Origin of the sequence: Kocuria atrinae, from assembly GCF_039531425.1 — a bacterium.
Lineage (GTDB): Bacteria > Actinomycetota > Actinomycetes > Actinomycetales > Micrococcaceae > Kocuria > Kocuria atrinae.
In genome coordinates this window covers 1-47,465 of the sequence record NZ_BAAAQA010000004.1, presented here as the reverse complement: position 1 = coordinate 47,465, position 47,465 = coordinate 1, and the positions used below count along the sequence as shown (strand labels likewise).

At 64.5% G+C, this 47,465-nt stretch carries 43 protein-coding genes, 1 rRNA gene, 2 pseudogenes and 1 riboswitch; of the genes and pseudogenes, 22 read left to right on the top strand and 24 right to left on the bottom strand.

The window, feature by feature from the left end; genetic code table 11:
• Positions 1-31: 31 nt before the first annotated feature.
• Positions 32-685 carry a Dps family protein gene (locus ABD283_RS03210; RefSeq protein ID WP_259913000.1) on the bottom strand — a complete coding sequence of 218 codons (654 nt, stop codon included), beginning with the start codon at positions 683-685 and terminating at the stop codon, positions 32-34.
• Positions 686-870: 185 nt separating this feature from the next.
• Between ABD283_RS03210 and ABD283_RS03205 the strand changes: the two genes are divergently transcribed.
• Positions 871-2,931, top strand: coding sequence for an oxidoreductase (locus tag ABD283_RS03205; protein ID WP_344223586.1), 2,061 nt, complete (start codon positions 871-873; stop codon positions 2,929-2,931).
• Between the two features lie 64 nt (positions 2,932-2,995).
• On the opposite strand, the gene ABD283_RS03200 is transcribed toward ABD283_RS03205, so the two are convergent.
• The gene (locus tag ABD283_RS03200) at positions 2,996-3,652 is read right to left on the bottom strand and encodes a PepSY domain-containing protein (RefSeq protein WP_315276516.1); all 657 of its coding nucleotides are present in this window, start codon (positions 3,650-3,652) and stop codon (positions 2,996-2,998) included.
• 209 nt (positions 3,653-3,861) lie between these two features.
• Between ABD283_RS03200 and ABD283_RS03195 the strand changes: the two genes are divergently transcribed.
• Genes ABD283_RS03195 through pknB form a run of 7 tightly spaced genes read left to right on the top strand, consistent with a single transcriptional unit; the run spans position 3,862 to position 13,588 of the window.
• On the top strand, positions 3,862-4,686 hold the full coding sequence (locus ABD283_RS03195) for an FHA domain-containing protein (protein WP_259913007.1): 825 nt from the start codon (positions 3,862-3,864) through the stop codon (positions 4,684-4,686).
• A gap of 1 nt (position 4,687) precedes the next feature.
• Entirely contained in the window at positions 4,688-5,203 is a 516-nt protein-coding gene (locus tag ABD283_RS03190) for an FHA domain-containing protein FhaB/FipA (protein WP_259913009.1), read from the top strand.
• A gap of 3 nt (positions 5,204-5,206) precedes the next feature.
• Positions 5,207-6,748 carry a PP2C family protein-serine/threonine phosphatase gene (locus tag ABD283_RS03185; RefSeq protein ID WP_344223585.1) on the top strand — a complete coding sequence of 514 codons (1,542 nt, stop codon included), beginning with the start codon at positions 5,207-5,209 and terminating at the stop codon, positions 6,746-6,748.
• A complete protein-coding gene (locus ABD283_RS03180) occupies positions 6,745-8,349 on the top strand; it encodes an FtsW/RodA/SpoVE family cell cycle protein (protein ID WP_344223584.1) in 1,605 nt (534 codons plus the stop codon). Before ABD283_RS03185 ends, ABD283_RS03180 begins: the two co-directional genes overlap by 4 nt.
• A complete protein-coding gene (locus ABD283_RS03175; protein WP_344223583.1) occupies positions 8,346-9,791 on the top strand; it encodes a peptidoglycan D,D-transpeptidase FtsI family protein in 1,446 nt (481 codons plus the stop codon). The genes ABD283_RS03180 and ABD283_RS03175 overlap by 4 nt, the downstream gene beginning before the upstream one ends.
• The gene (locus ABD283_RS03170; protein WP_344223582.1) at positions 9,788-11,566 is read left to right on the top strand and encodes a protein kinase domain-containing protein; all 1,779 of its coding nucleotides are present in this window, start codon (positions 9,788-9,790) and stop codon (positions 11,564-11,566) included. Before ABD283_RS03175 ends, ABD283_RS03170 begins: the two co-directional genes overlap by 4 nt.
• Before the next feature lie 6 nt (positions 11,567-11,572).
• Entirely contained in the window at positions 11,573-13,588 is a 2,016-nt protein-coding gene (pknB, locus tag ABD283_RS03165; protein ID WP_344223581.1) for a Stk1 family PASTA domain-containing Ser/Thr kinase, read from the top strand.
• 161 nt (positions 13,589-13,749) lie between these two features.
• Here pknB and ABD283_RS03160 read toward each other — a convergent pair whose 3' ends face one another.
• A complete protein-coding gene (locus ABD283_RS03160; RefSeq protein ID WP_259913021.1) occupies positions 13,750-14,391 on the bottom strand; it encodes an anthranilate synthase component II in 642 nt (213 codons plus the stop codon).
• 174 nt (positions 14,392-14,565) lie between these two features.
• Here ABD283_RS03160 and ABD283_RS03155 point away from each other — a divergent pair, with 174 nt between their 5' ends.
• Together ABD283_RS03155 and ABD283_RS03150 are read left to right on the top strand one after the other, a co-directional pair.
• A complete protein-coding gene (locus tag ABD283_RS03155; RefSeq protein WP_259913023.1) occupies positions 14,566-15,018 on the top strand; it encodes a cell division protein CrgA in 453 nt (150 codons plus the stop codon).
• 44 nt (positions 15,019-15,062) lie between these two features.
• Positions 15,063-15,374, top strand: coding sequence for a hypothetical protein (locus ABD283_RS03150; protein ID WP_259913025.1), 312 nt, complete (start codon positions 15,063-15,065; stop codon positions 15,372-15,374).
• Between the two features lie 38 nt (positions 15,375-15,412).
• Here the strand turns inward: ABD283_RS03150 and ABD283_RS03145 are convergent, their stop codons facing one another.
• From ABD283_RS03145 to ABD283_RS03125, 5 genes are all read right to left on the bottom strand, one after another.
• Positions 15,413-15,964, bottom strand: coding sequence for a YceI family protein (locus tag ABD283_RS03145; RefSeq protein ID WP_315276521.1), 552 nt, complete (start codon positions 15,962-15,964; stop codon positions 15,413-15,415).
• 186 nt (positions 15,965-16,150) lie between these two features.
• Positions 16,151-17,188, bottom strand: a complete 1,038-nt coding sequence (locus ABD283_RS03140) for a pirin family protein (protein WP_259913032.1) — start codon at positions 17,186-17,188, stop codon at positions 16,151-16,153.
• Between the two features lie 47 nt (positions 17,189-17,235).
• Positions 17,236-17,925, bottom strand: a complete 690-nt coding sequence (locus ABD283_RS03135) for a flavin reductase family protein (RefSeq protein WP_259913038.1) — start codon at positions 17,923-17,925, stop codon at positions 17,236-17,238.
• 186 nt (positions 17,926-18,111) lie between these two features.
• On the bottom strand, positions 18,112-18,639 hold the full coding sequence (locus tag ABD283_RS03130; protein WP_259913040.1) for a flavin reductase family protein: 528 nt from the start codon (positions 18,637-18,639) through the stop codon (positions 18,112-18,114).
• Between the two features lie 56 nt (positions 18,640-18,695).
• Positions 18,696-19,400: an alpha-ketoglutarate-dependent dioxygenase AlkB family protein gene (locus tag ABD283_RS03125; protein WP_344223580.1), complete on the bottom strand. Its 705-nt coding sequence runs from the start codon at positions 19,398-19,400 to the stop codon at positions 18,696-18,698.
• A 241-nt stretch (positions 19,401-19,641) separates the two neighbouring features.
• Between ABD283_RS03125 and ABD283_RS03120 the strand changes: the two genes are divergently transcribed.
• Positions 19,642-20,631 carry an ATP-grasp domain-containing protein gene (locus ABD283_RS03120; RefSeq protein ID WP_259913046.1) on the top strand — a complete coding sequence of 330 codons (990 nt, stop codon included), beginning with the start codon at positions 19,642-19,644 and terminating at the stop codon, positions 20,629-20,631.
• Here the strand turns inward: ABD283_RS03120 and murJ are convergent.
• Positions 20,628-22,184: a murein biosynthesis integral membrane protein MurJ gene (gene murJ / locus ABD283_RS03115; protein ID WP_344223579.1), complete on the bottom strand. Its 1,557-nt coding sequence runs from the start codon at positions 22,182-22,184 to the stop codon at positions 20,628-20,630. The genes ABD283_RS03120 and murJ overlap by 4 nt on opposite strands.
• Before the next feature lie 183 nt (positions 22,185-22,367).
• Here murJ and ABD283_RS03110 point away from each other — a divergent pair, with 183 nt between their 5' ends.
• Positions 22,368-23,348, top strand: coding sequence for an LLM class flavin-dependent oxidoreductase (locus ABD283_RS03110; protein ID WP_315276564.1), 981 nt, complete (start codon positions 22,368-22,370; stop codon positions 23,346-23,348).
• Between the two features lie 30 nt (positions 23,349-23,378).
• On the opposite strand, the gene ABD283_RS03105 is transcribed toward ABD283_RS03110, so the two are convergent.
• The 12 genes from ABD283_RS03105 to ABD283_RS03050 form a co-directional block, all read right to left on the bottom strand.
• Positions 23,379-24,194 carry an alpha/beta fold hydrolase gene (locus tag ABD283_RS03105; RefSeq protein WP_259913049.1) on the bottom strand — a complete coding sequence of 272 codons (816 nt, stop codon included), beginning with the start codon at positions 24,192-24,194 and terminating at the stop codon, positions 23,379-23,381.
• A gap of 187 nt (positions 24,195-24,381) precedes the next feature.
• Positions 24,382-25,095 (bottom strand): hypothetical protein, encoded by a 714-nt coding sequence (locus ABD283_RS03100; protein WP_344223578.1) that lies wholly within the window; start codon positions 25,093-25,095, stop codon positions 24,382-24,384.
• Positions 25,095-26,042 (bottom strand): ATP-binding cassette domain-containing protein, encoded by a 948-nt coding sequence (locus tag ABD283_RS03095; protein WP_259913051.1) that lies wholly within the window; start codon positions 26,040-26,042, stop codon positions 25,095-25,097. Before ABD283_RS03095 ends, ABD283_RS03100 begins: the two co-directional genes overlap by 1 nt.
• Positions 26,039-26,401 (bottom strand): GntR family transcriptional regulator, encoded by a 363-nt coding sequence (locus ABD283_RS03090; RefSeq protein ID WP_095798586.1) that lies wholly within the window; start codon positions 26,399-26,401, stop codon positions 26,039-26,041. Before ABD283_RS03090 ends, ABD283_RS03095 begins: the two co-directional genes overlap by 4 nt.
• Positions 26,402-26,679: 278 nt before the next feature.
• On the bottom strand, positions 26,680-27,549 hold the full coding sequence (locus ABD283_RS03085; protein WP_259913055.1) for a prenyltransferase: 870 nt from the start codon (positions 27,547-27,549) through the stop codon (positions 26,680-26,682).
• Entirely contained in the window at positions 27,546-27,956 is a 411-nt protein-coding gene (locus tag ABD283_RS03080) for a lycopene cyclase domain-containing protein (RefSeq protein WP_259913057.1), read from the bottom strand. The genes ABD283_RS03085 and ABD283_RS03080 overlap by 4 nt, the downstream gene beginning before the upstream one ends.
• A complete protein-coding gene (locus tag ABD283_RS03075; protein ID WP_344223577.1) occupies positions 27,953-28,396 on the bottom strand; it encodes a lycopene cyclase domain-containing protein in 444 nt (147 codons plus the stop codon). The genes ABD283_RS03080 and ABD283_RS03075 overlap by 4 nt, the downstream gene beginning before the upstream one ends.
• The gene (gene crtI, locus ABD283_RS03070; protein ID WP_344223576.1) at positions 28,396-30,072 is read right to left on the bottom strand and encodes a phytoene desaturase family protein; all 1,677 of its coding nucleotides are present in this window, start codon (positions 30,070-30,072) and stop codon (positions 28,396-28,398) included. Before crtI ends, ABD283_RS03075 begins: the two co-directional genes overlap by 1 nt.
• Entirely contained in the window at positions 30,069-31,064 is a 996-nt protein-coding gene (locus ABD283_RS03065) for a phytoene/squalene synthase family protein (protein WP_259913063.1), read from the bottom strand. Before ABD283_RS03065 ends, crtI begins: the two co-directional genes overlap by 4 nt.
• Complete coding sequence (locus ABD283_RS03060; protein ID WP_259913065.1) at positions 31,065-32,225, bottom strand: polyprenyl synthetase family protein; 1,161 nt, start codon at positions 32,223-32,225, stop codon at positions 31,065-31,067.
• Entirely contained in the window at positions 32,222-32,749 is a 528-nt protein-coding gene (locus ABD283_RS03055; RefSeq protein WP_344223575.1) for a MarR family winged helix-turn-helix transcriptional regulator, read from the bottom strand. Before ABD283_RS03055 ends, ABD283_RS03060 begins: the two co-directional genes overlap by 4 nt.
• Before the next feature lie 81 nt (positions 32,750-32,830).
• Entirely contained in the window at positions 32,831-33,691 is an 861-nt protein-coding gene (locus tag ABD283_RS03050) for a fructosamine kinase family protein (RefSeq protein ID WP_259913076.1), read from the bottom strand.
• A 58-nt stretch (positions 33,692-33,749) separates the two neighbouring features.
• Between ABD283_RS03050 and ABD283_RS03045 the strand changes: the two genes are divergently transcribed.
• The 10 genes and pseudogenes from ABD283_RS03045 (at position 33,750) to ABD283_RS03005 (ending at position 45,900) form a co-directional block, all read left to right on the top strand.
• Positions 33,750-34,499, top strand: coding sequence for an SDR family NAD(P)-dependent oxidoreductase (locus ABD283_RS03045; RefSeq protein ID WP_344223574.1), 750 nt, complete (start codon positions 33,750-33,752; stop codon positions 34,497-34,499).
• A 120-nt stretch (positions 34,500-34,619) separates the two neighbouring features.
• Positions 34,620-35,069: pseudogene (locus tag ABD283_RS14360) on the top strand (SDR family NAD(P)-dependent oxidoreductase); the annotation flags it as partial.
• Positions 35,070-35,082: 13 nt separating this feature from the next.
• Entirely contained in the window at positions 35,083-35,436 is a 354-nt protein-coding gene (locus ABD283_RS03040; RefSeq protein ID WP_344223573.1) for a Rossmann-fold NAD(P)-binding domain-containing protein, read from the top strand.
• A 135-nt stretch (positions 35,437-35,571) separates the two neighbouring features.
• A riboswitch (SAM riboswitch) is annotated at positions 35,572-35,689 on the top strand.
• Between the two features lie 42 nt (positions 35,690-35,731).
• Positions 35,732-36,727, top strand: a complete 996-nt coding sequence (locus ABD283_RS03035; RefSeq protein ID WP_344223572.1) for a methylenetetrahydrofolate reductase — start codon at positions 35,732-35,734, stop codon at positions 36,725-36,727.
• A gap of 131 nt (positions 36,728-36,858) precedes the next feature.
• Entirely contained in the window at positions 36,859-39,300 is a 2,442-nt protein-coding gene (gene metE / locus ABD283_RS03030; RefSeq protein WP_344223571.1) for a 5-methyltetrahydropteroyltriglutamate--homocysteine S-methyltransferase, read from the top strand.
• Positions 39,297-40,673 carry an aminotransferase class I/II-fold pyridoxal phosphate-dependent enzyme gene (locus ABD283_RS03025; protein WP_344223570.1) on the top strand — a complete coding sequence of 459 codons (1,377 nt, stop codon included), beginning with the start codon at positions 39,297-39,299 and terminating at the stop codon, positions 40,671-40,673. The genes metE and ABD283_RS03025 overlap by 4 nt, the downstream gene beginning before the upstream one ends.
• On the top strand, positions 40,660-41,865 hold the full coding sequence (locus ABD283_RS03020) for a cystathionine gamma-synthase (protein WP_344223569.1): 1,206 nt from the start codon (positions 40,660-40,662) through the stop codon (positions 41,863-41,865). The genes ABD283_RS03025 and ABD283_RS03020 overlap by 14 nt, the downstream gene beginning before the upstream one ends.
• Positions 41,862-43,220, top strand: a complete 1,359-nt coding sequence (locus ABD283_RS03015) for an acyl-CoA dehydrogenase family protein (protein ID WP_344223568.1) — start codon at positions 41,862-41,864, stop codon at positions 43,218-43,220. Before ABD283_RS03020 ends, ABD283_RS03015 begins: the two co-directional genes overlap by 4 nt.
• On the top strand, positions 43,217-44,434 hold the full coding sequence (locus tag ABD283_RS03010) for an acyl-CoA dehydrogenase family protein (RefSeq protein ID WP_095798570.1): 1,218 nt from the start codon (positions 43,217-43,219) through the stop codon (positions 44,432-44,434). Before ABD283_RS03015 ends, ABD283_RS03010 begins: the two co-directional genes overlap by 4 nt.
• A 65-nt stretch (positions 44,435-44,499) precedes the next feature.
• Positions 44,500-45,900: an NtaA/DmoA family FMN-dependent monooxygenase gene (locus ABD283_RS03005; protein ID WP_344223566.1), complete on the top strand. Its 1,401-nt coding sequence runs from the start codon at positions 44,500-44,502 to the stop codon at positions 45,898-45,900.
• Between the two features lie 91 nt (positions 45,901-45,991).
• On the opposite strand, the gene ABD283_RS03000 is transcribed toward ABD283_RS03005, so the two are convergent.
• The 3 genes and pseudogenes from ABD283_RS03000 to rrf all read right to left on the bottom strand — a co-directional run bounded on the left by ABD283_RS03000 (position 45,992) and on the right by rrf (position 47,244).
• The gene (locus ABD283_RS03000; RefSeq protein WP_256382234.1) at positions 45,992-46,483 is read right to left on the bottom strand and encodes a VOC family protein; all 492 of its coding nucleotides are present in this window, start codon (positions 46,481-46,483) and stop codon (positions 45,992-45,994) included.
• 12 nt (positions 46,484-46,495) lie between these two features.
• A pseudogene (locus ABD283_RS02995) lies at positions 46,496-46,891 on the bottom strand (VOC family protein); the annotation flags it as partial.
• A gap of 236 nt (positions 46,892-47,127) precedes the next feature.
• A 5S ribosomal RNA gene (gene rrf, locus ABD283_RS02990) occupies positions 47,128-47,244 on the bottom strand.
• Between the last annotated feature and the right edge of the window lie 221 nt (positions 47,245-47,465).

Below are 47,465 nucleotides of genomic sequence, written 5' to 3'. Positions count from 1 at the left end.
TCCGGGCCCTCAGCGTTAGACGGGAAGAACGTTACTTCTTCTTGTCAGACTTCTTGTCGCTCTTCTTGTCCGACTTGCTGGACTTGGCGGCCTTAGTGGACTTGGTCGACTTACCCGACTTGTCCGCTGCAACCGACTTGGCCGCGCCCTTCTCGGTGCTGGCGCTGGAGTTCTCCAGGGTTCCGGTCACGGACTCGATGTGCGAGCGCATGAACCACTGGAACAATTCGAGTTCCTTGACCTGGCCGATCAGCATGTCCTCGGTGATCGGGTCCACCTTGCCGGCCTTCTCAATGGCCTTGCGGTGGTCCTTGATCACGCCGGAGTAGACCAGATCCAGTGCGGCAAGGTGCTCCACACCGGTAGCGCGCATCACGTCGTAGTCGTCCCACTTCCGCGAGGAAACGATGGCGCCCGGCAGGCCGTTGGGCGAGACGCCCATGGTGGCCATCCGCTCGGCAACCTCGTCCACGAAGCCGCGAACGGTTTCGATCTGCGGGTCCAGCATTTCGTGGACGGAGATGAAGTTGGGGCCCACCACGTTCCAGTGAGCGTGCTTGAGCGTGAGCTGCAGGTCGTTCAAAGCGTTCAGACGCTGCTGCAACGTGTCAGCGAGAGCGTGGCCCTCGGTGGTGGTCAGACCCGGAACGGTGTAGCTGGCGTTCTTGTTGGACTTCTTAGCCATGTGAACCTCCTTGTGCACCCGGCGTATGAAACGTGCCGCCTCGTGGTGCGGTTTATTTTGATGTATTCATAATAACAAGTTCGCGAACACTCCACCAGGAACAAGGGTTCGCCCGCGGAGTAATTAGTGACGCCGGTCACTCATCGCATAGTCTTGGGGTAAGTACCTGAGACTTGGAGTATCGGATGACTGCGCCCTATCCCCACTTACTGTCCCCCCTCACCGTGGGTTCCACAACCCTCCCGCACCGCGTGATCATGGGATCGATGCACACCGGCCTGGAAGAAAAGGACGGCGGTGAACATGAACTTGCGGCTTTCTACGTGGAGCGCGTCCGCGGCGGCGCGGGTCTCATCGTCACCGGCGGTGTGTCCCCCAATGCCGAGGGAGCCACACGCAAGAACGGCGCCCACCTCAGTTCCGAGGATCAACTCCCTCGTCACCATGTGGTGACCCAGGCCGTCCACGAGGCGGGCGGCCTGATCGCCCTGCAGCTCATGCACTCCGGCCGCTACGGCATGCACGAGCACGCCGTTGCACCCTCGCCCATCCGCGCCCCCATCAATAAGGTGACGCCGCGAGAGCTGTCCGACAGTGAGGTGGAACGCACCATCGAGGACTTCGCGCACGCGGCACAGCTGGCCCAGCAGGCCGGCTACGACGGCGTGGAGATCATGGGTTCCGAGGGCTACCTGATCAATGAGTTCCTGGTCGAGCACACGAATCAGCGCACCGACCGCTGGGGTGGCTCACCCCAGGCCCGACGCCGCTTCGCCACCGAGATCGTGCGACGCGTCCGCGAGCGCACCAGCCCGGATTTCCTGATCATGTACCGGCTGTCCGCCCTCGATCTGGTGCCCGATGCCCAAGAGTTCGAGGACGTACTGGCCCTGGGCCGTGAGGTGGAAGAAGCCGGTGCCTCCATCATCAACACGGGCATCGGCTGGCACGAAGCCCGCATTCCGACCATTGCCACGAGCGTGCCCGGAGCGGGGTTCACGTGGGTCAGCCACGCCCTGCGTGAGAACCTGAGCATCCCGATCTCCACCGTCAACCGCATCAACACCCCCGAGCTTGCCGAAGAGGTACTGTCCCGCGGGGATGCAGACCTCGTGTGCATGGCGCGTCCATTCCTGGCCGACGCCGCGTTCGTCGCTAAGGCGCGCGAGGCGCAGCCGGATCGGATCAACACGTGCATTGCCTGCAACCAGGCGTGCTTGGACCACACCTTCACGGGCCAGCGCATGTCCTGTTTGGTCAACCCGCAGGCCATGCGCGAAACAGAGCTGATTCTCGGCCCCACGCGCACGGCCGAACAGATTGCCGTGGTGGGTGCGGGCCCCGCGGGCTTGGCGTTCGCAGAGGCCGCCGCGGAGCGCGGTCATCGCGTCACGTTGTTCGAGGAGCAGGCAGAACTCGGTGGTCAGTTCCAGCTGGCCCGACGCATTCCGGGTAAGGAGGACTACGGGCACACGATTCGTTACTTCAGCACCCGGCTCACCGAGCTGGGTGTCACGGTCCGCACCGGTCACCGGGCCACCACCCAGGACCTCGCTTTTGCGGACCGGGTGGTCGTTGCCGCCGGGGTCCACCCCCGTCAGCCCGGCATCCTCGGCGACACCGGCCCCACGGTACTCGGCTACAAGGACGTCCTGGATGGTGCCCCCGTGGGCCAGCGCGTGGCGGTGATCGGTGCGGGTGGCATCGGGTACGACGTCGCGCACTTCCTCACGCACAACCCTTCCGCGGACTTCTATTCCGAATGGGGCATTGACCGCTCGCTGGAAGCCCCCGGCGGTCTCTTGGCACCGGCACCCGAGCCCCCGTTGCGGCAGGTCACCGTGCTGCAGCGCAGTATCACCAAACCGGGTTCACGCTTGGGCCCCACCACGGGTTGGATCCACCGTTTGGAACTACGCATGGCCAACGTGGAGTTCATCACCGGAGTGGAATACCAGGAAATCACCGACCGGGGCGTTCGTATCACCGTACCCACCCCGGAACCGAGTGGCCGTGCCGGGGCGGAAGGCGGCGGCGTGGCCCTGGAAACCCCACGAACGGAAACCCTGGTTGAGGTGGACACGGTAGTGCTGTGCGCGGGACAGGAATCCCGCAATGAGCTGGCCGTGGAGCTGGCGGATGACTCTCGGCCCGTGCACGTGATCGGCGGAGCGGACGTAGCTGCCGAATTGGACGCCAAGCGAGCCATCAAACAGGCAGTGGAACTGGCAGCGGCCCTGCCCTGAGTCGATGTCGATCGACAAATCAGGGCAGAGCCGCGGCTCTCAACGCTCCGGTGAGCGGTGAGAACTAGTTGTTGCTGTTCACCGTGCCGGTGTTGGCGTCCACGTAGTAAGTGGCGTCGTTGTCGTTGATGTCCAGCTCGACCTCCCAGTTGAGGGTTCCGTTGTCCTCATCGAGGGAGGCGTCATCAAACAACACGGTGCCATCCTGCGATGACGCTTCATCGAAGACACTCTCGATGGCTTCCTTGATCGAAATGGATGCCTTGCCCAGCTCGTCCGTATCCTCCTGGTCCGGCGTACCGTCTTCCCGCTCTTCGGTGATGTTCTCACCCGCGCCGTCCAGAGTGACCTCGTGCTTGGTGTCATCCTGGATCACGTCAGCCTCGAACACGTCTTCGCGGCGGTCATAATCGAGTTCCACCACGTCACCGCCTTCGTACTTGGCGAGCAGGGTGTCAACGGCGGCCAGCGATGCAGCCTGCCCACCGTTCTCGTCGCTTGCCGCTGCGGAGCCCGAAGAGTCCTCGGTGGGTGTGGAAGCCTGACCGTCGCTGGGATCGTCGGTGATCTCCGCGGTGGACTCGTTCTCGGGAACCGCGGCCGTGGTCTCGGCGGGTGCCTCGGCAGCGGGTTCGTTGTTATCCCCTCCGCAGCCGGTGAGCAGGAGCGCACCGATCACAGCGGAGGAACTCAGGGTCAGAATTTTCTCAGTGTGCTTCATGATTCAATTATCCTCCTTGCCCGCTATGTGGCGGAAGATTTCACACGCGACTTCGCTCCGAATGAAAGCCATCTTCCCCCTCGCGGCTTTTCACCGGCCACTCAGCCACGGTGTCTACTATTCTGGGGACTACTCAGCGTCACACGCCTGCCTTTCTCCGGTTGGCGCGCACACGACAACGCCACGGATTGGCGCGGAAGGAGGCGGCAGTGGGTTTTTGGACCGGTTTGGAAAGCGGTATCGAAAAGGCCGTACGCACCGCTTTCACCGCGGGTTCCCGTAAGCGGGTAGAAGCAGTGGAGATCGCAAGCGCCCTGCGCCGTGAACTTGATCAGGAATCGTTCACCATCTCCGGGGGCCGCACCATGGCTCCCAACGTTTTCACCGTGCAGTTCTCCGACGACGATTTCCCTCGTGCCCAAGAATGGGGCACCCAATTGGCCGAAGAATTGTGCGATGTAATCATTCGTCATGCCAGGTCACAGGCGTATACGTTGCAGGGCGCGGTTCGGGTCAGCTTCATTCGCAACCCTGACCTCGAGGCCGGGGAATTCCAGATCGTGTCCTCGTCCGAACGCACGGATACCGGACCCGGGGCGGGCAGCTCCGCCGGAGCGGCGTCGGCCTCCGTGCAGGCGCCGGAACCGCCGCCCGCACCTCGCCAGGAGCCTCACTCTGCCCCGTTCGACGCCGCAGCATCCCCCGCGCCGCGCCCCGAGCCTCAATCCCCGGTGGGCTATGTTCCCGTGATCGAGGTCAGCGGCGAGCGTTTCTCATTGAACGCCCCGAGCGTGAGCGTGGGCCGCTCCACGGAGGCGGACATCACGGTGGAAGACACCGGCGTATCCCGCAAGCACTTGGAAATCCGTCAACAAGGCCAGCACTACGTAGCCGTGGATCTCGGTTCGACCAACGGTTCCTACGTTGACGGTGAACGCGTGCAGGGTCGCGCCGAGTTGGTCAACGGATCCGTGATTACCATGGGTCGAACCCGTTTGGTGTTCCGGTTGCTAGTCCCCAAGGAAGGGCGCTGACGTGTCTGAACTGACCATCACGCTGTTACGCTTTGGGTTCTTGGCGTTACTGTGGATCTTTATTTTCGCCGTGATCGCTTCCCAGGCCCGCGACCTGGCTGTCGGCAACAGGGCCCGCGCGGCAGTGGACAGCGCCCGTAAAAAGCGCGGGGCCCGCAAGGATCGCCCGGCCAAACAACCGGCGGGCAGCGGACCCGCCCCCACCACCACCGGTGGCACTCGGCACCGCCCCCAGAATCTGATGATCATCGACGGGCCCCTTGCCGGAAGCAGCTTTCAGCTCGGCTCCGCACCCGTTCTTCTGGGCCGTTCCAACGAGGCCACGGTTCCCCTCGAGGACGACTACGCTTCTGGCCGCCACGCCCGACTTTTCCCCCAGGGATCTCGCTGGTTCCTCGAGGACCTGGGTTCCACCAACGGTACGTTCGTTCAAGGCCAGCAACTCACGCGAGCGGCAGCTGTTGAACCGGGCGTTCAGTTCAAGGTGGGGCGTACCGTCATGGAACTGAGGCACTAACCCATGCCCATTGCTTTCCGTTTTGCCGCACGCTCCGACGTCGGCCGGATCCGTTCCAAGAACGACGATTCCGCGTACGCGGGTCGATACCTGGCCGTGGTCGCTGACGGTATGGGTGGTCACGTGGGCGGCGACGTCGCATCGGCGTCCGCCGTGATCGACCTGACCCACCTGGATCACGCGGGCCACGATGGCGAGGCCGAAACAGTCCTGGCGGATGAGATCCAGAACGCCAACCAGAACCTGGCCAAGCTGGTCCAGACCAATCCCCGTCTGGGCGGCATGGGAACCACCGTGACGTCCCTGCTGATCGACGGCGACACGATCTCCGTGGCCCACATCGGGGACTCCCGCGCTTACCGCTGGTCCGAGACCCAGGGTTTCAGCCAGGTCACTACGGACCACACGTTTGTCCAGCGGCTCATCGACGAGGGCCGGTTGCGCCCTGAAGAAGCCGAGAGCCACCCCCACAAGAACGTGCTCATGCGCGTTTTGGGTGACGTGGATGCCTCCCCTGAACTCGAAGTGCAAACCCTGACCCCCGAGGTGGGCGAACGGTGGTTGCTGTGCTCGGACGGCCTCAACGCGGTGGTCAACTCCCAAACCATTGAATCGATCATGCGTTCCACCGGGGACCTCAACCAGATTGCGAACTCCCTGGTGGAACTCACCCTGGACCGAGGCGCGCCGGACAACGTGACCGTGGTCGTGGCAGAAATCCAGGAGATCCCCCAGGGAAGCGAACCGGCCCCCACCACCGGGGAGACCGTGGGTGCCATCCCCGATGACAGCCGCACCTCGGACGAACAACTGGCCGATGAAGAGCTGTGGAACTCCAGTCTCGACTCGCCCGTGGCCGGTGCAGGTTATTCGGACAATCACCGCACCCCTGAGGAAACCAAGGAGTCCTCGGCGGCTGCGCTGCGCAGGGACCTTTCAGAACGACCCCACCTGCTGGTGGGCGCGGCGGCCAATGCCACCCAGACCGGCAGGATCCCCACGGTCACGGACTCCGTGGCCCAGCGCCGGGCCACCCTGTTGCGCACCTCCACCTTGGACGTCCCCTCGGACCCTGATGAAGTCCGCAACGCCCTGTTCGGTGAGCGGAGCCAGCGCAAGGGTGGCAAGCGGCGTCGTGCATTACTCATCGGAATCGTGGGGCTCGCAGCACTGGCGCTGCTACTCGGCGGATGGGCCGCCAAATCCTGGACCTCCTCGCAGTACTACGTGGGTGAGAACGAGGGCAAGGTGGCCATCTACAACGGCGTCTCCCAGAGCCTGGGCCCCATCAGCCTGAGCGATCTGGACAGCACCACGACCATAGAGGTGGACAACCTACCCAATTACGTCCAGGAGCGGGTGCGCGGAACCATTCCCGCGGGTAGCCACCAAGAGGCCGAACGCATCGTGAACGAGCTTGCCTCCGATGAAGACGACAGCCCGAGCCCCCAGCCCACCGGGCGCGTCACGGTGATCACTCCGACCCCGGAGGACCCTCGCTCGCCGTCGGCCACTCCCGAGACCACCGAGGGTGATGGATCGTGAGCAATACCGTAACGAACGCTCCCTCCAATGCGCCCGAGGAACAGGTCAAGCCCAAGCCCCGGCGGATCACCGAGCTACTTCTGTTGCTCGTGGCCCTGGCCATCGGAATCGGCGCGAACATCATGGTGGACCCCGATCAGCTCACCGAGGACCCGGCCCGCATCATCACCAGCGGCGCGGTTCTCGCCGGTGGCGGTCTCCTGATTCACGTGGTGCTGTGGATCCGAGCTCGCTACGCGGATCCCTATTTACTGCCCATCGCCGTGACGCTCAACGGGCTGGGCCTGGCGATGATCCACCGCATCGACCTGTCCACGGGCCAGACGGCATCCGACACCCAGGTGGTCTGGACCGGTCTGGCCATGGTCGTTGCCTGCGCGGTGCTCTGGTTCCTCAAGGACCACCGCCGTCTCCGCCAGATCACCTACATTTCTCTTCTGCTGTCCGCGTTGCTCCTGCTCCTGCCGATGGTCCCGGGCCTGGGCGTGGAGATCAACGGCGCCCGTTTGTGGATCTCCGTGGCCGGGCGCACTTTCCAGCCCGGTGAAATCGCGAAGATCACGCTGGCCATCTTCTTCGCCGGCTACCTGTCCACCAACCGCGACCTGATCATGCTGGCCGGCCGCAAGATCGGCCCGGTACGACTGCCGCGTTTCAAGGACATCGCACCGATGTTCGCCGCGTGGTTGATCGCCATTGGTGTCCTGGTGCTGCAGCGTGACCTGGGCACCGCGATCCTCTTCTTCGGGCTGTTCCTGGTCATGATCTATCTGGCCACCGGCCGCATGGGATGGATCGTCCTGGGCGTGGGCCTGATGGTGGTGGGCGGTTTCGTGGCGAGTCGCATCTTCTCCCACGTGAGCCTGCGCCTGGATTCCTGGCTCAACGCCTTTGAGCCCGAGGTCTACAACCGCTCTCCAGGTGGCTCCGGCCAGATCGTGCAGGGGCTTTTCGGCCTGGCCTCCGGTGGTTTGTTCGGTCAGGGCTTGGGCCAGGGCCGCCCAGACCTGGTCTCGTATGCCAACTCGGACATGATCATTACGGCCTTCGGTGAGGAGCTCGGTCTGATCGGGCTGGGCGCCATCCTGTGCATGTTCTTGCTGTTCGCCACTCGCGGTCTGCGTGCGGCCCTGGGTACCCGCGATGCATTCGGCAAGCTGTTGGCCGCGGGATTGTCCGCCCTCATGATCATTCAGTTGCTCGTGGTCATCGGCGGTGTGACCCGCTTACTGCCGCTGACCGGCCTGACCACCCCGTTCATGTCCGCAGGTGGTTCGTCATTGCTGTCCAACTGGATCATTACCGCGGTTCTGCTGGCCATCTCGCACACCGCGCGCCGCCCCGTCCTGACCGGGCCGGCCACTGACGAGGACTACGCGGAGCTCGAGGCTCATGTGAAGGCCGGCCGTGACGAGCAGGACTCGGAGAATGATCTCGGGGATTCCGAGCCCACCACCGAGCTGTCCTCCTCGCTCGCGGGTACGCGGGACACCAGCAACGACACCGGCACCGCGACCGAGGTCATTTCTCGGATCAGTGGCCGCTCCGGCTCCACGCCGCCCAACCGATCCAACTCGTCCTCGGAAGGGGGAACACAATGAACACGTCCATCCGACGACTGTGGTTCGCGTCCGTGGCCATTGTGATGGTCCTTCTCCTGGCTCTGACCTACGTGCAGTTCTTCGCCGCCAAGTCGCTTGAGGCCAACCCCTGGAACAACCGCGCCCTGTACGAGCAGTTCGGATCGGATCGCGGATCCATCCTGGTGGGCGGTGAGGAGATCGCCAAGTCGGTTCCCTCCCAGGACGATTTCGAGCACCAGCGCGTGTACGAGTCCTCGCCGCTATACGCGCACCTGACCGGGTACTTCTCCCTGGTCTACGGCGCTACCGGCCTGGAAGCGGCCATGGGTGAGCAGCTCTCCGGGGCCTCAGATGAGCAGTTCTACAACCGCGTGGTATCCCTGTTCTCGGGGAACCAGCCCACCGGCGCCTCAGTGGAACTCACGCTGGATCCCGAACTGCAGCGCACCGCGCACGACGCGTTGGAAGGCCACAAGGGATCGATCGTGGCCGTGAACCCGCAGACCGGTGAAATCCTGGCCATGGCTTCCAGCCCCGGTTATGACGCCAACCGTTTGGCATCCCACGACGCGGACGAGGTGGTCTCCGCCGCGGAAGAGCTCAACAGCGATCCGGACAAGCCGCTCGAGAACCGCGCAATTGCCGGGGACCTGTACTCACCGGGTTCCACGTTCAAGATCATCGACACCGTGGCAGCTCTGGAGTCCGGTCAGTACGACACCGATTCCACCCTGCCCAACCCGGCGGAGCTGCCGCTGCCCGGCACCACGGTCACGTTGCCCAACTACCGCCAGGGCGGCTGCGCGGCCCGCACCGAGGTGAATCTGGAATTCGCACTGGAACAGTCCTGCAATACGCCGTTCGCCTCGATCGCCATGGATCTCGGCCAGGACGCTATCCGAGACACCGCAGAGAACTTCGGGTACGGGCAAGACCTGTCCATCCCGCTGCAGGTAACCCCTTCACTCTTCCCGGAGGACATGAATGATTCCCAGCTCGCTTTGTCCTCCATTGGCCAGTACGACGTACGCGCCACTCCCCTGCAGGTGGCCATGATGTCCGCCGCGATCGCCAACGACGGGATGATGATGAAGCCCCAGCTGGTGAAGACGGTGCGTTCCTCGGACCTGTCCGTGATCCAGGACTTCGAGGCCGAACAGCTGCGCCGGTCCACCGACCCGGAGACCGCACAAACCGTCAAGGACCTCATGGTGCAGGTCGTGAGTGACGGTATCGCCGGTGGCGCATCCGTTCCCGGCGTGGAAGTCGGCGGCAAAACGGGTACCGCAGAGGTGGGAACCGAAGCAGGATTGAACGACTCGTGGTTCACTGGTTTTGCGCCCGCCAACGACCCCCAGATTGCGGTGGCAGTGGTTATCGAAGATGTTGACGTAACTACCGGTGCACAATTGACCAGTCCGAGCGCTAAGCAACTCTTTGAGGCGGTGTTGAACCAGTGAGACCATCGTCGAACACCATTTTGGGCGGCCGCTATGCGCTCACAGAACGTATCGCCATTGGCGGCATGGGAGAGGTCTGGAAAGCTAAAGACCAGGTCCTGGGCCGCATTGTGGCCGTCAAGATCCTCAAGGACGAATACAACGGGGATCCCACGTTCCTGCAGCGGTTCCGTGCCGAGGCGCGACACACCGCCCTGCTGAACCACCCCGGCGTGGCCAATGTCTTCGACTACGGCGAGGACGAGGGCTCAGCGTTCCTGGTCATGGAGCTGGTCCCCGGTGATCCGCTGTCCAATGTGATTGATCGCAAGAAGTCCCTCGAACCGGACACGGTGCTCAATTACATCGGCCAGACAGCCCGTGCGTTGGCTGCCGCGCACGCGCAAGGGCTGGTGCACCGTGATGTGAAGCCCGGTAACTTGATCATCACCCCGGACAACCGGGTGAAGGTCACGGACTTCGGCATTGCTCGTTTGGCCGATCAAGTACCCCTGACGGCTACCGGGCAGGTCATGGGCACCGCTCAGTACCTGGCTCCCGAGCAGGCCACGGGTCAGACCGCCACGGGTTCGTCCGACATCTATTCGCTGGGCATCATCGGTTACGAGCTGCTGGCGGGCAAACGCCCATTCACCGGCGAGTCCCAAATTGCCATTGCCCTGGCGCAGGTCAATGATCCGCCGCCGCCGCTTCCGGACAGCATTCCGGAGCCGGTGCGTGCCCTGATCATGTCCATGCTCGCCAAGGATCCGCAGGATCGTCCGGAGAACGCCGGCAAGCTCGCCAACGCGGTGGATGCACTGCGGCGCAATGATGTGAAGTCCGCCGTGGCCATGGTTCCCGGAATGTCTCAGTTCCTCACCGACCCCGAGGGCGAGGGCCAGCCCACCGAGGCCATGACTCCGGTCAAGGACGACCGCACTCGTCCCATGCCGCGGTCCACGGGTTCGGCGGCCGCCCCCGCGGTCGTTGGTTCCGTAGCCGCCGCGAACAGGCCGGATCCCAAGTACAGCGCACACCCCTCCACGGCACAGTTCGACGCCGTCGATCATTCCGACGGCGCCGGCAAGGGCGGTTCCGCATCGAGTGGTCGCCGCAAGTCCGCGTGGCCCTGGGCGTTGCCCCTGGTGCTCCTCCTGCTGGGAGGTCTGATTTTCGGTCTCTGGGCCCTGGGAAATCGTGACGACGGCGATTCGACCCCGCAGGGCACCGTGACGTCCTCCACCGCGAGCCCGAACGCCGAAATGGTCACCCTGCCCGCGAGCATTGTGGGCGAGGACGGTGATGAGATCGCGAATGAGATCGCTCAGCTCGGTGTGAACGTGGACAAACGTCTGCAGCAGGGCAGCGGCAACCCTGACGGCACCGTGATCTCTTCGGACCCGGAGGCCGGTACCGAGGTGGAGGTCGGTTCCACCGTGATCTTGTACGTGGCGTGGTCACCCGAAGCTGACACCAACGGCGGCGGCAGCCAGCAGAATACGGATGCCCCGGCGCAGGATTCCCCGGCCACGGAGAACCAGGCACCGGAGCAGACTCAGGCTCCGCAACCGGCCGAGCCCACGCAGGCTCCCCAGGAACCGGAAGCCGCTGATTCCCCGGCCACCCCGGCAGCTGAAGCTGCTGCCGATCCGGCCGAGGCCGCGGCGTCGTCACCCGCGGACGGCCAGCTGCAGAGCGTGGCCGAGGCTCCGCGATCTGATGCCGCTCAGGGCCAGCAAGGTGCCCCTGGCGCCGATCAGGGTTCCGGTAACGGCACCGGAACCGAGGGGTGACCCGGTATGGCACTGCCCGCAATGCCTGACCTGATCAACGACCGGTACAAGGTCGGTGAGGTCATCGGTCGCGGTGGAATGGCCACCGTGCACCTGGGTGAGGACACCCGTTTAGGGCGTCGCGTAGCCATCAAGGTATTGCGGCCCGAACTCGCCGCGGACGATACGTTCCACGAGCGGTTCCAACGCGAGGCCCAGGCAGTGGCTTCGCTCAATCACCACACCATCGTGTCCATCTACGACACCGGTGAGATCAAACCGCAGGGCCCGGACGGCGTGACACGGCCCTACATTGTGATGGAGTACGTGCCCGGGCAGACCCTGCGGGAGCTGATCCATGGCAAGGGCATCGATCCCGAACAAGCCATCGAGTACATGTTCGGAATTCTCGATGCCCTGTCTTTCAGCCACCGCGCGGGCATTGTGCACCGCGACATCAAGCCCGCCAATGTGAAAGTGACCCCGGACGGCGGGGTCAAAGTCATGGACTTCGGTATTGCGCGCGCCGTGGAGGACACCCAGGCCGCCCTCACACAGTCGCAGGCCGTCCTGGGCACCGCACAGTACCTGTCTCCCGAGCAAGCTCGCGGGGCCGCGGTGGATCCACGGTCAGACCTTTATTCCGCCGCGTGTGTGCTGTTCGAAATGCTCACCGGTCGCGCGCCGTTCGTGGGTGAGTCCTCGGTGGCTATCGCCGCCCAGCACGTGCGAGATGCACCTCCCGCTCCGTCCGCTCTGAATCCCCAGCTGCCCAAGTCCGTGGACCGGTTCATGGAGAAGGCACTGGCCAAGGACCGGGACCATCGCTATTCGGACGCCGCTCAGATGCGTCGCGCGCTTCGTACAGTTCTCGTGGAGTTGCCGGACGATCTCGAGGCCACGCAGGCCATGGACCCGACCAAGACCGCGGAGACCAGTACCAAGACCCTGCCCGCGGTGGGAGCCGGGGCTGCCGCTGGTGCTGTGGTGGCCGCGGGGCGCAGTGAAACCGCCGAACAACCGGCGTACTCGGGCGAGGATCCGGTGCACTATGAACTCGACCCGGATGAGGACACGGAGGACGTCCCGGCCGGAACGGGCGCTGCGGGCGTTGCGGGCTCGCAAGCAAACCCGCGCGACAAGAAACGCCGCCACGGTTGGATCCTCCCCGCCGTTCTGATCGTCCTGCTCATCACGGGACTGGGCATTGGCGGCGTCGTGGGCGTGCAGTGGTGGCAGAACCAACAAGTGGCACAACCGACCATGGTGTCCGTGCCCCAGGTCGAGGGAATGGACCGCACCACCGCGGAGAACACGCTGCGTGATGCCGACCTCGAGCCCACATTCAGCACTGAAAACAGCGATTCCGTTCCGGAGAAGCACGTCATAGAGATGGATCCCTCCTCGGGCACCAGGGTGGAGGCAGGTTCCACCGTGGCGGTAACCGTCTCCGATGGTCCGGGGAACGTGGACGTGCCCAACGACTTGGTCGGGCAAAGCCTGGACAACGCCCGGAACTCGCTGCGCGAGGCCGGATTGAGCGTGGGCGTGGTCAGCACCTCGAACAGCGCCACCGTTCCTGAGAACGTCGTCATGTCCACCGACCCCGCTGGCGGCACATCTGTCGAGAAGGACAGCCCGGTGCAGTTGCAGGTTTCCACCGGCCGGGTCACCGTGCCGGATGTGGTGGGCATGTCCCGCGCCGAGGCAGAAAACGCGCTACGCGCCGACGACGTGCAGTTGAATTTCAACGTGGCAGTTCGGGATTCCGAGGACGAGGCCACGGACACCGTGCTCGAGCAGTCCGCTCCGGCCGGTTCCTCGGTGACCCAAGGCTCCACCGTCACGCTGACCATTGCGCGGCAGGTCACACCGCCTCCCACACCCACACCCACACCCACTCCCACGCCGGAGCCCAGTGACGAGCCGACCGAGGAACCCACCTCGGCCGAGCCCACACCGTCCACCGAACCTGAGTCGACCGGTAATGACTCGGAAGAGCAAGGCGAGAGGCCGACTCCTGCTCCCACGCGGTCTCGCTGATCGGGTGACACACGAGAACGCCGGGCTCCCCTTCCGTGGGGAGCCCGGCGTTCTGGTTGTGGCCACCTCGTGTTGTGGCCGACTAGCGTTGTGACCGTTCAGAGTTGTGGCGGCTCCGCGTTTGCCGAGCCCGCAACGGTTGGTTCCCTGAAGGGCGTAGCTCAGGCAGTCATGAGCGGGGACAGCCCCGCGGCCGCCGCCGCGGCGCCTTCCTGGCCCACTTCTTCCAGCCAGGTACCCAGCATGAGGTAGCCGCCCTCGGTCAGGACGGATTCGGGGTGGAACTGCACGCCATGCAGGGGGGCCGTACGGTGCTTGAGGCCCATGACCACTTGCCCGTCCTCGGTGGTCGCGGTGACCTCGAGGCAATCCGGGACCGTGGCGGCGTCGACGGCCAGCGAGTGGTACCGCGTGGCCGTGAACGGGGAAGGCACGGATGTGAACACGCTGGTGCCGTGGTGGACGAGCTGTGAGGTTTTGCCGTGCATCAGCTGGGCCGCGTGACCCACGCTGGCGCCGTACACCTCGCCCAGAGCCTGGTGGCCCAGGCACACACCCAGCAACGGGGTCTTGGTCTGTTCGGCCCAGCGGATCAGGTCGGGGCACACCCCGGAATCCACCGGCGCACCGGGACCCGGGGACAGCAGAACGCCCTGGTGCTCGCCGGCCAGGGCGGTCACGGCGGCAACATCCAGGTCGTCGTTGCGGATCACCGTGGTCTCGGCGCCCAACTGCTGGAGGTATCCCACCAGGGTGTAGACAAAGCTGTCGTAGTTATCCACCACGAGAATCTTCACGGACACGAAAGCTACTCCTGCGCGTACAAGGCGATTAGACGGAACTATCGCGCAAGTCTACGCCCGCGCGAGCGGATAGACTGAACGCCGGTTTCACGCCCACGGCGTCTCAAGCTCGCAATGCGTACCGTGGAGGGCCCGGCCCCCGCACGTCCCACGCAGCAGGAGGAATGATCAGTAGTGTCTCAGCCCAAGAAGCGATTCGGTAAGTCCCGCGACTCCCTGGAATCCAACCAGAAGTACGCGCTCACGGACAAGGATCGTCAGCTGACCGAACTGGCCGCCGAGAACCTGCCGCGCAATCGTCACGCGGAAGCCTTCGAAAAGTCGATCGCCCGCGACACTTCCGGCTCCACCTCGGCCACGGCAGACGGCACCGATGAGCTGGACGTCGAGAAGAGCAAGAAGGCTCTGCGGAAAGCGGCCAAGCGCGATCGCACCGGCGACCCCCAGCCGACTCCCCTGTGGTACAAGGTGATCATGATCGGCCTGATGATCGTGGGCTTGCTGTGGATCATCGTGTATTACCTGTTCCAGGGCACCCTGCCCATCCCGGGGATCAACGTGTGGAACCTCATCATCGGCCTGGTCTTCATGATGACGGGGCTGATCATGACCACCAGATGGCGCTGACCCCAGTCACGCGACCGTAGATTTCTCAGCCCAGGAGGCACACCGTGGCCACGCCATCGCGGCAACCGGATCCAGAACCTGACCCCGTAGATCCCGCCAACAGCGGGAATGCCGGGGACACCACCTCTGACTCGCCTCAGGCACCGAAGGACTCCGCGCCAACTCCGGACATGGAAAAGTCCCGGCCGCAGGATGCTGCGACCGGGACCGCCCCGCTCATTGAAGACCGCAAGGACGATGGGGGGAACAAGCGTCAGATCAATGCCGCCCGCATGGAGGTGCGGTTGCGACGCATTGCGCTGCTCGGTCTTGTCCTGGTGCCCTTGCTGTACTTCATTGTGCAGTCACTGCGCTGACCCTCTCCCTGGCCCGCGCAGTGACCGCATGTGCGGGATCAGTTGGCTTCGGGAGCGGTGAACTCGACGTCCAGGTCGATGTTGACCTTGTCGGACACCATCACGCCGCCGGCCTCGAGAGCCGCGTTCCAGGTCACGTTGAACTCCTTGCGGGAGATCGAGGTGGAGGCGGTGAAGCCCGCACGGGTCACTCCGAAGGCGTCAACGGCCACGCCGTTGAACTCTGCCTTCAGCTCGACCGGCTTGGTCACGCCGCGCAGGGTCAACTCACCGGACACGGTGCCTTCGCCGTCGGTCAGATCCACGCCGGTGACCTTGTAGGTCATCTGCGGGTGGTTTTCCACGTCGAAGAACTCTTCGGAACGGACGTGGTTGTCACGAGCTTCGTTCTTGGTGTCCACGGAAGCCATGCCCACCACGATCTCGCCGGTGGACTGTGCTGCGTCCTCAGCCACGTTGAGCTGGCCGGAGACGTCCGAGAACTGGCCGCGCACCTTGGAGATGCCTGCGTGACGAACGCTGAAGCCGATCTCGGTGTGAGCGGGGTCCAGGGTCCAGGTGCCGGTGGTCATGCCGTTCAAAGTAGTCATAGGGAATCTCCTTAGAAATATCGCGCTCCCCGTTGGCCCGGGGAACAACTGCTTGCTTCGGAAACTACTTTACTCCCCTGTGTTGAGATGTCAACCAATTCCATGGAAACTATTTATATGATCTAGATCATAGAAGAACCCGATCCGGATGCGGATCGGGTTCTCCTAAGTGTTTTCGACGCCGCCCTACGGCCTGGGCTTGAGCCGCACGTTGGGCAGCTTGGGCGCCGGAAGAGCGCCGTCGTGGTGCGAATCGGCCACGACGCTCAGGAACCTGCCGTGCGGATCGGCCTCCGCAGCGGGCGGGGCGTCGTCGGCATTGATGGCGGACTGCCAGGCATCGCGATAGGCGACAATCTCGTCGTGGGAGCGGCCCACAAGGTTCCACCACATGGTGATCTGTTCGCCGAACGGGGTGCCGCCCAGGATCAACAGGATGACCTGCTCGCCCTGGGGTACCTGGAATTTCAACTTGCGGGCACCGGTCGCGAGGTGGGCCAGCTGAGCGGTCTTGAGAACTCCCCTGGGACCGCCGTCATCGGGGTCCACCTGAATCAGGGTCTTACCCTCGTCCAGCAGCACGCCGTGTTCGAAGTCCTCGTGGAGGTCGAATTCGACCTCCACGGTGTGCTCGGTGGCATCCACCACGAGCTCGGCGCCCAATACGGGATGGAACGAATGCACCGGCGAGCGCTGCCCCGCGAATTCGCCCAGGAACACGCGCAGATCCCAGTCGTCACCGCTCAGCGGCTCGGGGGTGTAGGCCTCGAAACCAGGATCGGTGTCGCGGGATTCATCGGGTAGCGCCAGCCACAGCTGGGCACCGTGCAACACGGTGGTGTCGGCGGTGGAGTATTCGGTGTGGCTGATGCCGCGACCTGCGGTCATCAGGTTGATACTGCCCGGGGTCACGGTGGCCTGATGACCGGCCGAGTCCTCGTGGTCAATGCGGCCGGTGAACAGCCACGACACCGTTTGCAGCCCGGTGTGCGGGTGCGGCGGAACATTCATGCCACCGGTCTCACTGACGTCATCGGGGCCGTAATGGTCCACGAAGCACCACGGGCCGATCATGGTGCGCCCGCGCGCGGGAAGGGTCCTGCGCACCTGCATGGCACGCGGCCCACCCAGCGGAACCTCACGGGGAACGATGATCTCCAGGCCCTGCGTGGGCTCATCCTCTCCGCAGAGTTGCTCTGAAGGATCCGGTTCGATATTGCTCACTGGGGGCCTCTTCCCTTGGTTCTCCCTGGTTCGCGATGTTCCCGCGTTCAGATCTGGTAGTCGATCACGGACTGCTGGCTGAGCCCGTGGAACTGCCGTTGGTGGTACACCAGGGGTTCGCCCGAGCCCTCGTCGCCCAAATTCTCCACGACGGCCGCGTTGAAGACCAGAGCGGGGCCCGCCTTGACTCGCGCCAGCGGCACTGCGCGCAGCACACGGCGCACGCCCAACAGGCGTGGTTCACCAGTGGGTAGCTGCTCCCACGGCATGTCGTCGCCAAAGCGCGGGGCGCCGGAAATTGAGAAGGCACGGGCCAGGTCCACGTTGTCCGCGTCCAGGAAGTGCACCAGGAAGGACTCGGCGTCGGCCACGATCGCGGCCGAGCCCCGCTTGGCCTGCAGGGAGAAACCCAGGATGGGCGGTTGCGCGGAAATCGACGACAGCGAGGACGCAGTGAGGCCCACCGGCCCCTCCGGCCCGGCCACGGTGATGATTGCGATTCCCGCCGGGTGCTGCCCGAAGGCGGACTTGAAACCGTTGATCAGGCTCTCGTCTTCCACCAGGTCCTCCGTGGGAGCCACGAAGTCCGCGACCTTGGCGGACGCATGTTCCGCCTCTTTGCCGGTGGTGGGAACGCTGTCCAGAACATGCTCATGACGTTCCGGCGACATGAGATCAGCGGTGTCCGCGCCGGGCTGCGACGCTCCGGTGGTTGCGTTGCGGGGCTGATCTGTCATGGAAAGTCCTTCCGAGGAGTGGACGCGGTGAACGGCCTCGATGGCTGTGAGGCACGTGGTAGCTGTAACGGGGGCTGACTCTCCACAATTCCAGGCCGCACCGGTTTTATTCATCCCGCCGCGCAACAGTCCGTCACAATCACTGTCTTTCGACCGGCGCTTACGGGGCCGCTTCACCCCACGCGGCTAGCGCAGCGAGCGGTACTCCTTGGCAAAGTGCACGAGCGGCGCGTCCGCGTTACCGGCGCCCTCGCCCCGACCCATGGCCACTACGCGGCCGATGAACACCTCATGGGTGGCAGCGGTATGGCTCGAGACGGTTTCGAGCTCGAACCAGGCCAGGGAGCCGTCCAGCACGGGGGTCCCAGAACCCTCGGTGCGGTGGAATGGGACGGAGTCGAGCAGCCCATCCACGGGGTTGCCGGGGCTGGCCAACCAGTTGGCCACGGAACGCTGGGACGAGTTCAGCAGACTCAGGGTCCACACACCGGAGGTTTCCACGGCCTCGCAGATCCGCCCCATGTCGTAAAGACACACGAGCATGGTGGGCGGATCGTAGGAGACGTCCGCGAACGCGGTGACCGTGGCCGCGTGATCCTTGCCGCGGTGCCGCGAACACACCACGCCCACACCCGCTGCGTGGTCACCGGCCAAGAGCCGATAGCGATCCACTTGTTCGTCCGTGGGTTCTCGATCCACTGCCTCTGCGTCCATGGGTTCAGTCTGGCATTTCCACCGAGGCCGCCGCACCGGATCTGAACGGACCCGCCTCACCCGCCCCGCTTCTCAAGCCCAAACCCTCCGCTAGTCCCGTCCCCGGTCATCCGCAGCGTGATGTTGAGCCTGCCACCGTGCTTCATGCCCAACTGCGGACCACCGGTTCCGGGGTACACCTTGGGCACTCCGTGGAACGCGTACCGGGACGGGCCGCCGAAGACGAACAGGTCCCCCGAGCGCAGTTCGATGTCCTGATAGGGCGCGGTGCGGGTCTCAGTATTACCGAACCGGAACACGCACGTGTCCCCCAGTGACAGGGACACGATGGGCGCGGCCGAGTATTCGTCCTTGTCCTGGTGCATACCCATGTGTGCCTGGGAGTCGTAGTAGTTGATCAGCGCGGAATCCGGTTCGAAGTTCAACGCCAACTCACTGAGCTCCCCGTACGCGTCCGCTGCGGCACGCTGACCCGTGTGCACCAGCCAGTCCGGTAGCTCCTGGATCCCCGGACCCGCACTCGCCCCGTACCGGTAGGGCCGCCAATTGCGCCCCAGCATTACGGACTGCACGGACATCCGGCCTCCGCCGGGCATCACCTGGTGGCGCATGGGAGAGTCCCTGACCCACACGCGACACTGCGTGACCAACTGGGCCTGCCGTTCGGGATTCAACCAGTCAGGAAGGTGCACCGCGCCGGGAGCCGGTTCCTGACGTTCACGGGGCACGGAGAACAATTCATTGACCTCGAACCTGGTCATGCATCCAGCGTACGCAGCACCCCCGACATGGTTAACCGGTTGTTCACCCACTGGTAACCTCCACTGCTACTGTCAAAACATGGTTAGACAGCGTCGTGCATTGATCGTCAGCACGGGACGCGACCGGGGGGCTCTAACGGGTGCACGCGCGCTTGGACGCGCGGGGTGGCACGTGGGAATCGGCACGCCTATCGGCGGCGGAATGCCCGGGGCGTCTCGAGCGAGTTCCGTGCATCATTTTGTGCCCAAGCCTCGCGGGGACGATTCCGCGTTCCTGCACGGAGTTCAAGCCGCCATCGAGGAGGGCTCCTACGAGATCGTCTTCGGCGGCGGTGACGACTGGATGGCCGCGTTGTCCGCATACAAGGACCAGATCCCCGCGGTTGTGCCCCACCCCGACAAGTCCGCAGTGCACGCCGGCCTGGACAAGGTGACCCTCGCGGAAGCTTCCGCAGTAGCCGGATTGGCCGCTCCCTACACCGTGGCCGCAACGCGCGAGGAACTCGCCAACTGGCATGGGCCCGTGGTGGTCAAGTGCCGTGCCCACTGGTCACAGGGCCAGACCCGCCCCCACCGCATCGACGCCCGACTGTTCGCGGACAGCGCTTCCGCTCAGTCCCAGGTGGAGCGCATCCTGGACGCCGGGGCCGAGCCCATCCTGCAGCGCCCCGTCAACGGCGGCCTCAGTGCGCTCATTGGCATTTTCCACGAGGGCCGCCTGCGCGCCCGCGTTCAACAGGTCAGCCCGCGGCTGTTCCCCACGCCCTACGGCGCCTCATCCCGAGCCGTCACGGTCCCGGTGGATGAGGAACTGGTCGCCCGTTCCGAGGACCTCCTGCGCGATCTCGGGTGGTCCGGCCTGGTGGAACTCCAGTTCCTCACCGGTGACGACGGCGCTCCCCACCTCACCGACCTCAACGGCCGCTTCTACGGTTCTATGGCACTGGCCGAAAAGGCCCGCCCGGGACTGGTCGACGCTTGGGCCCGTACCGAGCTGGGAGAGCCCATGCCGAACCTTTCCGACGGTCGCCCCGGTGTGCGTTACTCGTGGTTCGCCGGCGATCTTCGGCGCGCCAACCGCGAGCGCCGCGGCGGGCTCGCGAGCGACGTCGTGGACACTCTGCGCTGGGGCATGCGGGCACGGCACAGTGTGTGGGACCCCAAGGATCCCGCGCCGGCCGGCTATCTGGTGACCCAGCGGCTGCAGAGCTTGCTTCCTGGCCGGAGCTAGCCGCGCTTCTTGCGCCGCATGGCGCCGATCATCTCCGTCACCACGGTGCGCTCGGGGGCGCGCATGAACAGCAGCCCCAAAAGGTAGATCGCGAAGACTCCAGCGGTGATCGTCGCGAGGATGACGAACGCCGGTAGATCGACCACGAATGTCTGCAGGGCCAGCGCCCCCACGGTGGCAATTGCGGCCAACAGGACCGCACGGACAACGAGCCCGCGCAGCATGCCCGGTTCCAGCCCGTGATGCCTGCGGTAAAGCAACCAGCCATTACCCACCGCGGCGAAGATGAACGACAACGTGGTGGCCAGGGCAATGCCCGCAACGCCCATGAGCGGGCCCAGGACGATGTCACCCACCACGTTGATGACCATCGCGATAATGGCAATGGTCACCGGAGACCGGGAATCCCCCACGGCGTAGGAGGCCCGCACGATGACCTGCCGACAACCCAGGGCCAGCAACGCGGGGGTGTACCAAAGGAGTGCGGTGGCGGTGACGGCGACCTGAGTGTCGTCGAACGCGCCGTAACCGAACGCGAGGTCGACCACCGAGACGGCACCCACGGCGAGCACCACGCAGATGGGCGTCAACACCGTGACCGTGACACAAAGCCCCCTGCCCACGAGCCGACGCAGCTCCGGGGCGTTCTTGGCCGATGCACTCAACGCCGGGTAGAGCGGGACCAGAAGCGAGGCGATCAGCAACGTCTCGGGCAAGTGCACCAGTCGCCATCCGTAGGACAGCGCGGTGATGCTGCCCTCGTCCAGGCTGGAGGCGACCGCGCGGTCCACCATGGTGTTCACGTTGGTCAGCGCCGTGCCCACCAGCATGGGCGGGGCCAGCCGGGCGATTTCGCGGAACCCCGGATCCTTGAGGTCAAAGCTCGGTCGCAGTTTGGTCCCCAGCGTGCGCAGCGGTGGGATCTGGAAGGACAACCGCAGCGCGGAGCCGATCACGAAGCCCCACGCGAGCGCCTCGATGCCGTACACGGGCCCGAACAACCCCGCAGCCGCGATCATCACAATGTTGAAGGGGACACCCTCCAGCGCGGACCATGCAAAACGACCGTGAGCCTGCACGAGCGAGGCGATCAGGTTGGTGCCGGCAATGAACACCGTGGCCAGCAGCACGATCCGCATCAGGTGTTCCGTGATGGCAGTCTGCTCCGGGCCGAACCCGGGTGCGATCACGGCCGTCACCGGGCCGGTGAAGATGCCCGCGAGAACGGCTATGAGCCCCAGGATCACCATGGTGACCGTGAGGGCCACGTTGAAGCTTCGATGCCCTTGGCACTTGCCCGTCTCCTCGGCGGCCTGGCGGGCCGTCACGGGAGTCACCGAGCGGGCCATGGCATCCGCAATGAGGGCGAGCACCACGTTCATCAGGCCTTGGGCCACGAGGTAGGCATCCAGTCCGGCGCCGGCGCCGAACACCGCGGCAATCACGATGTCCCGACCGAAGCCGAGGATCACGGAAAAGGCGGTCAGACCGGTGACCAGAACTGCCGCGCGAGACACGCTCCAGCGCGGGTTGCGATCCGCGTGCCTACCCACGGGTCGTGGCTTCCGCCGATACCCGGGAAGACGAACTGCGCACGGTGTACCTCATGCACCCTCCCCATGGACGCAGTTGACTGGCGGATCGTCGCTGAGTCTAACAGCGGCGCGGCGGGGAATTAGTAGACCTCGCACGCCGTTATTTCCCGTAGAAAGCATCATCAAGAAGTGAGGTATTACGTGCGCCAACCGCTGTCCGTCATTGATTTCGCAACCGTCCGCAAGAATCAGTCCGTGGGTGAGAGTTTCGCCGATTCCGTGACCCTGGCTCAGGAAGCCGAGCGGCTCGGATACACGCGCGTTTGGTATGCGGAGCACCACAACATGCCCACCATCGCGTCCTCCGCGCCGGCCGTGCTGATCTCGCACATTGCGTCCAAGACGGAATCGATCCGGTTGGGTTCCGGCGGCGTCATGCTGCCCAATCACTCCCCGCTCACGATTGCCGAGCAGTTCGGCACCCTGGCCGAGCTCTACCCGGGGCGTATCGACCTGGGCCTGGGCCGCGCACCCGGTACGGATCCGCGCACGCTACAGGCACTGCGCCGCTCACCTCAGTCCGCTGAAAACTTCCCGCAGGACGTCAAGGAGCTGCAGGGCTACCTGACCGGCAACTCGCGCATCCCCGGAGTCTCTGCAACACCCGGCGCCAACACCAACGTGCCGCTGACCATCCTGGGGTCCTCGTTGTTCGGTGCGCAGTTGGCCGCGTCCTACGGTCTGCCCTATGCGTTCGCTTCACACTTCGCCCCGGATGCCCTGGTGGACGCGGTCAACACCTACCGCACCCAGTTCCAGCCTTCGGAGCAGCTGGCCGAGCCGTACGTGATCGCTGCGGTCAACGTGATCGCCTCCGAGGACGCCGACGACGCCGCTCGTCAACTCGAAGCCACCCAGCGGGCCCGAGTGCGCATGATGGTGGGCCGCGGCCGCGAGTTCACCGAAGATGAGATGGATATGGTCATGGCATCCCCCGCCGCGCAGCAGATCCTGCACATGCTCAAGTACATGGCGGTGGGAACCCCTGACACCGTGGTCGACTACCTCGAAGGGTTCGCCAAGCATGCGGATGCCGATGAACTGATGATCTCCCCCGTGGCCACCCGCCAGGCGGACGTCCTCAAGGGCATGGAACTGCTGGCCGGAGCCTGGAACAAGTAAGGCCCCAGCCAACAAACCCCGTGGAGAGGGTCAGGAGAGTTTCCCGAGGAACGTGCCCAGAGCGGCGTCGAACTCCTCGGGATTCTCCATGTTCGGGGTGTGGCCGCAGTTGGTGATCACGGCCAACTCGCCGTGAGGCAGCAGCTCGGCCATGCGCTGGGCTGCGCCGCCGTCGAACGCGTCGTTGTCGCCAGCGATGACCAGGGCGGGCTTGTCGAAGTTCTTGAGTGTCTCGACAAAGTCGTTGCGTTCGGCGCGGCCGCGCATCGCCGCGGTGGCGCCCTCGAGCGGCGAGGCCTGGATCATCTCGAGCACGGTCTTGGCGACCTCGGGCAGCCGCTGGACGTTGTCTTCCCAGATCATTTTGGGCAACGCGGACTCGCCGTACGCGTCCATGCCGCCGCTCACGATTCCGTCCGCGGCCACATGACGACGCCGCCGCCCCGCCGCGTCCTCGGCCTGCGGGACCGTGTCATTGATGATGAGTGCGCTCACGCGCTCCGGGTGGGATTCGACTAGCTGCATGGCCACCTGACCGGCCATCGAGAAGCCCAACAGCACCGCCCGCTGCACCTGCAGCTCGTCGAGCAGTGCGATCACGTCCGCCACGAATTCCTCCGTGTACACAATGCCGGGGGTGACCTCCGATTCACCGAATCCACGCAGGTCCGGCGCGATCACGCGCCAGCCTTGCTCGCTGAAGGCCTTGACCTGACCGTCCCACATGGAGCGGTCGTAGGCGTGGCCGTGCAACAGCACGAGCGGGGCGCCCTGGCCCTCATCGGTATAGGCAAGGTCGACGTCGTTGACGTGTGCGGTGTGCGTGGTGAATGCGGAACGGCTCATGGCTCCCATGATGCCAGCTGCCCGTCAAGGGCCTGCACAACGCGCCAGGCGATGACGTCTGACGGCCTGGTGGCCCGCTTTACCGTGCATTAAGACGTTACGCATTGGCCCCTTGAACGACGCCGACGCCACCCGCCCCCGGGAAGGGGCGAGCGGCGTTGGCAGGTGCGCAGCTACCAGGGTGCGACTAGATCTCCGCAAATCGCACCACGGTCCGGCTCGCGATGGCCGCTATCACGGTGGCGATCAGCAGGCCCAGCGGGACGGTCCACCGACCTAGATTCGCCACCATGTCCATCCAGAAGTCCGGCCAAGCCACGATCATCGCAACCAGCCCGAGGACCACGAGTACCACTGTCACAACTGAGATCACGGTCCACACCACACCGAGCGCGCGGTAGATACCGCCGAAGCTCATGCCGGCGAACAGACTCATGAGGCACAGAAGGAACAGTGAGACGGCCACGATCAGCGGGTTGCCATTATCCAAAGCCGTGATGGTCAGGTAACTGACGCCCACGCCATACCCTGTTGCGGATTCGATGGCCAGAAGGACGAGGCCTACTGCCACGACCACCAAGGATGTGACCATGAATCCCATGGCTGTTCCGGCCCAGAAGTTTCGGCGGGTGCTACCGAATGCCAACGATCCGGCGAATCCCCTGTTGGCAGTCAGTGCACCGTGCGAGATCAAAAACCCTGGGATCGCCCAGAAAATGGCCTGGTTGTACTTGAATCCCTCGCTGACCTCGGACGGCAGCGGCAGACCGGTTCGGATTCCGATGATGAGTCCGATGATGATCATGATGACAGCCACCATCAGCAGGATGGCCGGAGCAACCACGAACGATTGGCTTCTGTTGGTGACGTAGAGTGCGAGATTTCTGCGTGCGTACTGCATCACAAGCTCATTTCTGCGTTGTCCATGCCGCGCATTCCGCGAGCGGCTACGAGTTCCTGCAAGGTGACCGGCTCGACCGACACGTTGGATTGTGCAGCGCGGCGGTGATCGTCGTCGGTGGCGGAGCCGTCGACCGTGACGGAAAGGATGTTGCCCAGTCGGTGCTCGCGAAGAACCTGCCGCTCCCCCACCAGTTCACGGACCACGGGCTCGAGCCCTCGGAGCACGAAGGCACTGTCCCTGGCATGGTCGATGTCCGCATTCAGAGTGACCTGCCCGTCCTCGAGCATGACCACGTTCTCCAGCAGATCCGAGACCTCGTCGATCAAGTGCGTGGAGAGAATCACGGTTCGGGGGTGTTCGGCGATCTCTCGCGCAAACTCTTCGTAGAACAGGCTCCGGTGCGCGGGATCCAGGCCCAGATAGGGCTCGTCCATGAACGTGTACGGCGCCCTGGAGGCCAACCCGATCACAATGGCCAACGCGCTGCGCTGACCACGCGAGAGCTTGACCGTCCGAGTCCCCATGGGGAGCCGGAACCGAGAGGCCAGCCGCTCCGCGAGCGCAGCGTCCCACTCGGGGTAGAACCTGGGGAGGATGCGCAGTAGTGACGTGGGTGTGTCATCGTCGTGGAACTTCTGGTCCTCGTGGATGAAGCACGTGCGTTCCAGCACTTTGGCGTTTTCCCTGGGGTCTTCACCGTCGATGAGGACCTCTCCCGAACTGCGGAACTTATGATTCAGGATCACGGCCATCAGCGTGGTCTTACCCACCCCGTTCGCACCGAGCAACCCGTGCACCCGGTTGGGTGCGAAATCCACGGTGATGTCTTTCAGCACGTGCTTCTTGCCGAAAGACTTATTGAGGTTTCTGATCTGAATGCCCTGCTGACCCGTGTCCCACGGAGCACCCGTTCGATGATCTGCCTGTAGAGCTTGGGAACTCATGGCGTGTCCTTTCTGATGAGCGCAACCATGTCGTCCAGGGACAAACCGAGTCGCTGTGCCTCGGCCACTGCCGGGCGAATGAAGTCTTCGTCGAACGCCTTACGGCGTTCCTCACGCAAAATTTCAGGACCGTTGGCATCCACGAACGTTCCTATTCCACGACGCCGCACCAGGACTCCCTGGTCGACCAACCGCCCCAGCGCTTTTCCTGCCGTTGCGGGGTTGATGCGGTAGAACGCCGCTAGCTCGTTGGTGGAGGGCACAGCCGAGTCCACCGGGTAATTGCCCTGGAGGATGTCGTCCGCAATCTGGTCAGCCAGGACCATGAAGATCGGGCGACCATCTTGTCTCGGTGTCATGACACCTCCTCTAGTTATTTGCTTCCTTACTTCACTAATTAACCACTTAACCTATGAGCCGTCAAGAGCTGGCGCCGGCGGGTTCGAGGGGGAGATGAGAAAGGCCACGGGAACGACATGGGGCAGGACCAAGTAATCCCGCCTGACTGCACGGTAGGCGGGTCTACCGTGCAGTCAGGCGGGACGCAATGGCGGCGCTCCGTCTTGCGGGCGCGAAAGCCAGGGCCAGCAGCTTCAGCGCTGGCCAAGGTGGCCGAGGTGGCCGAGGTGGCCGAGGACTACCGGACCGCGACCGACCAGATGAGCAGCATGGTCACGAAGAAACCGGTGAGGTAGTTGAGCCACAGGAAGGTTTTCCACCCGGCGTTGGCCCGGCCGGAATCGGCATCGGTCACGGCGCGGAAGCGCAGCACGTTCACCAGGTACGGCACCGCGAGCAGCGCGGCCAGCTGGCCCGGCCAGTCGGTCAGGAGCATCAGCAGCCCAGCGCCGGTGTACAACGCCGCGGAGACCCACACCGTGGGCCGGGCACCGAGCACGGTAGCCACGGAGGCCAGGCCGCCATCACGGTCCGGGACCACATCCTGCACGGCACCGAACATCTGCGAGGCCATGCCCCATAGGAAGAACCCAGCCAACAGCGCCCACAGCCCCAGCGTGAAATCGGCTCCCGCGAGCACCAGTCCATAGACCGCCGGTGAGACGAAGTGCGTGGATGAGGTCACCGCATCCAGGAACGGCTTCTCCTTGAACCGCAGCCCCGCCCACGAGTAGGCCACCACGGCAAACAGGGACACCGCGAGCACCGCGATCGACAGCAGGTTGCCAGTAGCGACAGCCCAGCCCGCCAACACGAGCACGAACGGGGCTGGCACCAGACACGAGGCCAACAACACCGAACGACGCGCGGACTTGTCCACGACCGCGCCTTCCACGCCTCCCTTACGGGGATTGCGGAGGTCGGATTCGTAGTCGAACACGTCGTTGATGCCGTACATCGCCAGGTTGTAGGGCACCAGGAAGAACACGGTTCCGAGCACCACGAGCCACCACGGCAGTCCCCCGGTCAGCAGCACCGCCGCGGTGAACGGATAGGCGGTGTTGACCCAGCTCAGTGGCCGAGATGCCCAGAACAGTTTGCTAATCACTCGTCTCCCGGGGGGTTGTCGATCGAGGTGTGGCCGGACGGGGCAGCGCCCGGCCGCCGAACATCAGAAGAGCCATCGGTCACGTTTCCGGACGCCCTGCGAGATTCCACCCAGCCGCCCAACAGTAACCACAGACCCGGCAACAAGAGCACCCCGGCCAGGGGGTACGCGAAGTCCTCGAGCGGCGCCAAGCCCACTTGCACACCGGAGATGTTCTGGTCCGTGTAGGTCATGATGCCCGCGGCGATCATCAGGTTGTCGAACACGGCAGTGAGCACGAACAGCAGCACGGTCGAGGCGCCCAACGCGCCCCAGAAGAGCCGGCCGGGTTTGCGCAGCACCACGGCCACAAGCAGCACCAGTGCCGCCAGGCCGAGGAAGATGAAGTTCACGTCCCAGTACGTCATGACTTGCCCCCGTTGCGCACACGCGGCCCGCCACCGGCGATAGTCCCGTCCGGGGCGGAAGGCCGCGAGCGACGTCGTTGCCGCGCGGCAGCGTCGTCGCCCGAGGAACCGGGCGATGTGGCGGACCGCGAGCGCAACCAGCGCCAGAGCACGGGCGCTCCCAGAATGTAGATCATGGTCTGGTAGCAGAGGAAAGCCAGGAAGAAGACCTCCTCGAGTGGCAATTCGGGCGACACGAAGATCCCCAGCGTGAGCGAATTCTCGCCGTGCCAGAACAGTCCGTTGATGATGCCCACCACGTCCCAGGCGAGGAAGAACAGCACGCCCACGATCAACACGAGCCACGCTCGCAGCGGAGCCCCGGACCAGAAGTAGAGGTTCCACCGGCGATCGATCAGGGTGTAACAGCCGATGAACACGAGCAACATCACGAGGTACATCAGTCGGTGCCCTCCCCGGCATCGACTGCACGTGTAGCGGGTCTGGATGGTGGGCCCACGGCCGGGTCTGGATCAGACCCGGCCGCAGTGTTCACCGCAGATTTCCCCCCGGGCGCAGTCCCCCGAACTGCGTCGCGTACTACTTCGGACGAGATGAGGCACATGGGTACCCCGATTCCCGGCCGCACGGATGAACCCGCGTAGTACAGCCCCTTTATTCCCCTGTCGTCCACGCCCGGCCGGAAAAGAGCCGATTGCGTGAGCGTATGCCCGGGGCCAAGCAGAGATCCGCGCCACGCGTTCACGTTGGACACGAAATCAGCGGGACCGTAGGTTCGGCGTACCTCGATCCGCTCTGCCAGGTCTTCGATGCCTGCCCATTGGGCGAGTTGGGCCACGGCGGCGTCTGCCACCTTTTCAACCTGCGGTGAACCGGGTTGGTTCACCTCGGCCGTGCGGATTCCTCCTCGTCCCCAGTCGGGCACGGCGGGTGACGGAACCAGGATGAACAGGTTCTCGTCGCCATCCGGGGCGGACCCCGGATCGGTCGCGGACGTCATGCACACGTACATGGATGTCTCGTCCGCAAGTTCTTTGCCCTCCGCGATGCGCGCGAAGTTGTCCGGCCAGTCCGCTGTGAACAGCAGATTGTGGTGGACCAGTTCGGGCAGCTTTCCGCGCACGCCCAGGCACACGAGCACCCCGGAGGGTCCCGGGTCGCGACGCTTCCAGCGCGATTCGGGCGCGCGGAACGGCTGCGGGAGCAATTCAGTTTGTAGGTGGTGCAGATCGGTCGCACCGACGACGACGCTCGCCGCTTCGCGCTGCGGCGTCCCGTCCTCGCGCTGGTATCGAACGCCGGTGACCGCACCGCGGCGTCGGCCCACTCGGAGCGGAAATCGGCCGGAGGAGCTCACGTCGATGCCGGTGACCGTGGCGCCGGTGACGATCTCCACACCGGCCTCTCGCACGAGTCGTTCCATCGCATCCACGAGCGCGGCGAAACCGCCCTGCGGGTACTGCACGCCGTCCGTGAGATCCAGGTGACTCATCAAGTGGTACATGGCCGGAGCAGAGTCCGGCGCAGCACCCAGGAAGACCGCGGGATAACCCAGGATCTGGCGTTCCCGTGGGTCTGGGAACCGCTTGGCGATGTAGCCTTCCATCGAGTCGCTCAGCAGTGCCCCCAGCCGGGGCAGGTTCTTGAGCACCTCGGGGGTCATCAGCTCGAGGGGCTTGGTGAAGTTCGTGTACAGGAAGTACTTCTTGGCCAGCTCGTAGACCTCGGCACCGGAATCGAGATAGTGCTTCAGGGCAGCGCTGGAGCCCGGGTCCAACTGCTCGAAGAGCTCACCCGCTTCCCCGGACACCACGTCCACGGGCTGGGAGTCCAGGTGCTGTTCGAAGAACGTGCGGTAACCGGGCGTCAGCCGGCGCAGGTCGAGTTCTTCGTCCGCGCTGGAGCCCATGAGGCGGAACCAGCGGTCGATGACCTCTGGCATGAGGTACCAGCTGGGGCCAGTGTCGAACCGAAAGCCCTGCGCGGACCAACGCCCTGATCGTCCACCCAGGGTGTGCTGTTGTTCGAGCAGCAGGACGTCACGGCCGTCCTTGGCCAGCAGGCCGGCCGTGGCCAGGCCCGCGAACCCGCCGCCGATCACTACCGTGCGGCTCATGAGGCACCTCGCGATCCGGTTTCCGGAACCGAGTCTTCGCTCGCGTTCCGGTCACCACGGGACCCGGCGTGCGACTCACTGTCGGTCTCGAAACGGGGTGCACTGCGCGATCCTGTGAGGACGCGCGCAGCAATGCGCGCCTTGACCGCGGTGGGTACGCTGATGCGCTGCTGCGTCAGCTCAGCCGCGGGAACGGCGGCAATCCTGCGGGCCAGTTCATGGAACAGTCCGTGGGCCAACAGCACCGCGCGGCGAGCGCGCCGGTCGAGGGCAAGGATGCCGGGCACTGCGGCGTCGAGATCAGCGTGCAGGTCGGCCAGCAACATGTTCTTCTCGGTCTCCCCGAAGTCCTCGGGGTCCGTGTCCGGGAAGTAGGTGCGGCCCAACTGGTCATGGTCGGCGCCCAGATCGCGCAGGAAGTTGACCTTCTGGAACGCCGCACCCAGTCGACGTGCGGTGGCGCGCAGCATCTCGCGCTGCTCGGGGGTCTCAGCCTGCGTTCCGGGGAGATCCATGAAGACTTCCAGGCACATCAGACCTACAACCTCGGCGGAGCCGTAAATGTAGGTCTCCAACGAGGCCGGGTCGTGCTCTGCCACCTCAAGGTCCGCGCGCATCGATGCAAAGAAGGGCGCGGTCAGTTCACTGCCGAACCCGTGACGGCGCGCGACGTCCGCGAACGCGTGCACCACCAAATTAGTAGAGAATCCGCTGGCCAGGGCCTGCTCGACCTCGGCTTCGAGTTCGTCGAGGGCCGCCCGCACGGGACCCGTGGCGAGCCCGGCGGCGGAAGCGGTGCCGTCCACCACTTCGTCGGCCACGCGCACCAAGGCGTAAATGCTGGCAATGTCCCGACGGCAGTGACGCGGCAGGGTGCGGCAAGCCCACGAGAAGGACGTGGAGTAGCGCCCGATAACCTGCCCGGCGGCAGCGGCGGCGGTGCGGGTGTACAGCGGGAGTGGGGTACTGGGAGGCGTCACGAGTCGAGTCATTTACTTCCTCCTGTGCAGTACGTAGTGGCAAATGGCATCAAGTTCGGCTCGCTCCTCGTCCGGTAAGGGCAGATCCTCCAGAGCTTCCCGGGCCTGGGCAACCAGATCGGTCGCGAGTTCCACCGCACTGGTTTCCGCACCGGCCTCCGCAAGAGCCGTCTTCACCTGGCCCACTGAGACACGTCCTGCCGCGAAATCAGTCAGTACCTGGCGCGCCTGCTGGTCTTTCATTCCGTGAGCGGTGAGCACGGTGGCCTTACCTTCGCGCAGGTCCGCTTCGGTGGATTTGCCCGTGATCTGCGCATCACCGAAGGTCCCCAAGATGTCGTCAACCACTTGATACGCGACTCCGATCCGCGAGCCCGCTTGGGCGAGCCGAGCGGCGTCGTCCTGATCCGCCCCGGCCAGCAACGCACCGGCCTTGAGCGGGGCCTCGAACGAATAGGTCGCGGTCTTGAGCCGTTCCATGCTGAGGATGTCCTGGACGGCGGGATGAGCGCGGCCGTAGCGGTGCATCGACAGCAGCACATCGTCCAGCTCGCCGGCTGCCGAGGCGGTCACGGCATCGAACACCACGGCCGCTACCGGCTGTAGGCGTGCCGGATCAGCGGTGCACGTGGTGGCCAGCTGCAAGGCGCCCGACAGCAACAGGTCTCCGCCGATGATTGCCGCGGCCTCGCCCAGATGCTGCGCCTCGTTCGACGGCGCTCCCGCGTTCTGCGCATCCCTGCGGTAGAGCTCCCCCACGGTGGGGCGCCCGCGCCGCACCGGATCGCGGTCCACTACGTCATCGTGGACCAGAAGTGCCGCGTGCAGCAGCTCGAACGAGGCCGCCAGGCGAACACAGTCCGGATCCGGGATATTGCGTGTCTCGCCCCGCATGATAGGTTCGGTGTGCCCCGCGAATGCACGCCAGGCCAAGTGCGTCAGACGCGGGCGCAGCAGTTTGCCGCCCGTGACCTGATCGCGAACGCGTGAGCGCAGCACGGGAAAACCGGGACTCTGCGTGACCGCGTCCTTGAGCCCGTCGAAGTAGGCATCCAGTTCTTCGATGACCGCGGTCCGGAAAGCATCCCAGGAGTGGTCATCTGAAACCGCGCCGTCCCTCCGGAGGGATGCGGGGTCGCTGTGGTGAGAATGCGTGAGCCGTGAGGAAGTCATGAGTGCTGATCACCTGCTCCTTGGGTATCCCAGATGCCCAGGGTGTCCTGTTCCTCGACCGGACGATCATTGAGTTCATCCCGGTAGGACTCGAGGCGGGACGCGGTCCCCGTGAGAAACTGCAGGACCGCGTCTCGGCCCGCGCTATCCAGCTTCTCCAGCTCACCTTCGACCATGCTCATCATAGGGTAGACGTGCTCCATGGTTTTGGCGCGGGAGGCATCAGCGGCTCTGACAACCATTCGACGGCGGTCATCGGGATGCGGTTCTCGGACAGCGTGACCCGCTCGGACCAGTCGGTCCACCACAGCGGTTGCGGCTGCACTCGTGATGTGGAGCGCCCGGGCCAGCTCGGAGGGCCCCATGGGTTCGCGCATCAAGATGGACATTGCGGCGTAATCAGTTTCTTTGAGACCCATGATCCGGCGGACCTGATAGCCAATTTCCTCGTTGAGCCGCACCACGCGGCGCAATTCACGGCTGTGAGGGCTGACAAAATCGGGCCTAGACCGCGATTCAGCCATCAACAACCTCGAATTTCTAGTAGTTAGAAAAGTTGATACCCATCATGCTTTAGGAAACGGTGAACTGTCCAACTCGCGGCGTCAGCGCAGCTGCTTGAGCGCTCGCATCACCGAGTTGCCATAGCCCCCTCCGAAACGGATCGCGTGCACAAGCAACGGCGGTAACTGGTACCACGGGACGCGCTCACGCCAGCCGTCCCCCAAGGGATAAACGTCGTCATAGGCGCTGAAACAGTCCTCCCCAAAACCACCGAAGAGCAGCATCATGGCCAGGTCGTACTCGCGGTGGCCATAGAACGAGGACGGGTCGATCAACCAATTGTGGCCGTTGGAATCGACCACACGGTTACCCGCCCACAGGTCACCGTGAAGCAGGCTGGGCGGCTCGACCGGCCCGGCCAGTTCAGCAGCACGCGGCGCAAGTTCGTCCAACAGATCCTGGGCTCCCGGGTCCAAACGCCTCGAATCGATAGCCGTGCGCAACAACGGTTCGATCCGGCGGTGCAGCAGGAAATCAGCCCAGTCAGCCGTGGGTGAGAGGTCCACGGGGAACGAGCCGATGCGCTGCGGCAGGTCAGGGTCCAGCCCACCGAAATGCGGCGCCTCCGCTCGGTGAATTTGCGCCAGACCGCTGCCGCATTCCGCCTCGGTCGCGGCTCCACCCGCCCCGTACGACTCGTCAATCCACTCCAGGACCAGCCCGTGCTCAGTCACACGGATCACGCGGGGTACCGATAACTCGGACGGCGCCGCTGCTCGGAGCGCTTCGAGCCCGGCAGCCTCTAACTCCAGCACCCCGGCGGGCGCATCGAGCATGGTCTTAGCGAACACCGGCCCGTCGGAAGTCTCCAGCCGGTAGGCCGCCGCGGTGTCACCACCGCTCAGCGAATCCACACGGGTGACATCGAGGCCGGCAGTGAGGTCTTCTGGCAACTGATCCATATTTCTTCTCTACACCATTTCGGACAGTGCTCACAGGCTCTTTCCCTAGGCTTAATTCGTGCAGCTACAGGACAAAGTGATCATTGTGACGGGTGGCGCCTCCGGTATCGGAGGCGCCTTGAGTCGAGTGTTGGTGCGCCGGGGCGCGAGCGTCGTGGCTGTCGACATCAATGAACAAGCCGGCCAAAAGCTCGAGTCGGATGTGGGCGAGAGTCTGGTCTTCGTGGCGGGTGACGTCTCGCTCGAGGAGACCGCGCAGGCTGCGGTGCGGACCGCCGTCGAACGCTTCGGGCGTCTGGATGCCCTGGTCAACAACGCGCACGCATCCAAGCAAGCCATGTTCCTGGACCTGGACCTGGACGAGGATGCCTGGGCACTGTCCTTCAACACCGGCCTGCGCGCCACGCGCCAGTTCATGAAGGCCGCACACTCGGAACTGGCCAAGCAGGGCGGTTCGGTCATCAACTTCGGATCCGGTTCCGCAGTGAGTGGTCAACCGACGCAGGCCGCGTACGCCTCTGCGAAGGAAGCGATCCGCGGTCTCACCCGTGTGGTCGCCAACGAGTGGGCCGGGGACAGCATCCGCGTCAACGCCGTAATGCCCATTGCGCTGACCGAAGGCGTGGCCCAGTGGAAGGAAGCCTTCCCGGACATGTACCAGAAGTCGCTGGGCAACATCCCATTGGGACGGTTCGGCAACCCCGAGGAGGATGTCGCCCCGCTGGTAGCCTTCCTGGCCTCCGACGACGCCCGCTTCATCACGGGCCAGGCGATCGCCGTGGATGGCGGGGCCACCAAGCTCTACTAAGCCTTCCTGGCTTCGATGAATGCCATCGGTGGCGGCTCGTCTCCGGATCGCCACCGATGATGTTCAAGAAACATCTGTCACGAGGCTGATGCGTAGGTTCTGACCGGAGATACTCGATACATGTCCCCCGAGCAGCCCCCTGCCTCTGTCGATCTGCCTGCAACCCATACCGCTCCCGTGGTGATCACCGGGGCTACGTCGGGGCTAGGCCTCGCAACAGCCCGGGCCATGGCGAAGCAGGGAATCCCTCTGATTCTGGCAGTTCGGAACATGGCTAAAGGTCAAGAAGTGGCGGCAGCTCTTTTGCGGAGCGGCGTCCGCGTAGCCGTCCGGCGACTGGACCTCGCGAACCTTGCCACCGTGAAATCTTTCACGGACGGGCTCATCGAGGACGGTGTGATCCCCCGCGCCATCATTTGCAACGCGGGGGTTCAGACATTCGATCGGTTGCAGCGCTCCGCGGATCAGTTCGAGCTGACCATGGCCACCAATGTGCTGGGCCACGTCGCTCTGCTCGACCCTCTACTGAGCCACATGGCTCCCGGTTCCAGGGTCATCACGCTGGGCAGCGAAACTCATCGCGGTGGCCTCCGAGCCTTCGGCTTTCCGGGTGCGCTACTCGACCTCCAAACTGGCGTGCATCGCCATGGCCTACGAGGTCGACGAGTCCTGGGCCGCTCGTGGTATCCGGGCCGCGAGTTTTGACCCCGGCCTCATGCCGGCCACCGGCTTGGCCTGCAATTACCCGAACATTGTGCAGAGGATTTATGCAGTGGCCGCGCCACTGATTGCTCGACTTCCGGGTGCCAATTCGGTCAAGATCTCGGCCGAGAATCTCGCGTGGCTGGCCACCTCACCGGAGGCGGAACCGCTCATGGGTTGTTACGTCGCAGCCCGAAAACCACGCAAGAGCTCACCTTTGAGTTACTCCCCCTGACCTGCGAAAAGACGTCTGGGAGACGAGTCTTGAACGCGCCAACATGGCGCGGAGAAACAGCACGGACTGACCCGTTCCGTTTCCGGGATGTGACTTGCACCGCCAAAACTCTGTGCTAATGTCTCTCGCAACAAGGATCATGAGTCCCGGTGTAAAGCTCTGGCTAACCGGGCGGCAACCCTCCAGCACGTAGCGGGGTGCCCCAGATGACGATCCGGCCGCCGCGCACCCGCACGGCGAGCAAGTACGGCGCACGGAGAAACCTCCGGCGTCCCGAACCGCCGGAGGTATTTTTATGCCCGCCCTGTCCACACCCCAGGTCTCGGAGCAGACCGTCGCCACGGGGCCACCCACGGGAACGTCGTGGTTGGTGCGCAGGCCGCGCCGCGAGTCTTTGATCTCGTTCGAGGTGTTCCCGCCGCACCCCACGCGCGATCCGGAAGCCGTGTGGCGCAACATCGACGCGATGGCCGCCGCCGGTCCCGATTTCTTCTCGGTCACCCACGGTCACTCCGGCACCAACGGTGTCTCCCGCGAGACGCTGCGGCACTTGCTCAAGCAGACCAAGACCCCTGCGGTGGCCCACCTCACGTGCGGTGGCACCGATCGCGCGGGTCTGGATCGCGCCGTCGAAGATTTGCTCGACGACGGCGTCCGCGACCTTCTCGCCTTGCGTGGCGATCCGCCCGTGGGCGGCGGTGAGTGGGTGACTCATCCGGGTGGCTTCGATCGCGCATCGCAACTGGTCGAGTTGATCCGCGAGGTCGAGGAACGAAAGTTCGGTGCCTGCGAGCGCCCCGGCAAGCGTCCGGTCTCGGTTTCGGTGGCCTGCTATCCGGTGGCCGCGAAGGGCCGCGATTTCGAAGCGGACCTCGCTGCGCTGTGGGACAAGCAAGAAGCCGGGGCGGATTACGCGATCACCCAGGTGCTCTACGACGCTCAGGACTATGTGAGGTTCCTGGAGCGTGCGCGCTCGGAAGGCATCCACCTGCCCATCATTGCCGGCCTGGTTCCACTGACTGACATCAAGCGTTTGGGCCGCATGACCGAGCTGACCGGAGTTCCGATCCCCGAACGGATCACCAGCTTCCTGAACACCGAGAGCCCAGCCGAGCTACGCCGCAGGGGCATCGCGGCAACGCTCACGCTGATCGACGAGCTATTGGATTTCGGCTGCCCCGGTCTGCATTTGTTCACTTTCAACCGCCCGGATGCGCCTTTGGCCATCCTCGATCATCTCCGGGTGCGCGATGCCGCCCGACAATTTCGCGGGGGTATCACCGCGGCCTGACCGCCGCACGTCAGTGGCCGTACCACGGTCACGACAGCGCCCGCACTTCCCTTCCGACAGAACCTTTTGGCAACGGTCTCAGTGACCGTGGCTTCCCACAACACACCCTTTTATCCTCAGGAGCACCCCGAATGACTGCCGTTTCCAAGACTTCGTTCCCCGCCGCGACCATCCTGGGCTACCCCCGGATCGGCCCCGATCGTGAACTCAAGAGGGCACTTGAGGCCTACTGGTCCAAGCCCGCCGAGAACCCCGCCCACTCCGTTCTGGACACTCTGGCCAAACTGCGCGAGCGCACCGTTCGCCACCTCAGCGGCCTCGGTCTCACCGACGACGCTTCGATCCCCTCCGACACGTTCGCGGTGGACCAGACCCTGGACACCGCCCTGGCCCTGGGCGCGGTTCCGGCCCGGTTCCGCGCGGACGGTTTCCGCCCCGCAGCCCCGGACACCCCGCAGGGCATTGAGCTGACCACCGCGCTGTCCCGCGGAACCGATCACCTGGAACCGTTGGAGATGACCAAATGGTTCGACACCAACTACCACTACTACGTTCCCGAGATCGGCCCGGACACCCCGCTGTCCGCGCACCCGGAAAGCCTGATCGAACGGTTCGTGACCGCCCGTGAGACCACCGGCGCCATCACTCGCCCGGTACTCGTGGGACCCGTGACCCTCTTGCTGCTGGCCCGCCCGGAAACCACGGATGCACCGGGCACCCAGCCGTTTGACCGTCTCAATGACGTGGTCGACCTCTACATCCAGTTGCTCACCGCGCTCAAGGATGCGGGCATCCCATGGGTCGAATTGGACGATCACGCCCTGGCCGCCGAAGGCTGGGACGTTCCCCGCGAAACCATCATCGAGGCGCTGGCCAAGGCCTACACCCGTCTGAGCTTCCCCTCCAACCGCCCCGACATTCTGGTTGCTGTCGGTTACGGGGATGCGGGTGAGGACGCCCAACTCGCCCTTGCCGCGACCGACATCGAGGCCCTCGCCATCGACCTGGACCGCGGCAGTGAACCCGGTGGGGCCGCACTCGAGGCGTGGGGCGAGCGACCGCTGGTGGGCGGCGTCGTCGGCGGTCGTACTGTGTGGCGCACTGATCTGGAGAAAGCCTCGGAAACACTGGACCGCCTCAAAGAGGCAGCCGCGGGCCGCATTACCGTGGGCACGGCGACCCCGTTGCTGCACGTCCCGCACGATGTGCAGCGTGAAACCGCCCTCGACCCGGACGTCAAGGAATGGGTCGCGTTCGCGGACCAGAAGGTCGCCGAGGTCGTGACGCTGTCCCGCGGACTGACCGAAGGCTGGTCCACCGTGGCCGCCGAACTCGGCAAGGACGCACAGATTCGTTCCCGCCGTGCAGCCCACCCGGCCACGAACCGCCAGGAAGTGCGCGCCCGCACCGCGGCCGTCAAGCAGCAGGACCGCGAGCGCGCAGCCGCGGACGAGCGCCGCACCGCGCAGGCTCAGCGCCTGAACCTGCCGCCGCTGCCGACCACGACCATTGGTTCGTTCCCGCAGACTCCCGGTATCCGCACCACGCGCGCTGCTGTCCGCGCCGGCCGCATCGACCAGGCCGAGTACACCGAGAAGATCCGGGCCGAAATTGCCCAGGCCGTGCGCAAGCAGGAGGAGCTCGGACTGGACGTGTTGGTGCACGGCGAACCCGAGCGCAATGACATGGTGCAGTACTTCGCCGAAGGGCTGGATGGCTTTGTCACCACTCAGCACGGTTGGGTGCAGTCCTACGGTTCGCGCTGCACGCGTCCATCGATCCTGTTCGGCGACGTCTCCCGCCCGGCCCCCATCACGGTGGACTGGACTGGTTACGCGGCATCGCTGACGGACCGCCCGGTCAAGGGCATGTTGACCGGCCCGGTCACCATCCTGGCGTGGTCCTTCGTGCGCGACGACGCCCCGGCCCGCGAGGTCGCCGACCAGGTCGCTCTGGCTCTGCGCGATGAAATCACGGATCTTGAGGCCGCGGGAACCGCCGTCATCCAGGTGGACGAGCCCGCGCTGCGCGAGCTGTTGCCACTCAAGTTGGCCGACCGCCCGGACTACCTGGACTGGTCCGTGGGCTCCTTCCGGTTGGCCACCGGCGGTGCCCGGACTGCGACCCAGATCCACACGCACCTGTGCTACTCCGAGTTCGAGACCGTGCTGGACGCCATCGACGGCCTAGACGCCGACGTCACCACGCTAGAGGCCTCGCGTTCCGGATCGGGCATTGTGGACGGCCTGGCCGCCGGTGACTTCCCGCGCGATGTGGGCCCCGGCGTGTGGGATATCCACTCCCCGCGCGTACCCACCTTCGACGAGGTCGCCCAGCGCGTGCGCCACGCCGCCACCCAGATCGGCGCTGACCGTGTGTGGGTCAACCCCGACTGCGGCCTGAAAACCCGCGGCTGGCCGGAGACCGAGGCAGCCCTCGATCGTCTGGTGGCCGCCGCCGTCACCGTACGTGCGGAGCTGGCCGGTAACACCCCCCACAACGACGCCGCATCCGTACCCGCCGTCGCCACCGCAGACACCACCGCTCGTGAAGCCGAAGGGAGCCTCCTGTGACCGAGCAACCGAAACCCGCCCCCTTGGGTACCCCCATCGTGGCGCCCATTCACCACAGCGCGGCATATGCCTTCAACACGCTGGCCGATGCGCGCGAGGTTTTCGCACAGCGTGCAGCCGGATACACGTACGCCCGCACGGGGAACCCGAACGTCACGGCGTTGGAGAGCGCAGTGACCAAGCTGGAACGTGCCGAGTGCGCCGTGGCCACCTCGTCCGGTCAGGCCGCGGTGACCCTCGCGCTGCTCGCGCTGACCGGACCGGTCAATGGGCACGTGGTGGCGTCATCGCACCTGTACGGAGGCACCGTGGATCTGCTCACGGACACCCTGGCGGAAACCGGGTTGACCGTGACCTTTGCGGACCCGCGGTACCCAGAGGAATGGGAAGCCGCCGTGCGCCCGGAGACCCGGGTGTTCTTCCTGGAGTCGATTGCCAACCCGCTCGCAGACCTCCCGGAGCTGGACGCCATCGCGGAAATCGCCCACCGCAACGGTGCCGTAGTGGTCGTGGACAACACCGTGGCCACCCCGCATCTGTTCACCCCCGGTGAGCACGGTGCGGACCTGGTCATCCACTCGGCCACCAAGTACCTCTCGGGTCACGGGGGTCCCCTGGGCGGGCTGTTGGTGGACACCGGCAATTTCGACCCCACCCAGGATCCGAAGCGTTGGCCCTGGTTGACCACTCCGCATCCCCGCTGGGGCGACCGCTCCCCCGTGGAGGTCTACGGCGCAAAGCGAGCGCTGTTGGGTGTGGCCCGTTGCAAGTACCTCAACGATCTGGGCCCGTGCATGACCGCCATTACCGCACACGAGATCCTGCAGGGAATCTCCACGTTGGGTGTGCGGGTGGAGCGGCAGTCGGCCACGGCGGCGTCGTTGGCCACGACCCTCAACCGGCACCCCGCTGTGGCCCGCGTGCATCACCCGCAGTTCGGTGGCGCGCGGCAGGAAGAACTCTACGAGCGGGGCGGCTATCGAGGTGCCGGCGGCGTGTTCTCCGTGGACCTCAACGGCACGCCCGAGCAGGTCGAAGCTGTTGTGAACTCGCTACGCCTCATCAAGCTCGCCGCCAACATCGGTGACGTGCGCACCCTGGTGGCCCACCCCGCGAGCATGACGCACTGCCGCCTGACACCCGAGCAGTTCGAGGCCAGCGGGATCACCGAGCAGACCCTGCGCTTCACCGTGGGTCTCGAGGACGTCGCGGATATCACCGCTGACCTGTTCCAGGCCCTGTCCGTGATTGCGGACGCCCCCGAAGCACCGTCCGCGCGGGAAACCGCTGCCGATCCCGCCCCGCTACATGCCCGTGAGGCACACCGCGATTCCCACTACCAGCCGAAGGATTCCGTTCATGACCATCACTGATTTCTCCCTGCCCGGCCTGGCCACCCGCGCCATTCACGCCGGCCAGGAGCCCGACGCGACCACCGGCGCGGTGGTCCCGCCGATCTACCAGACCTCCACGTTCGTGCAGGACGGCGTCAACGAGTTCCGCACCGGCGGCTACGAGTACAGCCGCGGTTCCAACCCCACGCGTAGCGGTTTCGAGGAGCAGCTCGCGGCCGTGGAGCGCGGCACCCGTGCCTTCGCGTTCGCCTCCGGAATGGCCGCCGAGGATGCCCTGCTGCGCTCGGTCCTCCAGCCCGGCGATCACATCGTGTTGGCCGCAGACGTCTACGGCGGTACGTTCCGCTTGGTCGATCAGGTGCTCTCCAAGTGGGGCGTCACGCACAGCTTTGTGCCCTCCGCTTCCGCCGACGACGCCGCCGCGACCGTTCGCGCCGGCGAGACCAAGGTGCTGTGGTTGGAAACTCCGTCCAACCCACTGCTTCGGATTGCGGACATCGCCGCGTGGGCGCAGGTCGCCGACGCCGCCGGAGCACTTTTGGTTGTCGACAACACCTTTGCCTCCCCCGCTCTGCAAAACCCGCTGACCCTGGGGGCTCATGCGGTGGTGCATTCGACCACCAAGTACATCGGTGGCCACTCGGACGTGTTGGGTGGCGCCGTGGTGGTGGGGAACACCGAGTGGAACGGCCAGCCGTTGAGCGAATTGATTGGTTTCCAACAGTTCGCCGGTGGCGCCGTGGCCGGGCCTTTCGACTCTTTCCTGGCGGCCCGCGGTCTGAAGACCCTGCCGTTGCGCATGGAGCGTCACTGCTCCAATGCGTTGGAGATCGCTCGCTGGTTGCGTTCCCGCGAGGACGTGGTGGACGTCTTCTACCCCGGGCTCGAAGAACACCCCGGCCACGATCTGGCCACGTTGACCCTGAACGGTGGCTACGGCGGGATCATCTCGTTCCGGCCCCGCGGTGGGGAGGCAGCGGCCCACGCGTTCGTGAAGAACACGCAGCTGTACAACCTGTCCGTGAGCCTGGGGGGTGTGGAGTCGCTGACGTGCGTGCCACACAACATGACCCACGGTTCCCGTGTGGGTACCCCGCACGAAGTTCCCAAGGACCTGGTGCGCCTGTCCGTGGGCATCGAGGACCTGCAGGATCATTTGGCGGACCTGGATCAGGCGTTGGCTGCGGCTGCGCGGGAGAGGCAGTCATGACTATCACCGCGAATGTCCGCTCCGATGCGGCTGCCGGAAAAGATTCCACGGCACGCACGGGCACGGCCCCTGACACCGCTGACACCGACGAAGACCGTTTTTCAGTTCCACCCACCATTCAGGAGCTCCGGTCGCATTTCGCCCCGGTCTTCGAACAGATTGCGCAGGACGCGCTGGAACGTGAGCGGAACCGTGAACTGGGCCATGGCGCCGTCGAGCTGCTGAGAGAGTCGGGGTTCACCAAGGTACGGCTGCCCCGCGAACTGGGTGGATTCGGAGCGAGCCTTGATCAGCTCCTGGATCTGTTGATCGATCTGGCCGCTGCAGACTCCAACCTGCCGCAGGCCCTGCACGGGCACTACATGTTCACTGAAGTCCATCAGCACCAGCCTCAGGGTGAGGTTTCGGACTGGTGGTTGTCCGAGGTGGCCGCGGGCAAGGTGTTCGCGAACGCCCTGGTCGAGCTGCCGCCTGCCACGGGAGCGCGTCCGGTGGTGATCACACCTCGCGACGGCAATGTGTCTCGTGGCGCGGTTGTTTCCGGTGACAAGTTCTACTCCACCGGTTCGTTGTTTGCGGATTACATCCTGGTGCTCGGCAAGCAGCCGGGCTCCGAGAACGATACATACGTGGTGGTGAATACCCGCGATCCCGGCGTGGAATTGATTGATGACTGGAACGGTATCGGACAGAAGCTCACGGCCTCCGGCACCACCAAATTTCACGACGCTGCCGTGGATGCGGAACGCGCCATGACACTTGCCGTTCCGACCGGGCCCCTCGGTTTCCCGTTCCTGTGGTTGATCCTGGCCGCGACACACGCCGGTATCGCTCGCGGGGCGCTGAACGACGCCGCCGCATACGTTGCCGGGCGACGACGCACCTACGTTCACGGCTCGGGTGAACTGCCATCTGAGGATCCGTTGGTTCAAAACGTCGTGGGGTCCATCTCCGCCAAGGCCTCTGCCGCGCGACACGTTGTCTTGGGCGCGGCCCGCGAATTGGAGGAGGCCTTGCTGGCCACCCGTGACGTGGATTCGCTGGAGGACCCCGCGTTCCTGGATGCCTATGCGGCTGCTTCCGTATCGGCTTCCGAAGCTTCCGTCGCAGCTGCGGAGCTCTCTCTCGAGGCGGCCAACCTGCTGTTCGAAACGGGCGGAGCGTCGTCATTGCTGACCGACAAGCAATTGGACCGGCACTGGCGTAACGCTCGCGTGCTGGCTAGCCACACCCCGGGTAGCTACCGGCTCAAGTCCATTGGCGATTTTCGCATCAACGGCACCGTGCCGCCGCTGTCCGCGCGCGTGCGCAATTCCGATACCGCCTCCACGTCCTCGGAAGGGGAAACCAAATGACCGTGACCCTTGACGAGACCTCTCGCCTGGCCGACGTACGCTCCCAGTTGGCGCCCGTCTTCACGCAGATTGCCGATGGGGCCGCCCAGCGCGAAGCCAACCGCCTCATCGACCACCATTCGGTGGAGGCTCTGAGGAATGCCGGGTACACCCGATTGCGCGTGCCCGAAGAATTCGGGGGACTCGGGCTGAGCTTTGCAGAAACTGCCCCGTTCATCGTGGGGTTGGGTGAAGCCGATTCCAACCTGGCTCAAGCGCTGCGGGCACACACGATCTTTATCGAAGGTGTGCTGAGCCATCCGGATCCCGAGTACCGGTCACTGTGGTTGAACCGCATCGGTTCCGGCGCCGTGGTGGGCAACGCCGTCACGGAAATCAACAACGCGGTTGGTGCTTCAACCACGGTGCTCACCTCCCTGCCTAGCGGGGAACTGCGGCTCAACGGCACCAAGTTCTACTCCACCGGATCACTGTATGCGGACTGGGTTCTCGTGGCAGCTGTGGATGAGGACGGTAATGACCTGGGGCTCGCGGTCCCCTCTGACGCCGACGGCGTCACGATGGTCGATGATTGGGACGGCTTCGGCCAGAAACTCACGGCCTCGGGTACCACCACGTTCGACAACGTTCTGGTCGACCCCGCTGAAGTGGGGCCAGGCTTGGACAACGGTGGTCGACTGGCCACCGGGCAGGCGTCCTGGCAGTATCTTCATTTGGCCACGTTGACGGGAATCGGCAGGGCGATCCAACGGGACGTGGCCGAGTACGTGCGCGGGCGGCGTCGTTCCTTCAGCCACGGCGGCGCGGAACTTCCGCGCGAGGACCCCCAGGTTCTGCAGACCGTGGGAGAGGTCGCGAGTTCAGTCTTTGCGGCCCAGGCGGCGTTCGATGCCGTGGTTCCGCTATTGGGCGGTTTACTCGCGAAGGACCAAGCCGGGCAAGAAATCACCGAAGCGGAATCCGATGAACTTTACGTCGCCGTGTACTCGGCCCAGCAGGTGATCGCCAAGAACGTGCTCGATGCCGCCACCCACCTGTTCGAAGTAGGCGGAGCTTCTGCGACGAGCGAGGCCAAAAGACTCGACCGGCACTGGCGCAACGCACGCGTCCTGGCCAACCATAATCCGTTGATTTATCGCGCCCGCTACATCGGTGACTGGTTCGTGAACGGAACCGGCCCGGGGCGTCATTACCGAGTGGGCAGCACCGCTTAGACCACCAACCGGCTGTCCGCCCCTGCCGATCCAACCCGCTGACCGCGTTCGAGAGGAACTTCCCCATGACCCGTAAACCCCTGCGTTTCAACGCCTTTGTCATGAACACCAACAGCCACATCCACCACGGCCAATGGCAGCGCCCCGAAGCACAACAAACCGAGTTCACCGACGTGAACACTTGGATCAATGTGGCCCGACTTGTGGAGGATGCCAAGTTCGACGCCATGTTCTTCGCGGACGTGGTCGGCCATTACGGTGACGCTGATTCCTCCTACGAGGAGTACGTGAAACAGGGCCTGCAGATCCCGTCCAACGATCCCACCGTGCTGCTGGGAGCACTAGCAGTGGTGACCGAACACATCGGCCTGGCCACGACGTCCAATGTTTTTCAATCGCATCCGTTCCAATTCGCTCGTCAAATGGCCACCCTCGATCACATGTCCAACGGGCGTATCGCGTGGAACATCGTGACCGGCACGCAGGACAATGGCGCCCGCAACTTTGGACTGCCGCAACTCACCGATCACGCGGAACGGTACGCGTGGGCGGACGAGTACGTGGATGTTCTCTACAAACTGCTGGAGGGATCCTGGGATGATGATGCGATTCTCAAGGATCGCGAGGGCTTCCGGTACTCGGACTACTCCAAGGTGCACAAGATCTACCACGAAGGTCAGCGGTACCAGGTCGAAGGGCCATTGCTATCCGCGCCCTCGCCCCAGCGGACACCGGTGTTGTACCAGGCCGGTTCGTCAGCGTCCGGTCGCGACTTCGCCGCTCGAAATGCGGAAGCCACCTTCATCATCGCCCCGTCCATCCGCACCGCCGAGGGCCTCATCAAGGACACCCGCGAACGGGCTGTCCGTCACGGAAGGGATGCTCACGACATCGCCTTCTTCCAAGGCATGAGCTTTGTCATTGGTTCCACCGAGGAAGAGGCTCGGGCAAAAGAGAAGATCATCGACGAGAACGTCTCGCTCGAGGGCTACGCCGCTCACGCTGCCGTCGTGGACCGGGACGGCCGTGTATATCCGCCGGAAACTCCCCTCTCCGAGGTGGAGACCAATACCGTGCGTGGATTCCTGGAACTCGCGAAGAAAGAAATCACGGATCGCGAGCCTCTGGTTGCGGATCTGGCGTGGAACCGAGCTAAGGCCAACCGCGTGGTGGGCACGCCGGAGCAGATCGCGGATGAGCTCGAACGCTGGCAGGACATCGGGGTGGATGGCATCAACGTCATGAACTGGGTCATCCCTGACTCGTTCCAGGACTTCGCGGATCACGTGATGCCGGTGCTGCGTGATCGAGGCCTGGCTCAGTCCGAGTACGCCCCGGGCACACTGCGGAAGAAACTTTTTGGCCACGACCGGTTGCCTGATACGCATCCCGCGGCCAAGTACCGTGGCGCGTTCGCGAACTCGGAACGTGACCCGCAAGGGCAGTTGACCGGGGCCAGCATCTAAGCGTCCCGGACAACATGAGGCCCGCCCACCTGAACATCATCGGGTGGGCGGGCCTCAAGCATGCTGCGGGGGTGACGCTAGAGGGGAGCGGCTACGAACCCCGCAGGCCAGCGATGTCGAGCTTCTTCATCTCCAGCATTCGCTCGAAAGCCCCCGGCTGTTTCATCAGCTCGTCCATGTCAGCCGGCGCGATCTGCCAGCTCACTCCGAACTGATCCATGCACCAGCCGCATTGTTCAGCTCCGGGCACTACCGAAAGCGCCTCCCACAATCGGTCAATCTCTTCCTGGTCCTTGCAATTGACCATCAGAGATACACCGGGAGTGAAGCTGAAGTCCTGTTCCACCCCGGAATCCATTGCCGAGAACCATTGGCCCTCCAGCGTGAAGTCCGAGTACATGACACTGCCGGCGGTCGCCGGGCCGGTTTGGTCCCCGTAGGGAACCAAGTGACCGAGGGCCGAGTCATTGAAGGTCGCGATGTAGTAATTCGCCGCCTCGTGGGCGCGGTTCTGTGCCTGGCCACCGAACATCAGCGACGGCGTCAGGAACGGACGAGGCTCCCCGTCGGGATTCGTCAACATGAGCTGCCAGCTCACCCCGTAGCGGTCCTGCACCCATCCGTAGTACTTGCTGAAGGGGTACTCATCGAGCGGCATCAGTCCGGTGCCACCCTAGGACAGCCGATCCCACACGCCTTTCAAAGTCGCCTTGACGTTGTCGTCGCGTGACGGGTCAAAGTTGAGCAGGAATGAAATCGCGGAGTTCGGCTTGAACTCTTCCCCCGCATTGATCAGGAGGACTTGGTAACCGTCGATCTCGAGGACAGCCGTCAGAAGTTCGCCGGCAAAGTCCTTCTGGAAGTCGAGGAGCCCTTCCGTCGGGTAATGGGACGTATCTCCAACGCGTGTGTTCGGGAGAGCGTGTTCGTAGAACTCAACGCCCTCGGCCGCGTTCCCTTGGAACCAAAGGTTGGGCACGATCTTCTGCATGGGATCCTCCTTGGACTCCGTAGCCCGCTTAGCTGAGAGGCCAGCAGCGTTGCGTCCCAGTATCCGCCCGCGTTCCTGACCAGGCAATGAGCCGCCAGCACGACCCGTAAACGCGAAAAAGCCGTGGGCAGCCACCCCGCTTTCGAGGGGTGTCTGCTCATGGCTTCAGCTATGAGTGTTAAACGCAAAGGAGGGGTACCACCCTCAAGTGATACCCCTCCTCGCTACTAAATTAATTCCGGCGGTGACTTACTCTCCCACACCCTCCCGAGTGCAGTACCATCAGCGCTGTGGGCCTTAGCTTCCGGGTTCGAGATGGGACCGGGCGTTTCCCCCACGCTATAACCACCGAAAACCCAACCCCATCAACACGAGAACGTCGCGTAGTGGGAAACCTATACATCCCAACACCTAACAAGAGACCAGCCCCTGCAGTCTTGGTGGGTTCCAGTACCCCGCAACCCGAACCCCCACTCAAAAAAAAGGGGGGAACAAGACCACGGGTGTTGTGGACCATTATTCAATTACCAAACCAACCCGACCAGACCCAAACACCTAAAAGTGCTGGCCTGTG

Excerpts from the sequence above, each read along its gene's own strand:
- ABD283_RS03210 (WP_259913000.1), bottom strand. The coding sequence starts at position 685 with ATGGCTAAGAAGTCCAACAAGAACGCCAGCTACACCGTTCCGGGTCTG.
- ABD283_RS03205 (WP_344223586.1), top strand. The coding sequence starts at position 871 with ATGACTGCGCCCTATCCCCACTTACTGTCCCCCCTCACCGTGGGTTCC.
- ABD283_RS03200 (WP_315276516.1), bottom strand. The coding sequence starts at position 3,652 with ATGAAGCACACTGAGAAAATTCTGACCCTGAGTTCCTCCGCTGTGATC.
- ABD283_RS03185 (WP_344223585.1), top strand. The coding sequence starts at position 5,207 with ATGCCCATTGCTTTCCGTTTTGCCGCACGCTCCGACGTCGGCCGGATC.
- ABD283_RS03175 (WP_344223583.1), top strand. The coding sequence starts at position 8,346 with ATGAACACGTCCATCCGACGACTGTGGTTCGCGTCCGTGGCCATTGTG.
- pknB (WP_344223581.1), top strand. The coding sequence starts at position 11,573 with ATGGCACTGCCCGCAATGCCTGACCTGATCAACGACCGGTACAAGGTC.
- ABD283_RS03145 (WP_315276521.1), bottom strand. The coding sequence starts at position 15,964 with ATGACTACTTTGAACGGCATGACCACCGGCACCTGGACCCTGGACCCC.
- ABD283_RS03135 (WP_259913038.1), bottom strand. The coding sequence starts at position 17,925 with ATGACAGATCAGCCCCGCAACGCAACCACCGGAGCGTCGCAGCCCGGC.
- ABD283_RS03130 (WP_259913040.1), bottom strand. The coding sequence starts at position 18,639 with ATGGACGCAGAGGCAGTGGATCGAGAACCCACGGACGAACAAGTGGAT.
- ABD283_RS03125 (WP_344223580.1), bottom strand. The coding sequence starts at position 19,400 with ATGACCAGGTTCGAGGTCAATGAATTGTTCTCCGTGCCCCGTGAACGT.
- ABD283_RS03105 (WP_259913049.1), bottom strand. The coding sequence starts at position 24,194 with ATGAGCCGTTCCGCATTCACCACGCACACCGCACACGTCAACGACGTC.
- ABD283_RS03100 (WP_344223578.1), bottom strand. The coding sequence starts at position 25,095 with ATGCAGTACGCACGCAGAAATCTCGCACTCTACGTCACCAACAGAAGC.
- ABD283_RS03095 (WP_259913051.1), bottom strand. The coding sequence starts at position 26,042 with ATGAGTTCCCAAGCTCTACAGGCAGATCATCGAACGGGTGCTCCGTGG.
- ABD283_RS03090 (WP_095798586.1), bottom strand. The coding sequence starts at position 26,401 with ATGACACCGAGACAAGATGGTCGCCCGATCTTCATGGTCCTGGCTGAC.
- ABD283_RS03080 (WP_259913057.1), bottom strand. The coding sequence starts at position 27,956 with ATGACGTACTGGGACGTGAACTTCATCTTCCTCGGCCTGGCGGCACTG.
- ABD283_RS03075 (WP_344223577.1), bottom strand. The coding sequence starts at position 28,396 with ATGTACCTCGTGATGTTGCTCGTGTTCATCGGCTGTTACACCCTGATC.
- crtI (WP_344223576.1), bottom strand. The coding sequence starts at position 30,072 with ATGAGCCGCACGGTAGTGATCGGCGGCGGGTTCGCGGGCCTGGCCACG.
- ABD283_RS03065 (WP_259913063.1), bottom strand. The coding sequence starts at position 31,064 with ATGACTCGACTCGTGACGCCTCCCAGTACCCCACTCCCGCTGTACACC.
- ABD283_RS03060 (WP_259913065.1), bottom strand. The coding sequence starts at position 32,225 with ATGACTTCCTCACGGCTCACGCATTCTCACCACAGCGACCCCGCATCC.
- ABD283_RS03055 (WP_344223575.1), bottom strand. The coding sequence starts at position 32,749 with ATGGCTGAATCGCGGTCTAGGCCCGATTTTGTCAGCCCTCACAGCCGT.
- ABD283_RS03050 (WP_259913076.1), bottom strand. The coding sequence starts at position 33,691 with ATGGATCAGTTGCCAGAAGACCTCACTGCCGGCCTCGATGTCACCCGT.
- ABD283_RS03035 (WP_344223572.1), top strand. The coding sequence starts at position 35,732 with ATGCCCGCCCTGTCCACACCCCAGGTCTCGGAGCAGACCGTCGCCACG.
- metE (WP_344223571.1), top strand. The coding sequence starts at position 36,859 with ATGACTGCCGTTTCCAAGACTTCGTTCCCCGCCGCGACCATCCTGGGC.
- ABD283_RS03020 (WP_344223569.1), top strand. The coding sequence starts at position 40,660 with ATGACCATCACTGATTTCTCCCTGCCCGGCCTGGCCACCCGCGCCATT.
- ABD283_RS03015 (WP_344223568.1), top strand. The coding sequence starts at position 41,862 with ATGACTATCACCGCGAATGTCCGCTCCGATGCGGCTGCCGGAAAAGAT.
- ABD283_RS03010 (WP_095798570.1), top strand. The coding sequence starts at position 43,217 with ATGACCGTGACCCTTGACGAGACCTCTCGCCTGGCCGACGTACGCTCC.
- ABD283_RS03005 (WP_344223566.1), top strand. The coding sequence starts at position 44,500 with ATGACCCGTAAACCCCTGCGTTTCAACGCCTTTGTCATGAACACCAAC.
- ABD283_RS03000 (WP_256382234.1), bottom strand. The coding sequence starts at position 46,483 with ATGTTGACGAATCCCGACGGGGAGCCTCGTCCGTTCCTGACGCCGTCG.